Origin of the sequence: Flavobacterium sp. UBA7663 (assembly GCF_002483315.1) — a bacterium.
Taxonomy (GTDB): domain Bacteria; phylum Bacteroidota; class Bacteroidia; order Flavobacteriales; family Flavobacteriaceae; genus Flavobacterium.
The window spans coordinates 230,687-288,357 of the sequence record NZ_DLHR01000019.1 but is presented as its reverse complement, the minus strand read 5'-3'; the positions used below and the strand labels follow the sequence as shown (position 1 = coordinate 288,357).

At 33.2% G+C, this 57,671-nt stretch carries 55 protein-coding genes (2 of these 55 running past the window's edge); 20 read left to right on the top strand and 35 right to left on the bottom strand.

Annotated features, from left to right (window positions below; genetic code table 11):
* From B2741_RS08665 to uvrC, 6 genes are all read right to left on the bottom strand, one after another.
* Positions 1–697, bottom strand: partial view of a DUF3108 domain-containing protein gene (locus B2741_RS08665; protein ID WP_291137663.1) — the 5' portion only. It extends 80 nt beyond the left edge of the window; 697 of the gene's 777 nt are visible here — the first part of the coding sequence; it begins with the start codon at positions 695–697; the stop codon falls past the left edge of the window.
* 287 nt (positions 698–984) lie between these two features.
* Positions 985–2,148 carry a 4-hydroxyphenylpyruvate dioxygenase gene (hppD, locus tag B2741_RS08660; RefSeq protein ID WP_291137660.1) on the bottom strand — a complete coding sequence of 388 codons (1,164 nt, stop codon included), beginning with the start codon at positions 2,146–2,148 and terminating at the stop codon, positions 985–987.
* 12 nt (positions 2,149–2,160) lie between these two features.
* Positions 2,161–2,613: a CCC motif membrane protein gene (locus tag B2741_RS08655; RefSeq protein WP_291137657.1), complete on the bottom strand. Its 453-nt coding sequence runs from the start codon at positions 2,611–2,613 to the stop codon at positions 2,161–2,163.
* On the bottom strand, positions 2,613–3,770 hold the full coding sequence (locus B2741_RS08650; protein WP_291137654.1) for a homogentisate 1,2-dioxygenase: 1,158 nt from the start codon (positions 3,768–3,770) through the stop codon (positions 2,613–2,615). The genes B2741_RS08655 and B2741_RS08650 overlap by 1 nt, the downstream gene beginning before the upstream one ends.
* A gap of 166 nt (positions 3,771–3,936) precedes the next feature.
* Positions 3,937–6,135 (bottom strand): patatin-like phospholipase family protein, encoded by a 2,199-nt coding sequence (locus B2741_RS08645; RefSeq protein WP_291137651.1) that lies wholly within the window; start codon positions 6,133–6,135, stop codon positions 3,937–3,939.
* 6 nt (positions 6,136–6,141) lie between these two features.
* Positions 6,142–7,938 carry an excinuclease ABC subunit UvrC gene (uvrC, locus tag B2741_RS08640; RefSeq protein ID WP_291137649.1) on the bottom strand — a complete coding sequence of 599 codons (1,797 nt, stop codon included), beginning with the start codon at positions 7,936–7,938 and terminating at the stop codon, positions 6,142–6,144.
* A 668-nt stretch (positions 7,939–8,606) separates the two neighbouring features.
* On the opposite strand from uvrC, the gene B2741_RS08635 reads away from it, so the two are divergent.
* The 4 genes from B2741_RS08635 (at position 8,607) to B2741_RS08620 (ending at position 12,117) form a co-directional block, all read left to right on the top strand.
* Entirely contained in the window at positions 8,607–9,572 is a 966-nt protein-coding gene (locus B2741_RS08635) for a succinylglutamate desuccinylase/aspartoacylase family protein (protein WP_291137647.1), read from the top strand.
* Positions 9,573–9,634: 62 nt separating this feature from the next.
* Complete coding sequence (locus B2741_RS08630) at positions 9,635–10,864, top strand: aminotransferase class I/II-fold pyridoxal phosphate-dependent enzyme (protein ID WP_291137645.1); 1,230 nt, start codon at positions 9,635–9,637, stop codon at positions 10,862–10,864.
* A gap of 41 nt (positions 10,865–10,905) precedes the next feature.
* Positions 10,906–11,547 carry an SIMPL domain-containing protein gene (locus B2741_RS08625; protein WP_291137643.1) on the top strand — a complete coding sequence of 214 codons (642 nt, stop codon included), beginning with the start codon at positions 10,906–10,908 and terminating at the stop codon, positions 11,545–11,547.
* Between the two features lie 6 nt (positions 11,548–11,553).
* Positions 11,554–12,117 carry a 5-formyltetrahydrofolate cyclo-ligase gene (locus tag B2741_RS08620; RefSeq protein ID WP_291137899.1) on the top strand — a complete coding sequence of 188 codons (564 nt, stop codon included), beginning with the start codon at positions 11,554–11,556 and terminating at the stop codon, positions 12,115–12,117.
* Here B2741_RS08620 and B2741_RS08615 read toward each other — a convergent pair.
* From B2741_RS08615 to gdhA, 7 genes are all read right to left on the bottom strand, one after another.
* A complete protein-coding gene (locus B2741_RS08615; protein WP_291137640.1) occupies positions 12,104–12,532 on the bottom strand; it encodes a hypothetical protein in 429 nt (142 codons plus the stop codon). The genes B2741_RS08620 and B2741_RS08615 overlap by 14 nt on opposite strands.
* Positions 12,533–12,539: 7 nt before the next feature.
* Positions 12,540–13,169, bottom strand: a complete 630-nt coding sequence (locus B2741_RS08610; protein ID WP_291137638.1) for a lipoprotein signal peptidase — start codon at positions 13,167–13,169, stop codon at positions 12,540–12,542.
* A gap of 81 nt (positions 13,170–13,250) precedes the next feature.
* The gene (locus tag B2741_RS08605; RefSeq protein ID WP_073581819.1) at positions 13,251–13,631 is read right to left on the bottom strand and encodes a TraR/DksA family transcriptional regulator; all 381 of its coding nucleotides are present in this window, start codon (positions 13,629–13,631) and stop codon (positions 13,251–13,253) included.
* Between the two features lie 49 nt (positions 13,632–13,680).
* Positions 13,681–17,082, bottom strand: coding sequence for an isoleucine--tRNA ligase (gene ileS, locus B2741_RS08600; RefSeq protein WP_291137636.1), 3,402 nt, complete (start codon positions 17,080–17,082; stop codon positions 13,681–13,683).
* A 79-nt stretch (positions 17,083–17,161) separates the two neighbouring features.
* Complete coding sequence (gene recO, locus B2741_RS08595; RefSeq protein ID WP_291137634.1) at positions 17,162–17,875, bottom strand: DNA repair protein RecO; 714 nt, start codon at positions 17,873–17,875, stop codon at positions 17,162–17,164.
* Positions 17,876–17,879: 4 nt separating this feature from the next.
* The gene (locus B2741_RS08590; RefSeq protein WP_291137632.1) at positions 17,880–20,168 is read right to left on the bottom strand and encodes a two-component regulator propeller domain-containing protein; all 2,289 of its coding nucleotides are present in this window, start codon (positions 20,166–20,168) and stop codon (positions 17,880–17,882) included.
* Between the two features lie 120 nt (positions 20,169–20,288).
* Positions 20,289–21,632: an NADP-specific glutamate dehydrogenase gene (gdhA, locus tag B2741_RS08585; protein WP_290820325.1), complete on the bottom strand. Its 1,344-nt coding sequence runs from the start codon at positions 21,630–21,632 to the stop codon at positions 20,289–20,291.
* Positions 21,633–21,889: 257 nt separating this feature from the next.
* Here gdhA and B2741_RS08580 point away from each other — a divergent pair, with 257 nt between their 5' ends.
* On the top strand, positions 21,890–22,666 hold the full coding sequence (locus B2741_RS08580; RefSeq protein WP_291137629.1) for a THC0290_0291 family protein: 777 nt from the start codon (positions 21,890–21,892) through the stop codon (positions 22,664–22,666).
* A 67-nt stretch (positions 22,667–22,733) separates the two neighbouring features.
* Here B2741_RS08580 and B2741_RS08575 read toward each other — a convergent pair whose 3' ends face one another.
* Entirely contained in the window at positions 22,734–23,876 is a 1,143-nt protein-coding gene (locus B2741_RS08575; protein ID WP_291137626.1) for a cystathionine gamma-synthase, read from the bottom strand.
* Between the two features lie 67 nt (positions 23,877–23,943).
* Positions 23,944–24,399: a DinB family protein gene (locus tag B2741_RS08570; protein ID WP_291137624.1), complete on the bottom strand. Its 456-nt coding sequence runs from the start codon at positions 24,397–24,399 to the stop codon at positions 23,944–23,946.
* An 81-nt stretch (positions 24,400–24,480) separates the two neighbouring features.
* Here B2741_RS08570 and B2741_RS08565 point away from each other — a divergent pair, with 81 nt between their 5' ends.
* The 8 genes from B2741_RS08565 (at position 24,481) to B2741_RS08530 (ending at position 31,315) form a co-directional block, all read left to right on the top strand.
* A complete protein-coding gene (locus B2741_RS08565; protein WP_291137622.1) occupies positions 24,481–24,837 on the top strand; it encodes an arsenate reductase family protein in 357 nt (118 codons plus the stop codon).
* Positions 24,830–25,744, top strand: a complete 915-nt coding sequence (locus B2741_RS08560) for a DMT family transporter (RefSeq protein WP_291137620.1) — start codon at positions 24,830–24,832, stop codon at positions 25,742–25,744. Before B2741_RS08565 ends, B2741_RS08560 begins: the two co-directional genes overlap by 8 nt.
* A 104-nt stretch (positions 25,745–25,848) precedes the next feature.
* Positions 25,849–26,709, top strand: a complete 861-nt coding sequence (locus B2741_RS08555; protein ID WP_291137617.1) for a YicC/YloC family endoribonuclease — start codon at positions 25,849–25,851, stop codon at positions 26,707–26,709.
* A gap of 45 nt (positions 26,710–26,754) precedes the next feature.
* Positions 26,755–27,327: a guanylate kinase gene (gene gmk, locus B2741_RS08550; protein ID WP_290820331.1), complete on the top strand. Its 573-nt coding sequence runs from the start codon at positions 26,755–26,757 to the stop codon at positions 27,325–27,327.
* 96 nt (positions 27,328–27,423) lie between these two features.
* Complete coding sequence (gene nadD, locus B2741_RS08545) at positions 27,424–28,005, top strand: nicotinate (nicotinamide) nucleotide adenylyltransferase (protein ID WP_291137614.1); 582 nt, start codon at positions 27,424–27,426, stop codon at positions 28,003–28,005.
* A 68-nt stretch (positions 28,006–28,073) separates the two neighbouring features.
* On the top strand, positions 28,074–29,240 hold the full coding sequence (locus B2741_RS08540; protein WP_291137612.1) for an iron-containing alcohol dehydrogenase: 1,167 nt from the start codon (positions 28,074–28,076) through the stop codon (positions 29,238–29,240).
* 74 nt (positions 29,241–29,314) lie between these two features.
* Entirely contained in the window at positions 29,315–30,310 is a 996-nt protein-coding gene (locus tag B2741_RS08535) for an NAD(P)H-dependent glycerol-3-phosphate dehydrogenase (protein ID WP_291137609.1), read from the top strand.
* 27 nt (positions 30,311–30,337) lie between these two features.
* A complete protein-coding gene (locus B2741_RS08530) occupies positions 30,338–31,315 on the top strand; it encodes a TerC/Alx family metal homeostasis membrane protein (RefSeq protein WP_291137896.1) in 978 nt (325 codons plus the stop codon).
* Between the two features lie 78 nt (positions 31,316–31,393).
* On the opposite strand, the gene B2741_RS08525 is transcribed toward B2741_RS08530, so the two are convergent.
* The 4 genes from B2741_RS08525 to B2741_RS08510 form a co-directional block, all read right to left on the bottom strand.
* A complete protein-coding gene (locus tag B2741_RS08525; RefSeq protein ID WP_291137607.1) occupies positions 31,394–34,222 on the bottom strand; it encodes a GH92 family glycosyl hydrolase in 2,829 nt (942 codons plus the stop codon).
* A gap of 156 nt (positions 34,223–34,378) precedes the next feature.
* A complete protein-coding gene (locus B2741_RS08520; protein ID WP_291137604.1) occupies positions 34,379–34,786 on the bottom strand; it encodes a hypothetical protein in 408 nt (135 codons plus the stop codon).
* Between the two features lie 77 nt (positions 34,787–34,863).
* Positions 34,864–35,883 (bottom strand): phenylalanine--tRNA ligase subunit alpha, encoded by a 1,020-nt coding sequence (gene pheS / locus B2741_RS08515; RefSeq protein WP_291137602.1) that lies wholly within the window; start codon positions 35,881–35,883, stop codon positions 34,864–34,866.
* A gap of 77 nt (positions 35,884–35,960) precedes the next feature.
* Positions 35,961–36,317 carry a hypothetical protein gene (locus B2741_RS08510; protein ID WP_153199982.1) on the bottom strand — a complete coding sequence of 119 codons (357 nt, stop codon included), beginning with the start codon at positions 36,315–36,317 and terminating at the stop codon, positions 35,961–35,963.
* Between the two features lie 143 nt (positions 36,318–36,460).
* Here B2741_RS08510 and B2741_RS08505 point away from each other — a divergent pair, with 143 nt between their 5' ends.
* Entirely contained in the window at positions 36,461–36,982 is a 522-nt protein-coding gene (locus B2741_RS08505) for a CvpA family protein (RefSeq protein ID WP_291137600.1), read from the top strand.
* A gap of 47 nt (positions 36,983–37,029) precedes the next feature.
* On the opposite strand, the gene B2741_RS08500 is transcribed toward B2741_RS08505, so the two are convergent.
* The 8 genes from B2741_RS08500 to B2741_RS08465 all read right to left on the bottom strand — a co-directional run bounded on the left by B2741_RS08500 (position 37,030) and on the right by B2741_RS08465 (position 45,968).
* A complete protein-coding gene (locus B2741_RS08500) occupies positions 37,030–37,794 on the bottom strand; it encodes a tetratricopeptide repeat protein (RefSeq protein WP_291137599.1) in 765 nt (254 codons plus the stop codon).
* Positions 37,794–39,572 carry a BatD family protein gene (locus B2741_RS08495; RefSeq protein ID WP_291137597.1) on the bottom strand — a complete coding sequence of 593 codons (1,779 nt, stop codon included), beginning with the start codon at positions 39,570–39,572 and terminating at the stop codon, positions 37,794–37,796. The genes B2741_RS08500 and B2741_RS08495 overlap by 1 nt, the downstream gene beginning before the upstream one ends.
* A gap of 3 nt (positions 39,573–39,575) precedes the next feature.
* Positions 39,576–40,346 carry a tetratricopeptide repeat protein gene (locus B2741_RS08490; protein ID WP_291137595.1) on the bottom strand — a complete coding sequence of 257 codons (771 nt, stop codon included), beginning with the start codon at positions 40,344–40,346 and terminating at the stop codon, positions 39,576–39,578.
* A complete protein-coding gene (locus B2741_RS08485) occupies positions 40,339–41,382 on the bottom strand; it encodes a vWA domain-containing protein (RefSeq protein ID WP_291137592.1) in 1,044 nt (347 codons plus the stop codon). The genes B2741_RS08490 and B2741_RS08485 overlap by 8 nt, the downstream gene beginning before the upstream one ends.
* A gap of 11 nt (positions 41,383–41,393) precedes the next feature.
* Complete coding sequence (locus B2741_RS08480; protein WP_291137590.1) at positions 41,394–42,398, bottom strand: vWA domain-containing protein; 1,005 nt, start codon at positions 42,396–42,398, stop codon at positions 41,394–41,396.
* Complete coding sequence (locus B2741_RS08475; protein ID WP_291137588.1) at positions 42,398–44,014, bottom strand: hypothetical protein; 1,617 nt, start codon at positions 44,012–44,014, stop codon at positions 42,398–42,400. Before B2741_RS08475 ends, B2741_RS08480 begins: the two co-directional genes overlap by 1 nt.
* A 5-nt stretch (positions 44,015–44,019) precedes the next feature.
* Positions 44,020–44,886, bottom strand: coding sequence for a DUF58 domain-containing protein (locus tag B2741_RS08470; RefSeq protein WP_291137586.1), 867 nt, complete (start codon positions 44,884–44,886; stop codon positions 44,020–44,022).
* A gap of 77 nt (positions 44,887–44,963) precedes the next feature.
* The gene (locus B2741_RS08465) at positions 44,964–45,968 is read right to left on the bottom strand and encodes an AAA family ATPase (RefSeq protein WP_291137584.1); all 1,005 of its coding nucleotides are present in this window, start codon (positions 45,966–45,968) and stop codon (positions 44,964–44,966) included.
* A gap of 176 nt (positions 45,969–46,144) precedes the next feature.
* On the opposite strand from B2741_RS08465, the gene B2741_RS08460 reads away from it, so the two are divergent.
* Both B2741_RS08460 and B2741_RS08455 read left to right on the top strand, forming a co-directional pair.
* Entirely contained in the window at positions 46,145–47,017 is an 873-nt protein-coding gene (locus B2741_RS08460) for an aldo/keto reductase (RefSeq protein ID WP_291137582.1), read from the top strand.
* Positions 47,018–47,078: 61 nt separating this feature from the next.
* A complete protein-coding gene (locus B2741_RS08455) occupies positions 47,079–48,218 on the top strand; it encodes an ATP-binding protein (RefSeq protein ID WP_291137580.1) in 1,140 nt (379 codons plus the stop codon).
* A gap of 337 nt (positions 48,219–48,555) precedes the next feature.
* Here the strand turns inward: B2741_RS08455 and B2741_RS08450 are convergent, their stop codons facing one another.
* From B2741_RS08450 to B2741_RS08435, 4 genes are read right to left on the bottom strand one after another with little or no spacing between them, the layout of a single operon-like run.
* A complete protein-coding gene (locus tag B2741_RS08450) occupies positions 48,556–49,227 on the bottom strand; it encodes a response regulator (protein WP_291137578.1) in 672 nt (223 codons plus the stop codon).
* Between the two features lie 32 nt (positions 49,228–49,259).
* The gene (locus B2741_RS08445) at positions 49,260–51,272 is read right to left on the bottom strand and encodes a tetratricopeptide repeat-containing sensor histidine kinase (protein ID WP_291137576.1); all 2,013 of its coding nucleotides are present in this window, start codon (positions 51,270–51,272) and stop codon (positions 49,260–49,262) included.
* A 46-nt stretch (positions 51,273–51,318) separates the two neighbouring features.
* Positions 51,319–51,495 carry a hypothetical protein gene (locus tag B2741_RS08440; RefSeq protein WP_291137574.1) on the bottom strand — a complete coding sequence of 59 codons (177 nt, stop codon included), beginning with the start codon at positions 51,493–51,495 and terminating at the stop codon, positions 51,319–51,321.
* A gap of 19 nt (positions 51,496–51,514) precedes the next feature.
* Positions 51,515–51,754, bottom strand: coding sequence for a hypothetical protein (locus B2741_RS08435; protein ID WP_291137572.1), 240 nt, complete (start codon positions 51,752–51,754; stop codon positions 51,515–51,517).
* 156 nt (positions 51,755–51,910) lie between these two features.
* On the opposite strand from B2741_RS08435, the gene B2741_RS08430 reads away from it, so the two are divergent.
* Positions 51,911–52,645 (top strand): metallophosphoesterase family protein, encoded by a 735-nt coding sequence (locus tag B2741_RS08430; protein WP_291137571.1) that lies wholly within the window; start codon positions 51,911–51,913, stop codon positions 52,643–52,645.
* A gap of 38 nt (positions 52,646–52,683) precedes the next feature.
* A complete protein-coding gene (locus tag B2741_RS08425) occupies positions 52,684–53,181 on the top strand; it encodes a DUF6646 family protein (protein WP_291137569.1) in 498 nt (165 codons plus the stop codon).
* Between the two features lie 48 nt (positions 53,182–53,229).
* Here the strand turns inward: B2741_RS08425 and B2741_RS08420 are convergent, their stop codons facing one another.
* Positions 53,230–53,604, bottom strand: a complete 375-nt coding sequence (locus B2741_RS08420) for a hypothetical protein (RefSeq protein WP_291137567.1) — start codon at positions 53,602–53,604, stop codon at positions 53,230–53,232.
* A gap of 92 nt (positions 53,605–53,696) precedes the next feature.
* Between B2741_RS08420 and B2741_RS08415 the strand changes: the two genes are divergently transcribed.
* Positions 53,697–54,272, top strand: a complete 576-nt coding sequence (locus tag B2741_RS08415) for a PhnA domain-containing protein (RefSeq protein ID WP_291137566.1) — start codon at positions 53,697–53,699, stop codon at positions 54,270–54,272.
* 122 nt (positions 54,273–54,394) lie between these two features.
* Positions 54,395–54,799 carry a hypothetical protein gene (locus B2741_RS08410; RefSeq protein ID WP_291137565.1) on the top strand — a complete coding sequence of 135 codons (405 nt, stop codon included), beginning with the start codon at positions 54,395–54,397 and terminating at the stop codon, positions 54,797–54,799.
* Positions 54,800–54,931: 132 nt separating this feature from the next.
* Here the strand turns inward: B2741_RS08410 and B2741_RS08405 are convergent, their stop codons facing one another.
* The 3 genes from B2741_RS08405 to B2741_RS08395 form a co-directional block, all read right to left on the bottom strand.
* Entirely contained in the window at positions 54,932–56,482 is a 1,551-nt protein-coding gene (locus tag B2741_RS08405) for an aldehyde dehydrogenase family protein (protein ID WP_284698654.1), read from the bottom strand.
* A 95-nt stretch (positions 56,483–56,577) separates the two neighbouring features.
* On the bottom strand, positions 56,578–57,117 hold the full coding sequence (locus B2741_RS08400; RefSeq protein ID WP_291137563.1) for a 3-hydroxyanthranilate 3,4-dioxygenase: 540 nt from the start codon (positions 57,115–57,117) through the stop codon (positions 56,578–56,580).
* 93 nt (positions 57,118–57,210) lie between these two features.
* Positions 57,211–57,671: the 3' end of an endonuclease/exonuclease/phosphatase family protein gene (locus B2741_RS08395; RefSeq protein WP_291137560.1), read on the bottom strand. It continues 655 nt past the right edge of the window; only the last 461 of its 1,116 coding nucleotides appear in the window; the start codon falls outside the window, past its right edge — the gene reads right to left on this strand; it ends in the stop codon at positions 57,211–57,213.

Sequence of the window (57,671 nt, the reverse complement as noted above, 5' to 3'; positions counted from 1 at the left end):
AGCTTGCCTTTACTCGGATTGGGATTTTATTGTCATCGTCTGAAACCCAAACGGTTAAACTTTCTTCTTCTTTAAAGACTCTACCTGCTTGCACGTAAGGTTTGAAAATCATGCAAGAAACTTTTCCAAATTTAGTTTTTATATCTTCTCTACCAACAAATTTTAACTTAAACTTTGTGGTTTCATCATCAAAAAACATATCAATCACAATTGATTCCCCTACTTTTAATTTATCAATTTTAGGATGATTTCTTAAATAGTAAAAAGAAGACACAATATCTTGGATGTCTTCAGGAACTGAGAACGTTTTTTCGGTTTTATGTTTATAATCTTTAACTAGAACTGTGTTTCGGTCTTGATTAAAAAATCCTTCTTGATTTTTGGTATAACCTCCTTCATCAATTTTTCTAACAAATTGATACGGTTTCCCTGTTTGCTTATCGATATAACTTTCGTAATTATCGTCTACTTTAAAGAAAAATTTGGCCATACCAACAGTCCAGCCTTTTCCGACTACGTGATGCACTTTTTTGTTGTTTTTAACGGCGTCTTTAATTTCCAACGAAGCATAACCGGCATTAACCATTCCGTAATGGATACGAAGTTTGAACCATTCACCAGTTGTATATGCATTTTCTTGAACTACAAATGAATTTGTAGTAACAAAAAGAATAAGAAGTAGCGCAATTTTTTTCATGATTTATTCATTTTTAGAAATGAAAATGCAATTTCCGTTCCAAAAATACTAAAACAAAAAAACCCAGTCAAAAATATGACTGAGTTTTTATGCTATTAACCAACCAAAAAACTATAAATTATGAAAATTTATTACAAAGCAAGGCAAACTACCTCCTTGTTTTGCGAGTGCAAAGGTATGTGTATTTTTGAATTATTCTTAGCTAGATATCAACTTTAACATATTTTTATCAAAAATGACACTACTACAACGTTATAATTTGATGATTTGTCAATAATTTGGTCTTTTTATAATGTACCTCGCAATTCTTGCTCACGCTCAATTGACTCAAAAAGGGCTTTAAAGTTACCTGCACCAAATCCTCTAGCACCCATTCTTTGAATAATTTCGAAGAAAAGTGTTGGACGATCTTCTACTGGCTTGGTAAAAATTTGCAACAAATAACCTTCTTCGTCAGCATCAATCATGATACCTAATTTTTGAAGTTCGTTGATATCTTCTTTGAATTTATCCATATGATCTTTTAATCTTTCTGGAATTGCATCGTAATATGCTTGTGGTGGCGTGCTTAAAAACTCGATACCTCTTGCGCGCATTTCAGCAACTGTAGTTAAGATGTCATCTGTTGCTACTGCAATGTGCTGCACCCCTTCTCCTTCATAAAAGTCTAAATACTCTTCAATTTGAGAACGTTTTTTTCCTTCCGCTGGTTCGTTGATAGGAAATTTAATTCTTCCGTTGCCATTAGACATTACTTTAGACATTAAGGCTGAATATTCTGTAGTAATCTGTTTGTCGTCGAATGAAAGGAAATTCACAAATCCCATTACATCTTCAAACCATTTTACTGCTTCATTCATTCTATTCCAACCCGTATTACCCACCATGTGGTCAATATATTTTAATCCCACTGGCTCTGGATTATAATCTGATTTCCATTCGCTATATCCTGGTAAAAAGATTCCATTATAATTTTTGCGTTCTACGAAAATGAAAACAGTTTCTCCGTATGCTCCATAGATACCTGCGCGAACTACTTCTCCATTTTCGTCTTTTTCAACCACTGGTTCAAAATAAGATTTTGCACCACGTTTAGTTGTTTCTTCGTAAGAATGACGTGCATCTTCTACCCAAAGGGCAATAACTTTAACACCATCTCCGTGTTTTTTTACGTGTTCACCAATTAAAGAATCACTATTCAAAGCGGTTGTTAACACCAAACGTATTTTGTCTTGCTTTAACACATAAGAAGCTCTGTCTTTAACTCCAGTTTCTAATCCTGCATATGCTAATGATTGAAATCCGAAAGCTGTTTTGTAAAAATGAGCTGCTTGTTTTGCATTACCTACATAAAACTCTACGTAATCTGTTCCCATTAAAGGTAAAAAGTCTTGTGCTCCTTCAAATATTTTTTCTAATCCGTATTCTACTGATTTTATTTCTTGTGCCATAATTCTTAAATTTTAATTTTCCGTTTTGATAGAATCTACAAAAGTGGAATCTATATAAATGGAATCGTTATAATAATTTTCTTTTACTTCTTCTTCCATATAAATGGAATCGTTGATTTCTTGATTTCTAATTTTATCTAATTTGTTTTCCATAATATCAGAAAAACCAACTTGATAAACCACAACCGCAACTATTATTACTATAAAATACATTGCTGATAAAATAGTGGTTACCAAACAAATGATTTTTCCAACATATACATTTTGTCGGCTTTGGTGTGAATATACTGTCGGATTTGCTTCATACTCTTTAAGACTTTTTATTGAAAGAACTAATCCTACAACTCCTAAAATCAACGAAACAAAAACTACAAATCCACAACAAAATCCTAAAATCATAATTACAAATGCAATTATTCCTAGTATTAAAGAAGTTGGGTCGGCTGATAATTTATTATAATTCATTAGTCTAACCAAGATTGAAAGTACGTTTCATCAGCAATACCCATGGCATCTTCTGTAACCATTAAAGGTTTGAAAGTATCTACCATTACAGCTAATTCTAACGTTTCTTTTTTACCAATACTTCTTTCTGCTGCTCCTGGGTGTGGTCCGTGAGGAATTCCTGCAGGGTGTAAAGAAATATTCCCTGGTTTTACATCATTTCTGCTCATAAAATCACCATCTACATAATATAAAACCTCATCGGCATCAATATTACTATGATTGTAAGGCGCTGGAATTGACAATGGGTGATAATCGTATAATCTTGGAACAAAAGAACAAATTACGAAAGCATTTGTTTCAAAAGTTTGATGAACTGGTGGTGGTAAATGAATTCTTCCTGTAATTGGTTCGAAATCATGAATTGAAAACGCATATGGATAATTAAAACCGTCGTATCCAATTACATCAAACGGATGCGAAGCATAAACCATTTCGAAAATTTCGTCTTTTTTCTTTACTTTAATTACGAAATCTCCATTTTCGTTGTATGTTTCTAATTCTTCTGGACGACGAATATCTCTTTCGCAAAACGGCGAATGTTCTAATAATTGTCCGAACCAGTTTCTATATTGTTTTGGTGTATAAACTGGCGAATGCGATTCTACGATAAACAAACGATTGTCTTCGGTATCAAAATCAATTTTGTAAATCATTCCTCTTGGAACTACTAAGTAATCGCCATATTTGAAATCTAAATTTCCTAACATGGTTCTTAGTTTTCCTGTTCCTTGATGAATAAAGATTACTTCATCTGAATCGGTATTTTTATAAAAATAATCGGTTGTTGATTTTCTTGGTGCGGCTAAAACGATATGACAATCAGAATTTGTCAAAACAATTTTTCTACTTTCTAGAAAATCGTCTTGAGGCGCAATATCAAAACCTCTTAATTTATAAGATTGAATGTTGTTTGACTTTGCGATTTTTGGCGCAACACTATATTGTCTTCTGATTTCTTTAACCTGAGTAGGTCTTTGTTCGTGATATGAATTGGTTGACATTCCGTCAAATCCAACGGTTCCGAACAATTGCTCGTAATACAAATCTCCGTTTGGTTTGCGGAATTGTGTATGACGTTTGCGAGGAATTTCTCCTAATTTGTGATATATTGGCATTTTTTCTTTTATTAAAAGTTCTAATTAAAGCTTAAAGTAAGACTATAAAATCTCACTATAAATCAAAGAAAAGTTATGCTCACTCAGGATTTCTCTTGATGAGGAACTTTAAATGCGAAAGTAAGTCTGTCCAATTTTTCATCATTACAAATATCGTAAAAAAAATTTAAAACCAAAATCCTACTGAAAACCAAGTATGATGATCTTTAGTTTCTGGCGACCATGAATGTTTAATTTCAACTGGGCCAATTACAGTTTCCATCCCATAACCAAAGGAATAACCAGAATAATTTGGCTCTACAAACCAAGTGTCTATGGTGTCAAAAATTTTATTTCCAACATTAGCAAAGTTAGCACTAAAATTCAAATGATGCTTCTTAAAAATCTCATAATCTGCTGTTAATAAAAGTTTTACATAACTATCTCCAGCCAAACTTAAAAAATCATATCCAAAAAAGGGTTTAATGTTATTTACTTGTTGAAATCCGTAACCTCCTAAAATAAAATCAAAATAAGAAACACTTCGTTCTCCAAATGCAAAACCGCCTTCGGTTTGAAATTTAAAAGTCATGTTTTTAAAAATGGGTTGTGCAAAACCAAAATCAGCTTTTGCTACTGAAAATCGTTCAAAATTGTTTTTATAATCAGAAGAATAAAGATATGAACGTATTTCAGAATTAAAATTCCAACCCGTTCTTGGAAAATATTTTTTGTCAAATGAGTCATATTTTACAAAACCAAACACCGACAAGTAGTCACTGTTTTCAAAAACAGGATCTGTGTTTTCTAGTGTTTCCGATTCTAATCTTAAAACTTTAAATTCTAATCCACCTCCTAAAGAAAACTTTTGAGCAAAAATGGTTTGTAAATACGCCTGATTACTCAAATCAAAAAAATCTACATTAATTGCATTGGCCGTAGTGTTAAAAACAACGTCATCGGCAATATTACTAGTGATATTTCTATTAAACGTTGTTAACTTTGAATTGAACCCAAAACTCCAATAAAAACCATTATCAATATAATAATCAAAATTGTACCGAATATTGTCACCTAAAATAACATCTAATGAAGCTACATCATTTTTGGCAATTAATCTCTTTTTTGTATAATTCACTAAAATTCCACTTTTAAACAAATCGTCATAGTGCAATCCAAATTTCAAGAATGTATTATTCTCGTTTTCCTTTAATTGCAAAATTAATTTGTCGCCATCTTGCATTTTTTCAAATGAATAATTGATAGCGCTAAAGTTTTGAGTTGCATTTAGATTTAAAATTCCCTTTTGCAATTGGGCATTAGAAATTTTAGTATTTCTTTTGAACTTTAACTTTCCAATTATATAAGCTCGGGTATAATTATCTAAATTATTAAACACAATATCTTTGATATAAATAGAATCCTGAAAGACTATTTTGTTATCATTTTTTGCGTTTGAATTTCCATAAGGAGCTAGTTCTTTAATGAATTCTAACGCTTTTTCTTTTCCTTTTGCAATAATTTCATTACCTTTTTCAAAATCTACAACGGTGTAACCTTTGATATCGGGTTTGATGTAAATGTCAGTCGCTTTTTGCTTTCCAGCCATTTTTTCAATCATCGAAAAATTATTAATTTGCGCTAAAACCGATGTAACGCCTTTTAATTCCTCTCTAGATTTTAAACCATCCTGAACATCAATACCAATTATAATATCCAATCCTCTTGCTTTTAATTCTTCAATAGGATAATTATCTACCACACCACCATCTATTAACAATCTTCCATTCATTTCTACTGGGCTGTACAACGTAGGCAACGCACCACTAGCAATCATGTTTTGAGCTAAAACTCCCGAATCTAAAACCACTTTTTCGCCTGTTTCGGCATCAGTTGCAATACATAAAAACGGTATAGGTAACTGGTCAAAATCTCTTATATGACTAACTTGCTGTGTTAAAGAAGAAATTAAATTGAAATTATAAAGTCCTTTAGATAAACCAGAAGGCAAACCTAATTTGAATTTATTAAACGGAAGTGTTAAAGCGTAAATCTCATCATTTCGTTTTTCGTAAAACGATTTTGATTCCCGAGGCGTGTAGTCTTGAAGTAAGGCATCTACGTCAATTCTAGAAAAAATAGAATCCAATTGCTCTGCATTATAGCCAGACGCGTACAATCCGCCAACAATGGCTCCCATACTGGTTCCTCCAATGTAATCTACTTTAATACCGAGTGAATCGATTACTTTAAGCACGCCAATATGTGCCAATCCTTTTGCACCACCACCACTAAGCACAAGCCCAATTTTTGGTCGTGGATTTTCTTGTCCTAAGCTGATTTGGGTAAAAATTAGTAGGCTTACAAACAAGAGCAGTTTTTTCATTTCTTTTTATTGGTATTTATTCTTGTAAAAGTCGGAAATTTTTTTGGCTTTTGAAACACCTACGACTTCGGAAATTGCTTTTTCGTCGGCATTTTGCAATCTTTTAACACTTTTAAAATGTTTCATTAATGTAATCATAGTTTTTTCGCCAATTCCAGGAATACTTTCTAAACTATTGGTTAGTGCCGATTTACTTCGTTTATCGCGATGATGTGTGATTCCAAATCGATGTGCTTCGTTTCGTAAAAACTGAATTACTTTTAAAGTTTCCGATTTTTTATCCAAATATAACGGAGCTGAATCGCCCGGATAAAACAATTCTTCCAAACGTTTTGCAATTCCGATAATCGCAATTTTTCCTCGCAAACCTAAATCATCCAAACTTTTTAAAGCTGAAGACAATTGCCCTTTTCCACCATCAATAATAATCAATTGTGGTAATGGCTGATTTTCATCTAACATTCGTTTATATCTTCGATATACCACTTCTTCCATCGAAGCGAAATCATTTGGACCTTCAACCGTTTTGATATTAAAATGACGGTAATCTTTCTTACTTGGTTTTCCATCTTTAAACACCACACAAGCCGCAACTGGATTTGTTCCTTGAATATTCGAATTATCAAAACACTCAATATGTCTTGGTTCTAACGATAAACGCAAATCTTTTTGCATTTGCGCCATGATACGATTGGTGTGTCGTTCTGGATCAACAATTTGAATTTGTTTTAATTGATCTAATCTATAATATTTGGCGTTGCGTTCTGATAACTCTAAAATTTGCTTTTTGTCGCCCAATCGAGGAACAGTAACTTTGATGTTTTCTCCTAAATTAATTGGAAAAGGAACCACAATTTCTCTTGAATTCAGGTGAAAACGTTCGCGAAGTTCTACCACGGCTAATTCTAACAATTCTTCGTTGGTTTCGTCTAATTTTTTCTTCAATTCCAACGTATGCGAACGTACGATGGCTCCATGCGAAATCTGTAAAAAATTCACATACGCCATGGTTTCATCAGAAATAATGGAAAACACATCTAAATTGGATATTTTAGGATTCAAAATTGTGGAACGCGATTGGTAATTTTCTAAAACCTCGATTTTTTCTTTAATTTTTTGCGCTTCTTCAAACTTCATTTCCATCGCTAAATCGGTCATCAATTTCTTGAAGTCTTTCAAACTTTCTTTGAAATTTCCCTTTAAAATTTGACGGATTTTTTCAATCTGACTTTGATAGTGCTCCAATGACTCATACCCTTCACAAGGCCCTTTACAATTGCCAATATGATATTCTAAACACACTTTAAATTTTCCCGAATCAATATTTGTTTTTGATAAATCATAATTACATGTTCGAAGTGGATATAGTTCTTTGATTAAATCTAGAATCGTGTGAACGGTTTTAAAACTGGTATACGGTCCAAAATATTCCGAACCATCTTTAATCATTTTTCTAGTAGAAAATATCCTAGGGAATCGTTCATTTTTGATACAAATCCACGGATACGTTTTATCATCGCGAAGCAACACATTATAACGTGGTTGGAGCTTTTTAATTAAATTATTTTCCAACAATAACGCATCGGTTTCTGTAGGAACCACAATGTGTTTTATAGCAACAATTTTCTTAACTAAAACCGAAGTTTTATAATTGTCGTGATTCTTTGTGAAATACGATTGAACGCGTTTTTTTAAATTTTTTGCTTTTCCAACATATAGAATTTTTCCATCTTTATCATAATATTGATACACACCCGGATTATCGGGCAAAGTTTGGATTTGAAGTTCTAATGGTGTTTGCATTTTTAAAAAAGAGGTAAAGAACAAAGATAAGAGAGTTAATGATTTGTTTTCTTGCTTTATGCTTTTTTTTGGTATTTTTGAATTCTTTTGAGAAAAGTAATTAAGAGAATTGAATACAAAATTAAAAAACTAATTGTAAGATATATGTTATTATTTATTAACTGGGTAATCATTACTTCATATCATTTCTCAGTAAGAAAACGAAATAATTTGATTGATAACTCTATATTTTTCACCTCAATTATTTTTACAGATGTAATTGGCTTAATTATAAATTTACTTGTATATTTATTAGATTTAATCAAACCTAAACCTTACTTATACCTGATAATTTTAATTATAGTGTTCGCTTTAAATAAAATATACTTGTCTAATCAAACAAGATTAAATCATATAATGAAAAAGAATGTCAATAAAAATGATTTTACAATGCTGTTTTTGGTTTTCTTTATTTTACAAATTCTGTTTTTTTCTTCTTTAGCTTTAATATATTAAATCTAACCGCTAGGAAAAAATACCTCAACAATTTCTATAAATTACATTTCTAGGTAAACTTGGCGTAAATCTTTGCGCTCTTTGCGTTTAAACATTTCAATTCTCAAAATTTCTTACATCTGTTTTCCTAAATGACATTTGTTTTTGTATTTTTAACACTTTAGATTTTAAAAATGACAGCCTCAAAACCACTTGTAATCCTTAAAGAAACCATTTTAGCGGGCGAAAGCAAAACCATCAACATGGAAATTGCCAAGTTGCACACCATGAATAAATTGAAGATTCCAATAATTGTGGAACGTTCAAAAATTGATGGTCCAACGGTTTTATTCACCGCTTGTTTGCATGGCGACGAAATCAACGGAACCGAAATTGTACGTCAATTAATCATTCAAAAAATCAATAAACCTAAGCGCGGAACGATAATTTGTATTCCGATTATCAATATTTTCGGATTTGTAAATCAAACTAGAGAATTTCCTGATGGTCGCGATTTGAATCGAGTTTTTCCTGGAAGTAAAACAGGTTCTTTGGCGAGTCGTTTTGCGTATTATATTTTAAAAGATATTATTCCGCACGTGGATTATGCAATTGACTTTCATGCAGGTGGCGCCAGTCGTTTTAATGCTCCTCAAATTAGAATTGTACCAGAAAATCCAGAATTGAAAGAACTTTCCGATGTTTTCAATGCACCTTTTACGTTGTATTCGAAGAATATTTCGGGTTCGTTTCGAAATTCTTGCGATAAATTAGGTGTAAAAATGTTGCTTTTTGAAGGTGGAAAATCATTGGATTTAAATCTTCAAGTTACCGAAGAAGCGGTGGAAGGAACTAAACGATTTCTAAATCATTTAGAAATGTTAAATCCGAGAAAGAAAGTAACTAATCCTCAGAACAAAACCATTTACATCGAAAAATCGAGTTGGATTAGAGCTAAATATTCCGGCATGTTTCATGGTTTAACTACGATTGGTAGTTTTGTCAAAAAAAGCGAATTACTAGCTACTATTTCTGACCCTTACGGAAAAGTGGAACACAAAGTAAAAGCGCCACATGAAGGCTACATTATCAATGTAAATGATGCGCCAATTATCTATCAAGGTGATGCTATTTTTCATATTTCTACACATTTGTCATAAAACCTAACAATTGTCATGTTTTATTGTTTTGACTAGGCGTATTTTCGCTAAAATTTTTAGGTATGAACTTCTGGAAAAAACTAACACACGAAGAAAGAAAAGCAAGAATTGATAAGGCTTTGCACGATAATGTTAACTTCTCAAAAGATGCTTCTTTAGGTTATCCAGCTTCTAAGTTAGACAGTCGTGTGTTTTATGATGATGCACCATTTTTAAAAGATGCGCCAACACTTCAAACGTATGTTGCCAATCCAAATAACATTGGCTGTCACACTTTTGGCACTTCTGAAAAAGCATTTTATGGCACTCAAGAAATTGAACGTGAAGTTTTAAACGTAATCGCAGTTGATATTTTTAAAGCCAAAGAAAACGAATTCGATGGTTATATAGCTCCTGGCGGAACGGAAGCCAACATTCAAGCGATTTGGGTTTTTAGAAATGAATTTCTACATAATTTTGATGCGAAATTAGACGAAATCGCCATTTTAGCTTCGGAAGACACGCATTATTCGATTCCAAAAGCTTCTAATTTATTACAAATTGATTGGTTAAAAATTCCGGTTGGGTTTGAAAATCGTGAAATAGATGTGAATGCATTGGATAACATCATTTCAGAAGCTAAAAATAAAGGTAAAAAATACTTCATTGCCGTTTCAAATATGGGAACGACTATGTTTGGTTCGGTTGATAATCCTGATGATTATACTTCGATATTAGAAAAACATAATGCTACGTATCGTTTGCACATTGATGGCGCTTATGGCGGATTTGTGTATCCGTTTAGCAATCAAAAATCGAATATCAACTTCAGTAATCCAAAAATTAGTTCGATAACCATTGATGCACACAAAATGTTGCAAGCACCTTATGGAACAGGTGTTTTTGTTTGCCGAAAAGGTTTAATTGAAAACGTATTAACCAAAGAGGCCGAATACGTAGAAGGAATGGATTTAACGCTTTGCGGAAGTCGTTCTGGAGCAAATGCCGTTGCGGTTTGGATGATTTTATTTACTTACGGTGCTTATGGTTGGTTTGAAAAAGTGAGTATTTTACAAATGAGAACCCAATTCTTATGCCACGAATTAGACAAATTGAGCATTAAATATTTCCGTGAACCTTTTATGAATATTGTAACAATTCATGCCGAATCAATTCCAGAAAAAATTGCTGAAAAGTATGATTTGGTGCCACAACAACACAACGAAAACAACAAATGGTACAAAATTGTGTTAATGGATCACGTAGAAGTAGAACATTTGACTAAATTTATTGAAGAACTAAAAAAGTTATAATAATTTCGGTATTTTTGAGTTTTTAGTAAAAACTATAACTCATGAAAAAACTTACATCAATTCTATTTTTTGCATTATCGTATTTGACATTTGCACAACCAACAGAAAATCAAATTAGAGTCGTTGGAAAACACTCTGAAACAATAAAAGCAACTCAAATAGAATTAGTTTTTACGCTTCAAGAAGTAACAACACTTACTTATAGTAAAGAAAAACAAGTTATTAAAACCATTTCGGAAGTATTGGAAGAAGTTCAATCCTTTATTTCGAAAAACAATTATTCTAAAGAAAAACTAAGTTTTCAATCTATTTCAGATAAGACTTTTGGTAATAATACCCGAAATTACAGTTTATCATTAAACAACATTGAAAAAGGAATTGAGTTAATCAATAATCTAAAAGTAAACGGAGTTACGGCGGTACAAATTAATTATGTATTTGATAAATCAGAGGAATTCGCTCGAGAAATGTCATCAAAAGCGCTGGAAAATGCCAAATCAAAAGCTGAATTTTTAGCATCAAAATCCAATAAAAAAATTGGAAAACTTTTAGTTATTGATGATAATACGCCAAATTGGGGTGTAACAGGTGGAACGCCCAATTATTTAGCAAACAATAACAAACAACCAGAACAAACTAATACGTACACTCTTTATGTAACGTATGAATTGTTAGATAAATAATAGATGTTGGATAAAAAATCGTTAAGGCAAAAGGCAAAAGCTGAAAGGCAAAAGTTAACTCAAGATGAAATCGAAGACAAAAGTTTAGCGATTGCAAACCAATTGTTGCGTATGGACATTTGGGACAAATTGTATTATCATTTGTTTTTAACGATTGAAGAGCAGAAAGAAATCAATACTGAATATATTCTTCAAATTTTAGCGGGAAAAGATAAAGAAATCGTCATTTCGAAGTGCGAGTTTACTACTTTAGGAATGACGCATTTTTTATTAACCGATAATACTAAAATCAAAAAGAACAATTACAACGTTCCTGAACCTATTGATGGTTTAGAAGTTCCTGATGTGAAAATTGATGTGGTTTTTGTGCCGCTTTTAGCTTATGACAAGCAAGGAAATCGTGTTGGGTATGGCAAAGGTTTCTACGATAACTTTTTAAGCAAATGCAAGCCCGAAACAATTAAAATTGGATTATCATTCTTTCCTCCAGAAGAAAAAATTGAGGGTGTATCAGAAAGTGATGTTAAATTGGATTTTTGTGTGACGCCTGAGGGAGTTATTTGTTTTTGAATTCGAAAACGTGTTTGTTGAAATGTAAAATCAACTTTAATTCTTTTGAATTATTAAAATATTCATTCAACTGATTTTCGGAATAATGCTTTATTTTACTTTTTCCTCCAAGAAAATAAGGCGTAAAAAAAATATATTTTACCTTATTATTTTTTAATTTTTCTATGCAAAAAAAGTGTGCTGGATAATCAATTCTTTCAGATTTATTAATTACAAAAATTTGTCTAGTAAGACTATCTTCATGCATTAAGTTATAAATCTCATCTGAAACATTCAGATTAAACTCAATTTTATCAGGACCTGGGGCATCGCTACTTTCGAAATATTCTATTTTCTCAATATAATTTTCATTCTCCTTTTTACATCCAAAAAAAAGAAAGGTTAACGAAAACAATAAAAAAATTGAGTTTTTCATGTTGAGATTATTTTTCAGCTAATGCTTCCTCTTTATCCGCATGAGCAAACGCTCTTTTGTTGAATACGATTAAAATCCCAACACCAGTTGAAATCGCTACATCGGCTACGTTGAAAATAGCGTTGAAAAAAGTGAAGTGTTTGCCACCCCAAATAGGTAACCAAGAAGGTAAGTTTCCTTCCCACATTGGAAAATAAAACATATCTACTACTTCACCGTGGAACCAAGTGCCATAAGGTTGGTCTGAAAAAGCTGTTGCTACTTGATGATAACTATCGTTAAAAATAACACCGTAAAAAACAGAATCAATAATATTTCCTAAAGCGCCTGTAAAAATTAAAGCAATAGCTACGATTAAATAATTTGATGCTTTTTTTCTTACCGAATCCCACAACCACCAAGCAATTCCACCTACGGCTACGATACGGAATAAAGTTAAAATTAATTTTCCATGTTCGCCAGGAATTTCAGCACCCCAAGCCATACCTTCATTTTCTATAAAATGAATTTGAAACCATTCTAAACCCATTACTTTTATGGATTCTCCAATAAAAAAATGCGTCTTGATATAGATTTTCGAAATCTGATCAATTAATAAAATAGCAATGATTAATAAATAGGCTTTCTTTAACGACATGTTCAATTTTTTTGCAAAAATAGTGTTTTTATTAAATAAAAAACGCCCCAAACGGAGCGTTAGTATAATTTTGTAAAAAGATTAACGTTGCAAGTTTTTTGCTTCGATACTCATAGTTGCATGAGGAACGATTTTTAAACGCTCTTTACTTATTAATTTGCCTGTAACTTTACACAAACCATAGGTTTTGTTTTCGATACGAATTAAGGCATTTTTTAAATCTCTAATAAATTTTTCTTGACGAATAGCTAGTTGTGAATTGGCTTCTTTACTCATTGTTTCACTACCTTCTTCAAATGCTTTAAACGTTGGAGATGTATCATCGGTTCCGTTATTTAAGTCATTCATATAAGCACTTTTAATAAGCTCTAAATCACCTTTAGCTTTTTCTAATTTAGCTTGAATTAACGCTTTGAATTCAGCCAAATCAGCGTCTGAATATCTAATTTGCTCCTCTACCATAATTTCAATATTTTTTATAGTTATACGTCGATTAAAAACCTTTCGGTTCTTATTTTGAAATTAATATACTTGTTTTTATATCATCAAACTCAATTTCCGTACCATTTTCAAGGGTTGGAACAAAAATTAACGATTCGGTTAAGGTTTCTGACTTAATATACGATTCATTAGCTAAAACAGCTTCCTCCACTTGCGGATTTTTTTCCATTTTAACGGTAATCTTGTCCGTTACTTCAAAACCTGAGTCTTTTCTGATATTTTGGATTCTGTTAATCAATTCTCTCGCGATACCTTCTTTTCTTAATTCATCGGAAATGGTAATGTCTAACGCTACTGTAATTCCGTTTGAATTGGCTACTAACCAACCTGGGATATCTTGCGAAGAAATCTCAACATCTTCTAGTGATAAAGTTATACTTTTTCCTGAAATATCCATAACCAGCTCACCATCACGCTCTAATTTAGCAATTTCTTCTTGTCCAAATCCTTGTATCTCTTTGGAAATCAATCCCATATCCTTACCAAAACGCGGCCCTAATGTCTTGAAATTAGGCTTAATTTGCTTCACTAAAATACCAGAAGCATCGTCTAATAATTCAATTTCTTTTACGTTTACCTCTGCCATAATTAAGTCAGAAACTGCCTCAATTTCAGCACGCTGATTGTCGTCAAGTACTGGAATCATTACCTTTTGCAACGGTTGACGCACTTTGATCATTTCCTTCTTACGAAGCGATAAAACTAGTGAAGAAACCGTTTGTGCTTTCATCATTTTGCTCTCTAACGACTTATCAACAAAGTTTTCAACCGAAACTGGAAATTTCGCCAAATGTACACTTTCAAATGACTCAGAACCTGTAGCTTGTGTTAAATCTATGTAAAGTTTGTCCATAAAGAACGGAGCAATTGGAGCAGAAAGCTTCGCTACCGTTACCAAACACGTATAAAGCGTTTGATAAGCCGCGATTTTATCTTGCGCATAATCGCCTTTCCAGAATCTTCTTCTACACAAACGAACGTACCAGTTGCTTAAGTTTTCCTGAACGAAATCAGAAATAGCTCTTGCTGCTTTAGTTGGTTCGTAATCCGCATACGCTTCATCGACAACTTGAATTAAAGTATGTAATTCGGATAAAATCCAACGGTCAATTTCTGGTCTTTCTTCTAATGGAACTTCCGCTTCAGAATAAGTAAATCCATCAATATTAGCATATAACGAGAAGAACGAATACGTATTATATAGTGTTCCAAAGAATTTTCTTCTTACCTCAGCAACACCTTCAATATCAAATTTTAAGTTATCCCAAGGGTTTGCATTCGAAATCATGTACCAACGTGTAGCATCTGGACCATATTCAGCCAAAGTAGTGAATGGGTCCACGGCATTTCCTAAACGTTTCGACATTTTCTGTCCGTTTTTATCCAAAACTAATCCGTTTGAAACTACGTTTTTGTAGGCAATTTTATCGAAAACCAATGTTCCAATCGCATGTAATGTATAGAACCAACCACGTGTTTGATCCACCCCTTCCGCAATAAAATCAGCTGGGAAAGCTTTATTTTCGTCGATTAACTCTTTGTTCTCAAATGGATAATGCCATTGTGCATAAGGCATTGCACCTGAATCGAACCAAACGTCAATTAAATCGGTTTCGCGTTTCATTGGTTTTCCTGATGGAGAAACTAAAACGATGTTATCCACTACATTTTTATGTAAATCCACTAAATCGTAGTTGGCTTCGCTCATGTCGCCAATTTTGAATCCTTTGTACGGATTTTCTGTTTGGAAACCTGCTGCGATTGCTTTTTCGATTTCGTTGTACAATTCTTCAACTGAACCAACTAACATTTCTTCGGTTCCATCTTCACTTCTCCAAATTGGCAAAGGAATTCCCCAATATCTTGAACGCGATAAATTCCAATCGTTTGCATTTTTCAACCAATTTCCGAAACGACCTTCTCCTGTAGCTTTTGGCTTCCAGTTGATAGTTTCGTTTAAATCAAACATTCTATCTTTGATTTCGGTTACTTTGATGAACCAAGAATCTAATGGATAGTATAAAATTGGTTTGTCTGTTCTCCAACAATGTGGATAACTGTGTACGTATTTTTCAACCTTAAAGGCTTTGTTTTCTTCTTTTAATTGGATAGCGATTTCTACGTCAGCTGAACGTTCTGGCGCTTCTCCGTCGTTGTAATATTCGTTTTTAACGTATTTACCTGAATAATCTCCTAAACTTTGGATGAATCTTCCTTGTAAATCAACCAATGGCACTGGATTTCCGTTTTCGTCTAAAACCAACATTGGCGGCACTTCAGGCGTTGCTTCTTTCGCTACTTTAGCATCATCTGCTCCAAATGTAGGTGCGGTGTGAACAATTCCTGTTCCATCTTCCGTAGTTACGAAATCTCCTGAAATTACTCTAAAAGCATTTTCTGGATTTTGATAAGGTAATGCTAATGGTAGTAATTGTTCGTAACGAATTCCTACTAAATCAGCACCTTTTGCCTCGGCTAAAATTTGATACGGAATCTTTTTATCGTCCGATTTATAATTTGTAAAATCTTCTTCTAATTCCGCAACAAAATACTTTCCACCAAATTGTTTTCCAACTAAATTCTTAGCCAAAACTACATTTACCGCTTCAAAAGTATATTGGTTGAATGTTCTAACTAAAACATAATCAATTTTTGGACCAACTGTCAACGCTGTATTTGATGGCAACGTCCAAGGCGTAGTAGTCCAAGCTAAGAAATGAACCGTTCCAAAACCTTGTAAAAAGCTTGGTAAGGTTTCGTCTTTTGCTTTGAATTGAGCTACAATCGTTGTATCCGTAACATCACGGTATGAACCTGGCTGATTAACTTCGTGCGAAGACAAACCTGTTCCTGCTTTTGGAGAATACGGTTGGATTGTGTATCCTTTGTATAGTAAATCCTTGTTGTAAATTTGTTTTAGCAACCACCAAACGGTTTCCATGTATTTGGATTTGTACGTCACATACGGATCTTCCATATCAACCCAATACCCCATTTTTTCGGTCAAATCGTTCCAAACGTCTGTATAACGCATAACGGTTCTTTTACACGCTTCGTTGTATTCGGTTACCGAAATGGTTTTTCCGATGTCTTCTTTGGTGATGCCTAATTCTTTTTCGGTACCTAATTCTACAGGTAAACCGTGCGTATCCCAGCCTGCTTTACGCTTAACTTGGTAACCTTTTTGAGTTTTATAACGACAAAAAATATCTTTAATCGCACGCGCCATCACGTGGTGAATTCCAGGCAAACCGTTTGCAGATGGTGGTCCTTCAAAAAACACGTAAGGCGTAGCTCCTTCACGAGAAGTTACCGATTGTTCAAAGACGTTATTTTTCTTCCAAAAATCAAGAACTTCTGATGCTACTGTTGGCAAGTCAAGTCCTTTGTATTCAGTAAATTTTGTGCTCATTTTGTCGCTTTCTTAAATCAATCTGCGAAAGTAATGATTTAAAGGTAAAAGGCAAAAAGTAAAAGGTAAAAGTTGAGACTTAGGAAAAAACTTCTTTTAAAACTTCTAACGATTTTGGTTTTTTGAAGCCATCGAGGTGTAAGGTGTAGAAATCTAAGAGGATTTTCAGCAAAATTTGGCGTTCTATTCCAGCAAATACTTTTTGGTCGGCATCAAATTTTAAGTCTAATAATTTTTTGAACAAATGCGTTTCATGTTCAGTTAACGAATTTACACTTTGAAAAGGCGTAAAATAGCCTTCTTTAGTATCAAAAAAACGAAAATCTATTTCGGTTACATCGGGATAAAAACCTAAGTACTTTGTTACTTCCATCATTAAAATTAGATGAAAATTTGCCATTTCATCGTGTGTGTCTAACCAAAGCAAAGCTGTCTCCAAAAAAGAAAATAGGTTTTGATTTTTCTCTTCTTCTTTGATGGCGTGATGCAAAATTTCGGAGAGAAAAATTACAATCGTACTTTTAACAATATCTGTATTTATGGAATAATAGCTGTGTGCTAATCGGATTTCTTTAAAATGTTCGAGCGTACCTTTGTTTTTGTGATTGGCTTCGATTTCAATAATGGTTAATGGCTGAAAATAGGCGATTTTTTGATTGGCTTTTTTGTTAGAATAAGCGCTTTGTACAAAATAACTTTTTAATCCATCTGATTGCGTGAAGCATTTAACAATCAAGCTTTTTTCTTGAAACTTTAAGGAAGAAAGAACGATGGCTTTAGTTTTGACTAGCATTGAATTATCTAATAATCATCACTTTTTTCACGGTAGAATCAGTTCCGTCTTGACTTGCTACAAAAATCATATAAACTCCTGAAGCCACTTTATGTTTTCCGAAAGCTTTAGTGTCCCATTCAATAGTTCCTCCTGATGAAGTAGTTTCGTAAACTAAATTCCCTTCAATATCTGTGATTTTGATATTAGCTTTGTCTGTTAAACCACTAATTTTTACCGTTCCTAAAAACTCTGGTCGCACTGGATTTGGATAGACATAAACATCTCCTAAACTATCACTTGGCTTAGTTGAAGTTCCTAAAAACGAAACAATTCCCTTATCTGTGGCAAAAAACACTTCCCCAGAAACGCCATCAATTTCAATATCTAATACGTTATTACTTGGTAGTGGTGAGTTGCTTTTGTCAAAGCGGTAAATAGTTTGTTGACCGTTTGAAGAAACTAAGAAAACACCTCCATCTGCAATGGAAACCCATTTTCTATTAGCCCCATCAACGGCAATATCTAAAATAGGTTGTTGGTAAAAAAGTTCTTGCGCTAAATCGCCTTCTTGAATAATAATTGGGAAAACATCTAATTCTGTTTCAGAGATAAATCTGTCAACACCAGATAACACACGTAAACCAGCCATTGTTCCAATCCACAATTGATTTCGGTTATCAATAGCCACACAATTTACAACCGTAGTAGGAAGATCGGCATTTTCTTGGTTAATTACAATAAACTTGTTGTTATAATTTTCATTAAAAGCTACAACACCATCGTTATAAGCAGGTATCCATTTGGTACTGTTTTTATCGATAACCATTGCGTTGTATCTTCCAGTGGATAAATTTGCTGTTATTCCAGATAAATTATAGGATTGCCATTGCCCGTTAGCTCTTAAAACTTTGATTCCTCTATCTACGTATGCATTTGTTACCCAAAGATTCCCTTCTCTATCAAAAGCAGGGCTATTGATTCGAATATCAACATAAGTTGGATTACCTGGTAATACTAAAGATTCTAAACCATTTGCACCTGTATTGGTGTTATTGAGTAATTCTATTGTATTTCCAAACATTTTTAAGAGTCCAGAAAAATAAGACGTTACATATACTTGATTTTGGTTAGATGGATTAATTGCAATATCCGACAAAGATTTTGCACCACTTAAATCGCTATATGGAATAACACTCCAACCTTGATCTGTTGTAAATGTACTAATTCCGAGCTCGTCGAGTGGATAAGGATTAAACGATTGGCTATAATCACCATGTACGACCCAAATTTTGTTAGGTGCCTTTTTTAATCTAAAAGTACTATTTTGAAGGGGTCCGTTTGGAGACATTGCAGTAAATACCGTCGGATTTGTTAAGGTTGTAGAAAACAACCCATCTTTTTCAGTTCCAATGTATATAAATCCGCCTACGACTGAAGCGGCTGTAAAACGCACAGCAAAATCGGGTATTTGAGTTATATGAGCTAAAATTGAAAATGATTGATTTAAAACATAAATATTGTTTTGAGTTGTTACGATGAGCTCCGTTCCGTTTGTTTTTAATTTTAGTCCTGCTTGATTGTGATTTAAAATTTCAAATGATGTAGCTCCATTAAATCGATACGTTCTAGCATTTGTGTTTGTAGCAATCAATTGATTATTGAAAGTTACAATTCCAACCCAAAATCCAGCATCAAAAGTTTGCCATTGACTAAAATCAAACAAATTAGGATTATTTAAATTAGCTTTTCTAATACCAAAACTTCTTGTAACGGCATAAATTTCGTTATTAAAAACGGTAGTTTGTAGTACTTCTGTTTCTTCTCCTGATGTACCAATAAAATAGGTTGAAACAAATTCAGATGTAGCTATATCGATTACAGAAATTCCATAATCTGTAGCAATATATAAACGACCATTGAATTCAAAAAAATCATTAATTTTCTTTTTGTTAGGTGGCACAGGCACTTCTTCAATAACATCTACTTTAGTAGTAACAGAACCATCTGCATTTTGTATTAAAATTAAACCATTATTATTTCCAACAAATGTTTTATTAAAAGCATCTGAATGGTGAATTGTGGTTATAACATCTGGTTTTAGCCCCGTAATTGAATTGTAAACATTCAAATTAGAAGACGCAATTACTTGTGAAAAAAGAGCATTTTGAGTAGAGGCAAACACAGCATTGGTAGACGATTCAACATCTACAATTTCATTGTAAGAAAAATAACCTTTCCACAATTGATTGCTTTGTTGCCCAAAAAAATAATGGGAAATAAAAAATATAAAAATATAAATTGCCTTTTTCATCGCAAGTATTTAATACAAATATACTACAAACGTATTAATTTTAATTTTGATATATTTTATAAAAGAAAAAAGCTCCTACAGTTTCCTGAAAGAGCTTTTTATATAATTCAAAGTTTATTGTTACACAACACCTTGAGCTAACATAGCGTCAGCCACTTTAACGAAACCAGCAATGTTGGCTCCTTTAACATAGTTTACATAACCATCTTCTTCTGTTCCGTATTTTTTACACTGACTGTGAATACCTGTCATGATGTCTTTTAAACGAGCATCTACTTCTTCACTTGTCCAGTTTAAACGAATAGAGTTTTGTGTCATCTCTAAACCAGATGCTGCTACACCACCAGCGTTAGCTGCTTTTCCAGGGGCAAATAAAACTTTTGCATCTAAGAATTGTTTAATAGCATCTAATGTACATGGCATGTTAGCTGCTTCAGTTACACACATAACACCATTTGCAATTAATTTTTTTGCATCTTCTTCATGTAATTCATTTTGAGTTGCACAAGGAATAGCGATATCCACTTTTGCTTCCCATGGACTTTTCCCTTTGTGGAAAACAGCACTTGGGAATTTTTCAGCAAAACTTTCAGCTCTGTTGTTTCCGCTAGCTCTCATTTCTAACATGAATTCGATTTTCTCTCCAGAAATTCCGTCAGCATCATAAATATATCCATCAGGACCTGAAATGGTAACTAATTTACCTCCTAATTCATTCACTTTTAAAGCTACTCCCCAAGCCACATTTCCAAAACCAGAAATAGCAACTGTTTTCCCTTCAATTGTTTCGCCGATAGTTCTCAACATTTGTTGGGTAAAATAAACTACACCATAACCTGTTGCTTCTGGACGAATTAAAGAACCTCCATAAGCTAAACCTTTTCCAGTTAAAACTCCTGTAAATTCATTTCTAATTCTTTTATATTGACCAAACATGTATCCAATTTCTCTTGCTCCAACACCGATATCTCCGGCAGGAACGTCTAAATCTGGACCAATATGACGGCATAATTCTGTCATAAACGATTGGCAAAAACGCATAACTTCAGCATCTGATTTTCCTTGTGGGTCAAAATCAGAACCTCCTTTACCTCCACCCATTGGAAGAGTTGTTAAACTGTTTTTGAAAACTTGTTCAAAAGCTAAAAACTTAAGTACCGATAAATTTACTGTTTGATGAAAACGAATACCTCCTTTGTAAGGTCCGATTGCAGAATTCATCTGAATACGGAAACCTCTGTTTACTTGGATTTCACCTTTATCATCAACCCATGGCACTCTGAAGATTACTGAACGCTCAGGCTCAGCCATTCTTAGAAGTACATTTTTTCCATCATACTTTTTTTCATTAGCAATAAAAGGCATTACTGTTTCAGCAAATTCTTTTACTGCTTGTAAAAACTCAGGCTCGTTTGGATTTTTGGCCTCAACAAGCGCCATAAAATCATTAATTTTTTGTTCCATTATACTATTAAACTTGTAGCTAAACTAATTCGTTAAATATGTTTTTTTACTTAAATTATCAAATTCGCAAAATTTAAGTCGACAAATATACATTTTAAAAATTACTTGGTATATTTTTAAGAAAAATTTATACCACATGTTCTTTAATATTTAACTTATACTATTAAGTTGTGTTTTTTACATAAGAAAAACATTCTTTTTTTTTTGAAGTGCAGTTTGTTTTTATATATTTGTCCGATAATGGAAAAATTTTAGCGATGACTAAAAAAATTAAATACCTACTAATGTTGCTTTTAGGAGCAAATTTATCAATGACTGCCCAATTTGGCTTCTCTCATGAAGTTGGAGCTTTTGTTGGAGGAGTTGCTTTTCAATCTGACTTTGGAGTAAGAAACGATTTTGAAACTAACGCTGGAAACACAGGTTTTGGTATTGGTTTGGTTCACTATATGAATTTTGCTTATCGTGCAGAATGTAATTGTTACATGCCTGAAACTTATTTTAACGATCACTTTAAAGTGCGTTCTGAGTTATCTTACAACAGTACTCAATTACAGCACTTTGGTAAATGGGCAGACAGAAGTTCATTTACAGCATCTCAATTAAGAGCAATGAAAGGTGAAGCCAAGGTTACGGATATTGGTATGCAATTAGAATATTTTCCATTAAGTATTCGTGAATTTACAGCTACTGATGGTGCTTGGGCTCCATTTATTGGTTTAGGTGCTCACTATACTTTTTTCCAAAACGGGACTTATTCTGAATTAGGCCCAATGGATACTCCAATTTCTACTCCAATTAAATACTATGGCGCTTGGTCTGATGAAGGAGGAAGTGCTTGGTCTGTTGTTGCAAGTGTGGGTACACGTTACAAATTAACAGAGTTATCTGATTTATTTGCTGAAGTAAGATGGCAGTACTATTTTTCTGATTGGGTTGATGGTTTAAATCCTGATCCTGAAGTTTGGACAGAAAACAAAGCAAACGACTGGAACTTATGGTTTCATGTAGGTTACATTTATTATTTAGATTAATATATTTTACAACATAAAAAAATCCCGATTCTCACGAATCGGGATTTTTTGTTTTTAGTTGTTTCTGCTATTTAAAAGCTTGTTCTAAATCCGCCAATAAATCTTCGATATCTTCAACTCCAACACTCAAACGAACCAAGTCATCTGAAATACCTACTTCTTTTCTTTTGTCTTCTGGAATAGAAGCGTGTGTCATTAAAGCTGGGTGATTCGCTAACGATTCAACGCCGCCTAATGATTCTGCCAAAGTAAATACTTTTAAATTTTCTAAGAATTTAATCGCATCTTCTTTTTTACCTGACTTGAAAGTAAATGTTACCATTCCTCCAAAACCACTCATTTGCTTTTTAGCAATTTCATGAAATGGATGAGAAGCTAATCCCGGATAATACACTCTTTCCACTAAAGGATGATTATCTAAATATGCTGCTACTTTTTCGCCGTTTTCACAATGACGTTGTACACGTAAGTGCAATGTTTTAATTCCTCTTAACACTAAGAAAGAATCCATTGGTCCTAAAGTTGCTCCCGTTGCGAATTGTTTGAAATGTAATTCTTCACCCAATGCTTTGTCTTTAATGATTAACGCACCAGCAATAACATCTGAATGACCTCCTAAATATTTAGTTGCCGAATGCATTACAATATCAGCACCTAAATCCAATGGTTTTTGTAAATATGGTGTTGCGAAAGTATTATCTACTGCAAACAAAATATTGTGCTTTTTAGTAATTTGAGCAATTGCAGCAATATCAGCTAATTTCATTAATGGATTCGTCGGAGTTTCTACCCAAACCAATTTTGTGTTTTCATTAATTAACGATTGGAATTTCTCCAAATCATTCATATCCACAAAATGAAATTTGATGCCACTATCTTTATATAATCTTGTGAACAATCTGTAAGTTCCACCATATAAATCGTCCATAGCAATGATTTCGTCACCTGCTTTGAACATGCGTAACAAACAATCTGTTGCCGCTAATCCGGAAGAAAAAGCCAAACCTCTTGCTCCGTTTTCAATGCTTGCTAAAGCCTCTTCTAATGCGGTTCTTGTTGGATTTGCTGCTCTACTATATTCGTAATCGCCCACTGGTTTACCAGGACTTGATTGTACGTAAGTCGAAGTTTGAAATACTGGTGGCATTACCGCTCCCGTTACTTTTTCATGATGTTGTCCACCATGTATCGTTTTTGTATTGAATTTCATTTTAAAAAATTTTTACAAAGGTAAATAAAAGTTGTTTGATGCTGCTTTTTGAATCGTTAACAATTCGCTAAATATATTTTTTAATCGACATCATAATTCCCAAATGAATGCCTTCATGATAATTGTTAAATTCCATTGCTTCTTTTAATGTTCCTAAATAAAACCCTGTTTTTGTCTGATATGGATGAAATTCTTTGAAAACGCCCGCTTCAAAATCAGATTTGGTTTTTTCAACCATTTCGGATAGTAATTTCTTAATTTCATCTACTTCTGCTTGAGTAGTTTTTCCATCTGGACGCGAACCATTTTGATATTTCTCAAAAAGTGAATCCGAAATATGCATTGGTAAACCTGATAACGCATAAACCAATTTCTGTTGGGAAACGATAACGTGACCCATATTCCAAATCAAATTATTACTCATTCCTACTGGAATTGTATTGAGTTGTTCTAATGAATAATTCTCTAAAAATTTTAAATAAATACTTCTACTGGTTTCCCAAATTCTAAAAGTTGCTTCCATGGCTTAATTTTTTTATAAAATTACTGATTTTTAGAATTCAAAAGGCTGTATTTTTGTGCCAGAAAATGAAAAACCAATAAAATGAACAAAATATACTATTTGGCTTCGTGTGATACGTGCAGAAAAATCATTAAATCGTTGCCGAACTCTAATAAATTAACGTTTATTGATATTCGTCAAAATCCAATTTCGGAAAGTGATTTGGAAGAAATGTATCAACTTTCAGGAAGTTACGAAGCGCTGTTTAGCAAAAAAGCGCAATTGTATAAATCGTTAGGATTAAAAGATAAAAATTTAACCGAACCCGATTTCAAAAAATACCTTTTAGAACATTACACGTTTTTGAGTCGTCCTGTTGTTGTTTTTAATGATGAAATTTTTATTGGAAACACGCAACCCAATGTACTTAAATTAACGAAAGCTCTTCAAAGTGTCTAAAAGAAGTTGGGCATTATTTGCCGCTACCTTAGTTTCCATTATTTATGGCGTAACCTTTACTATTGCTAAAGATGTTATGCCGAAATACGTTGATGCGTTTGGATTTATCGTCATGCGTGTTGGTGGTTCGGTAGTTTTATTTTGGCTAATTTCATTTTTTGGACCCAAAGAAAAAATTGCAAAAGAAGATTTTCCTAGAATTATTGCTGCAGCGTTCTTCGGAGTAGCTTTTAATATGTTGACTTTTTTCAAAGGTTTGAGTTACACATCACCTATTATGGGAGCGGTTTTGATGGTAACAACTCCAATGATTGTCCTCGTTTTATCAGCATTCATCATGAAAGAACGCATGGAAAACCGAAAAGTTTTAGGAATCATTTTAGGATTAGCTGGAACGATAACGTTGATTTTATACGGAAAATCATTGGTAAACGCTACAAATGCGAGTTTAGGCAATTTATTAGTTTTTGTAAATGCCGTTTCCTACGGATTTTACCTCATTATCGTGAAGAAATTAATGGACAAATACAACGCCTTCACCTTCGTGAAATGGATTTACACTTTTGGTTTTTTGATGGTATTACCTTTTGGTTGGAACGAATTTCAAGCCATAGATTTTGCTAATTTACCAACTGATATTTTCTGGAAAATTGGTTTTGTAGTCGTGTTTTCAACCTTCTTAACCTATTTACTAAATTTAGTTTCTATGCGCGAACTAAAACCAACAACCGTAGCTGTTTTCATTTATTTACAACCACTTTTCGCTACTATTTTCGCTGTAAGTTTAGGAAAAGACGACTTGAGTTTGGTGAAATTAATTTCGGCTATTTTAATTTTTATTGGGGTATATTTAGTAACGCAGAAAGCCTCCCCCAACTCCTCCAAAGGAGGGGAGAAAACTAACTAAATATTTTTTTCCAACTATATAAATCACAAATAAATACACAAACTTATTCCCCCTTTGGGGGTTAGGGGGCATTTTCATATCTTTGAAGACATTTTTATAACAATATGATACAATCCATGACGGGTTTTGGGAAAGCTTCTTTGCAATTACCAACCAAAAAAATTACCGTAGAAATCAAATCGCTAAACAGTAAAGGTTTAGACTTAAATACACGTATGCCTTCTGTTTTTCGTGAAATGGAATTGGGTTTACGCAATCAAATTTCACAACGTTTAGAGCGTGGAAAAGTTGATTTTTCACTTTATGTGGAAGTTACAGGCGAAGAAACGACTTCAAAAATCAATGTGCCGATTGTAAAAGGATACATCAACCAGATGAAAGCGGTTATTCCAACAGCAGATGAAACGGAATTAATGAAAATGGCGGTTCGTATGCCCGATGCTTTAAAAACTGAGCGCGACGAAATCGATGAAAACGAATGGAAACAAATCCAAACCGTAATTGATGAAGCTTTGGAAAACATCGCTAATTTTAGAAAAGATGAAGGCGCTTCTTTGGAAAAAGAATTTCAATTGCGTATTTCAAACATTAATAATTTAATGAACGAAGCAGTTTCTTATGATTCTGAACGCGTTGAAACGGTAAAAACTCGTTTAAGAACTGCTTTAGATGAATTAAAAGTCAATGTAGATGAAAATCGTTTCGAGCAAGAATTGATTTTTTATTTAGAAAAATACGATATTACCGAAGAAAAAGTGCGTTTGGGTAACCATTTGAGCTATTTCTTAGAAACTTTAAATGGAACGGAAGCTAACGGAAGAAAATTAGGTTTCATCACACAAGAAATGGGAAGAGAAATCAACACTATGGGATCCAAATCCAACCATACCGAAATGCAAAAATTGGTAGTGATGATGAAAGATGAATTGGAGAAGATTAAAGAACAAGTTTTGAATGTTCTTTAAGAAAAGAGAGAAAAGAATAAAGAAAATAGACAACACAACTATACAATGACAAAAGGAAAATTATTAGTATTCTCTGCGCCATCAGGTTCTGGAAAAACCACTATAGTAAGACATTTATTAGCCCAACCCGATTTGAATTTAGAATTTTCGATTTCATGTACAACACGCGAACCACGTGGCGAAGAAGTACATGGAAAAGATTATTATTTTATTTCTTGGGACGAATTCAAAAAGCATATTAAAGCAGAAGATTTTGTAGAATGGGAAGAAGTATATACCGATAATTTCTATGGAACTTTAAAAGCCGAAGTAGAACGCATCTGGGCTTTAGGAAAACACGTAATTTTTGATATTGACGTTGCAGGCGGATTGCGTATTAAAAGTAAATTTCCAAACGAAACGTTAGCTGTTTTTGTAAAACCACCAAGCGTTGACGAATTAAAACGTCGCCTAAAACAACGTTCTACAGAAAGCGAAGACAAAATCAACATGCGTATTGCAAAAGCGTCTGTAGAATTAGCTACCGCGCCACAGTTTGACACCATCATCAAAAATTATGATTTAGATGTGGCAAAAGAAGATGCGTACAAATTGGTAAAGGATTTTATTAGTAAATAAAAAGTATAGCACTAAGCCTCACTAAGTTTTGCACTAAGTTGCACAAAAAACTTCGTGAAACTCTGTGTAAAGCTTTGTGAAACTCTGTGTAACAAAATGAAAATAGGTCTTTATTTCGGAACGTTTAATCCCATTCACATTGGGCATTTAATTATTGCCAATCACATGGCAGAGCATTCTGATTTGGATCAAATTTGGATGGTGGTTACGCCGCACAATCCGCATAAGCAGAAAAGTTCGTTGTTAGATGATTACCATCGATTACACATGGTGCATTTGGCAACCGAAGATTTTCCGAAAATCCAACCATCGGATATCGAATTCAAGTTACCGCAACCGAATTACACCGTAAATACTTTAGCGCATTTACAAGAAAAATTTCCAAAACATGAGTTTTCCTTAATCATGGGCGAAGACAATTTGAACTCGCTTCACAAGTGGAAAAACTACGAAGTCATTTTGCAAAACCACGATATTTATGTCTATCCGCGACTAAATTCAGGTGAAATTGATGAGCAATTTATTAATCATGCAAAAATTCATAGAATTGGCGCGCCTGTAATAGAATTATCCTCAACCTTCATTCGCGAAAGCATTAAAAAAGGTAAAAATGCTGTTCCAATGTTACCGAATAAAGTTTGGGAATATGTAGAGCATAATAACTTTTATAAGAAATAGATTAACATTCCTTTACCATTCGTTCCCAATCCCATTGCGTAACTTTGTATTCTTAAAAATAAAATGTTATGCTAAACTTCGAATTATACAATCCTGTAAATTATGTCTTTGGAAAAGGACAAATTGAAAAACTAACTGAATTAGTTCCTTCAAATACTAAAATCCTTATCGCTTATGGTGGCGGAAGTATCTTTAAAAATGGTGTTTACGACCAAGTAAAAGCTGCTTTACCCAATCACGATATTGTGGAATTTGGTGGCATTGAGCCCAATCCTCGTTTTGAAACTTTGATGAAAGCGGTTGCAATTATTCGTGCTGAAAAAATCGGATTTATTTTAGCTGTTGGTGGCGGAAGTGTGATTGATGGTGTGAAATTTATTTCGGCAGCTGTGAATTTTGAAGGTGACGAAGCGGATATTTTGAAAAAACGAATTTTATTCAAAGATATTTCAAAAGTAATTCCTTTTGGAACCGTTTTAACTTTACCAGCAACAGGTTCGGAGATGAATTCAGGCGCTGTGGTTACGATTGAAGCTACTCAAGAAAAACTAACATTAGGCGGAAGCGCTTTGTTTCCAGTTTTTTCGATTGTAGATCCAACGGTAATCACTTCTTTACCAAAAAGACAGTTACAAAACGGAGTTGTGGATGCGTTCACGCATGTTATGGAGCAATATTTAACTTATACACACGATGCTTTACTACAAGACCGAATTTCAGAAAGTATTTTACAAACGCTAATTGAAATTGGTCCCGATGTAGTAGAAAATCCGAATGATTATAAATTAGCTTCCAACTTTGTTTGGAGTGCTACTATGGCATTGAATGGATTAATCCAAAAAGGGGTTCCTTCGGATTGGGCAACGCACATGATTGGTCATGAATTAACCGCTTTGTACGAAATTGATCATGCGAGAACTTTGGCTATCATTGGACCCAACTTATACCGCGTAATGTTCGATACGAAAAAAGACAAATTAGCACAATACGGGCAACGCGTTTGGAATATTCAAGGCAATTCAACCGAAGAAATTGCAGAAAAAGCAATTGAAAAAACGGTTGAATTCTTCCATAAAATGGGCATGAAAACCAAATTATCGGAAAACACAGAAAATTACAAAAAAACGGCTGATTTCATCGCCAATCGGTTTGAAGAAAGAGGTTGGAAAGTATTAGGCGAAAAACAAAATATCACCATCGAAAAGGTAAAAGCAATCGTAGAAATGAGTTATTAAAATCGCTTCACGCAAACGTTTTTTGTAAATCCTTTTAAAATGATTATTTTTGATTTTCTAAATCGAAACACATAATGGAAAAGAAGCCGAAATTTGCAGTCATTGGAGGAGGAAGTTGGGCAACTGCAATTGCAAAAATGCTTTGTGAAAATCAAGACGAAATTGCTTGGTACATGCGAAGTACTTATGCTATTGAGCATTTGAAACATCAAAAACACAACCCGAATTATTTAAGTTCGGTTGCGTTTGATACCAATAAATTAAAACTCACAAACGACATCAACGAAGCGGTTGCTTATGCTGATTATGTAATTTTTGTAGTTCCTTCTGCTTTTTTAAGCAAAGAATTAGAAAGTTTAACCGAAAGCTTAGAAGGAAAAGTTATTTTCTCTGCGATTAAAGGAATTGTTCCAGAATCGAGCTTAATTGTTGGTGAACATTTTCATACCAAGTATGATATTCCGTTTGAAAACATTGGTGTAATCACAGGTCCGTGTCACGCGGAAGAAGTAGCTATGGAACGGTTGTCGTACTTAACCATTGCTTGTAGCGATAGAAAAAAAGCCAAATATGTTGCTAAAAATCTAAGCTCGCATTACATCAAAGCAAAAACTACTGATGATATCATTGGAACAGAATATGCAGCAGTTTTAAAAAATATTTATGCTATTGCTGCCGGAATTGCACATGGTTTAGGCTATGGTGATAATTTTCAAGCGGTCTTAATGAGTAATGGTATTCGCGAAATGAAAAAATTCATTCGTAAAGTGCATAAAATGAAACGAAATATTAATAATTCGGCTTATTTAGGCGATTTATTAGTTACTGGTTATTCCGTGTTTTCTCGAAATAGAATGTTTGGAAACATGATTGGAAAAGGCTACACCGTAAAATCAGCACAAATGGAAATGAGCATGGTGGCAGAAGGATATTACGCGGTAAAAAGTGCCTACAAATTAAACAAAGAATACGGAGCTGATACTCCAATTATCGATGCCGTTTACGAAATTTTATACGAAAACAAAGACGCCAAAGCTGTTTTTAAAGAACTAACAGATAAATTAAACTAATTCATGCTATCACTAAAAACAGGCTCAATCGATCATTTAATTGATCATCCTGGTATTATTACAGCTTTTACAATTACCATCATTGCGATGTTGGTTCTAGATTTAGGAGTTTTAAACAAAAAAGGACATGTAGTTTCCAATAGAGAAGCTGCTATTTGGTCGGTAATTTGGATTTCTTTAGCTATGGGATTCAGTGGTATTATTTATCACTACATGGGAGCTGAGAAATTCATGCAGTTTCAAGGGGCGTATTGGATTGAAAAAGCGCTTTCTGTAGATAATTTATTCGTGTTTATCTTGGTTTTTGGCTATTTCAATGTCGCGAAAGAAGCCCAACATAAAGTCTTATTTTGGGGTGTAATTGGTGCTTTGGTATTTAGAGCTATCTTTATTTTTACTGGAGTTTGGTTACTAAATTATACTTATTTACCCGAAATGGAGCTTTTTGGACAAGTGGTAAAAATTAATTATTTACTAACCATTTTCGGAATTATTCTAATTGTTGCGGGAATCAAATCTGGATTTAGTAGTGAAGAAGATGATGGAAGTAAAGATTTTAGTAAAAGTGCTGGTTCTAAATTTGTACACAAGTTTTTTAAAGTGAGTCCAAATTTTGATGGTGATAAATTTTTCACCATTCAAAACGGAATCAGAATGGCAACCCCTTTATTCGTTGTGGTTGCAATTGTTGAATTTACCGATTTATTATTTGCTGTAGACAGTATTCCAGCAATTTTCGCTATCGCACCAGATGATCCATTTATTTTATACACATCTAACATTTTTGCGATTTTAGGATTGCGTTCGTTGTATTTCTTATTAGCAAACTTTATGTACATGTTCAGTAAACTGAAATATGGATTAGCGTTCATCTTGGCTTTTATCGGTGTAAAAATGATTATAGCGCCGTTTTACCACATCGAAACTTCTTATTCTTTAATGGTTGTTGGAAGTGTATTAATCTTGTCTGTCGTAGCTTCTTTATTGTTTCCTGATAAGGATTAATTATTTCACAAGTTATAAAACCGCAGATTCGCAGATTAATTAGTTTAAATCTGCGAATCTGCGGTTAATTTTTGGCTTTTATTTTATCGTAATCTCATCCACAAAAATAAAGGCATCGCCACCAGCGCCTTGATGCCATTCTGGTAATTTACCGAAGTTTTTTGCGATGACTTTTACGTATCGTGCTTTTTTTGATTTGGTTTCGTTTGATGTGAAATTTAGAATCGTATTTTCTTCTAATTTTGGATCTAAGGTATTGTTTACCGAACCGAAATACGTAAAATTCACATTGTCTTCCGAAACATAATAATCGACTTTCGTTGGCATTAAAATCCACGAACGTTGGTCTTGTAAAAAGCGTGCTGAAATTTCAGTAATATTTTTCACTTCTTTTAAATCGACAACCGCTTCAAAATCCTGATTTTGATAGCCTTGCCAATCGCCTTTTCTCCAGTTCTCTGTTCCTAAAATCCCATCTAACAACCCTTCTGGACCACCCGCATGATATTGCGGATTATAAACTGATTTGATATTGATGCTGTAGTTGTTTGGTTTTTTAAAGAAGGTTGCGGAAATAGTGTTGCTTTGTCCTTCATTTGTTTTTACATAAGCTTCAATAGTTGATGTTTGCGATATTTCAAAAGGTTTTGTGTAAGGAACAAATAGTTTCTTTGCCAAATGATCGTCTTTATCATTAATCATAAAATAAATCACATCATTTAAGTATTGAGACTTCAATTCAATCTTCAATTTATCTTTAAATGATTTGCTTTCCGCTTGAATTACAGGAACTGGGATTATTTCTTTAATAATATAATCTAAATTCCAATCAATATCTTCAGAAGATTCAATTTCTTTCTCTTGTTGAATCGCTTTTTGTTTATTGATTTTTCTTTGCTCTTCAGTAATTACAGCCTTCTCACCACTTTCAAGGTTTACAACTATTTTATCAAAATATAAATCGTTTTCATAATGATGAATAATACTTCCAGGACAAACAGGATATTCACTCATAACACTCAACACATACCAAGCACTCATTTGACCGCAATCTTCGTTTCCAATTAAACCATCTGGCGTATTTGTATAAAAATTATCTAAAATATATTTGACTTTTTCATTCGTTTTTTCTGGCTTGCCAACATAATTGTACAAATACGCCATGTGGTGACTTGGCTCGTTTCCATGCGCATATTGCCCAATTAAACCCGTTACATCTACTTGTTCTCTTCCTGTAGTTTTGCTTTCACTGTTGAACATTTCGTCTAACTTGGCTTCAAATTTTTCAGGTCCGCCATAAGCTTGAATCATGCCTTCAATATCTTGTGGAACGAAAAACGAGTATTGCCAAGAATTACCTTCGGTAAAATTATTATTAACTTCTCTTGGATCGAAAGGTTTGTCCCAACCGCCATTTTTCTTTGGACGCATAAAACCCGTTTCCCAATCGAAAATGTTTTTCCAATTTTGAGAACGATTCATGAAATAGTGGTAATCTTCTTGTTTGTTTAAAATTTGCGCCATTTGAGCAATACACCAATCGTCATACGCATATTCTAAGGTTTTAGAAACGCTTTCGTGTTCGTCGTCAATAGAAATGAAACCGTTTTTCTTGTAGGCATCCAAACCTAAAACATCTCGCATGGCAGACGCTTTACTAGCTTCAAAGGCTTTTTCGTAATCAAAACCTTTAATTCCTTTTGCCATCGCATCGGCAATAACAGAAACCGAATGATAACCAATCATACAATCGGTTTCATTAGACGCTAATTCCCAAACTGGTAATCTACCGCCTTGTTCGTATTGTTTGATGAACGTATTGATGTAATCAGAAGTACGTTTCTTGTCGATTAACGTGTACAACGGATGCGCGCCTCTAAACGTGTCCCAAAGCGAGAATACTGTATAATAATCAAATCCTTCGGCAACATGAATTTGGTTGTCTCTACCACGGTATTTTCCATCTAAATCTTGTGCGATATTCGGTTGCATCATCGTGTGATACAAAGCCGTATAGAAAATCGCTAACTTATCTTTATCATTTGAAGTGACTTCAATTTTTGATAATTCTTTGTTCCAAAGTGCGATAGCGTTTTGATGTGCTTTTTCAAAATCCCAATGGTTGATTTCGGAACTATTTAATTTGGCACCTTCATAACTTGTTGGCGAAAGCGATACTTTTACGAGGATTTTTTCTCCTTTTTTGACTTTGAATTGATAAGCACCTGCATAATCTGTAAGTATTCGATTATCTGTCAGATGATTTGCACTATTTGTCTTAATTTCTTTAAATGGTTTACTGAATTCAATCCGAGCGTAAACATATTGATTTCTAGCCCATGCTTCGCTTCTTCTTAAAACCTCAATTGTTTTTGAATCAACATATCGAATTTCACCTTCCAAAAGTTTATCACGATGTCTTAAATCTAAAATAATATTGGCCTGACCTGCTTTATTAAACGTATATTCATGAAAACCTACGCGTGTTGAAGTGGTTAAACGCACATCGATATTATGTTTGTCTAATTTCACGGAGTAAAATCCAGCGGAAGCTTTTTCATTATCATGTGAAAAAGTAGAAGAATACACTTTATTATCAAACGAAGGTTCGCCCATAGTTGGCATCAACATGATATCTCCATAATCCGAAACACCGGTTCCATTCAAATGCGTGTGCGAAAATCCGTAAATCAAATTGTCAGAATAATGATAACCGCCACAGCCATCCCAACTGCCATCGATTCTGGTATCAGGAGACAATTGCACCATTCCGTATGGCACCGTTGCACCTGGAAAAGTATGTCCGTGACCTCCTGTTCCAATAAATGGGTTGACGTGTTTGGCGTAATCTTGTGCTTGGGAAAAAGTAGTAGTTAAAAAGGCTAAAGCAATAAGAAATGGTTTCATGTTGTGTTGTTGAAAAAATTTCTTAAAGGTAAAAATATTTTCTTTTTTAACGAATGATAACTCAGATTTTATGGATTATCTAAAAGATAAAAATGAAAACCGCAGATTCGCAGATTAATAGTCCAATCTGCGAATCTGCGGTAAGTTTTTTAAAATCTAATTTACGAAAACACCTCTTTTGTTGATAATTGGTAAATCGGCAGTAGCTTTTTCGTTGATGGAATTGGTTCTAAAAACAAAGGTTTTATCGAATAATTGTCCGTTTGCGAAGTATGACAACATGAATTCGTTATTCAATTGTAAGACGTTGTTTTCCAATAATTCAACTTTAACGGCGGTTCTTGGTTCAACTTTAGCAAACGCATGACGAAAAGTTCCCGTTTTGCGTTCTTCGCCATTGATTAAACCATAAGCGCGTGAAACTACCATAGCCATTTCTAGCAAATCATCGGTATCGTTTATTAAATAAGCGTACCAAGAATTCTCCATGAAATCGTCGTTCCATTCTTGAAAAGCTACAATGTGAACGCCTTCTACTTTTGGGATGATAATGTCTTTTTTCATGATTTAAGATTTATGATTAACGAATTTCGAATTCAGAACATTCTAAAATCTGAAATCATCAATCATCATTCAACAATCTATAGGCTCGATTTGAATTGCTCTAAGAAACGAACGTCGTTTTCATAAAACATACGGATATCGCCAATTTGGTACAACAACATCGCAATACGCTCAACTCCCATTCCGAAAGCGAAACCTGTGTGTTCATCTGGATTGATGCCGCAATTTTTCAATACATTAGGGTCAACCATTCCGCAACCACCAATTTCTAACCAACCGGTTCCTTTGGTAATTCGGTAATCGGTTTCGGTTTTTAATCCCCAATAAATATCGATTTCAGCACTTGGTTCTGTAAACGGGAAATACGAAGGACGCAAACGGATTTTCGATTTTCCGAACATTTCTTTCGTGAAATACAACAACGTCTGTTTTAAATCGGCAAACGAAACATCTTTGTCAATATACAATCCTTCCACTTGATGGAAAATACAGTGTGAACGCGAAGAAACAGCCTCGTTACGGAACACTCTTCCTGGAGAAATCGTACGAATAGGCGGTTTGTTGTTTTCCATATAGCGCACTTGCACCGATGAAGTGTGTGTTCTCAACAAAACATCAGGATTGGTTTGAATGAAAAACGTATCCTGCATATCTCTTGCTGGATGATATTCTGGTAAATTTAATGCGGTAAAATTGTGCCAATCGTCTTCGATTTCTGGACCTTCAGACACGTTAAAACCTATGGTTGAAAAAATATCAATCATTTGGTTTTTTACAATAGAAATTGGGTGACGAGAACCAATGTTCATCGCTTCTCCTGGACGCGTAGTGTCGCCGTAAATTCCTTTTGCTTCTTCTTTGTTTTCTAAAGCGTCTTGAATGGTTTTCACCTTTTCTTCTGCCGAAGTTTTCAATTCGTTGATTACTTGTCCAAATTCTTTCTTTTGTTCGTTTGGAACATTTTTGAATTCGGCAAAAAAGTCTTTCAACAAGCCTTTACTTCCTAAATACTTGATTCGGAAGGCTTCTAATTGTTCTTTATTATCGGTTTGAAAAGTTTTTACTTCTTCAATATGGGCTTTAATCGTTTCTGTCATCACTCGTTTTGTAAAATGCAAATTTATGGATTTTTTTTGAGAGACAAGTCAATGACTTGTCTGTACTAATAAATTAATTAGTCAATTAATTCTTTCTCTAAAAAGTAGCTTACAATTGCTTCTTTCATTAGCACGGCTTGTTCACCTGCTTTTAATGGTGGCAATTCTTCTTTTACTTTGTAATGTGGCCAACCTTCGTTATCAAAATACTCAAATTCGTAGTAACCATAAGGTTCCAACAAACGGCAAATGGCAATGTGCATTAGGTTTACTTTTTCATCTTTTTTGAAAGTAGCATGAATTTTCCCCAATTCTTGTACTCCAATTAAATAGATAATTCCTTCTAAATCAAGGTCTTCTCCGCCTGAAAATTTTTCTGATAATATGTTGACAACGCTTTCCCAACGCTGTTTTAATTGTTCGTCTCTTGACATTTTTTATAGATGAAAGAAAAAAGAGAAAAGAAAAAAGACTATTCCCAACTTTCTATATTAGTTTTGCAAAGATAATCGATGGTTTTGTTTTTTACACATTCTATCGTCTTTGTTCTTTATTCTTTCATCTATTTTCTTTTTGCATGAGTTTTATTGATATTGTTTTTACGGTTTTATTAGGTTTTGCGGTTTATAAAGGGTTGGAAAACGGACTTTTTGTGGAAGTGGCTTCTCTGGTGGCGTTGGTTGCTGGAATTTATTTAGCGATTAAATTTTCGAGTTTAGTAGGTGCGATTTTTACCGGAATTGTCCCAAGTTGGAATCCGAAATATATTGAAATTACGGCTTTTATCATTACGTTTTTGTTGGTGGTGATTGGAATTCACTTAAGCGCAAAAATTTTAACCAAATTAGTCGATTTTGCTTTTTTAGGTTGGATTAACAAAATTGCTGGAGTGATTTTTAGCTTATTGAAAACGATTTTAGCGTTGAGTGTAGTGCTTTTTATTTTTGAAAAAATCAACATCAACAACATGCTGCTTTCAAAAGAAACGCAAGACAATTCAATGTTTTATAACCCAATTCAAAATATTTCAAAAGCGATTTATCCTACTATTGAAGGGTGGTACGATAGTTTGAAGAAGGAAGTTGAGAGTGAGGAGTAAAAGCTTCGACAAGCTCAGTCTGAACACTTTCGACTGAACACTGAACACTATTTCTTCACTTCCTTAATCGCTTCTTTATCTATCCAAGCTTTGGTTTTATCGGTTAGTTCTACTTGTTTCCAGTTGCCTAATTCTTCTAAAACGAAAACTTTTGTGCCTTCGTGAAGTGTTACTACATCTTCAGAACTGTTTTTAGGTTCGGCTTTCAAAGTCGTTGATTCTGCGAAAACAATTGCTGGATTGTAATTTGTGTCGAATTTCTTCTGTAAAAATGCTGAAAAAATGGTTACGCCAATTCCAACTAAAAACAATAGAAACAAACTGAAAAAAGTGCGTTTTAGAAACACGGTATTTCCAAAATAATAACCTAAAAACGAAAGTAAACTCAGGAAAGCAATAAAAACGGCTAACCATGCCCAAGTATCGTAATGAAATGTACTTGTAAACTCTTTCACCATTTTCTTAAAACCTACTTCTGGAAGCATTTTAATGTCGTCTATTGCCGTTTTTTGGGCAAATGACAGATTGGTTTGAATGGCTTCGTCATCTGGGTTTAAAAGCAATGCTTTTTCATAATTGTAAATTGATGGCGCTACTTTGCCTAATTTGTAATAGCAATTGGCAATATTAAAATACAAATCGGCCGATACGTTGCCTTGATTTACAATGCTTTCGAAAGATTTCAACGCTTGTTCGTAATCGCCTTTGTTATATAAATCGTTTCCTTTTTTGAAGGTAGTAGCATCGATTGATTCGCTTGCATTAGCAAATGAAACCAAAAACAAAAAGAATAGGATAATCTTGTTTTTCATTATTTCAATTGTTTTTCTAGTTCGGTAATTATTTCGATAGCTCTGTCAAAATCGTTGTGCATTGCGGTTTCAGTTGCTGGTGCATATCTTGCGAATTCACAATCATTCATTAATTCCATAAATTGAGAAATACTGATTTCTGAAGCATTTCTTTGTTGTAACAATTCAATGATGTTGTCTTTGCTCATTTCAACCGTTTCGATATGTAATTTAGCTTTTAAGAAATTGTGTAACGCTTTTTCCATTGCCATATAAAACGGAACTTTGTCACCCATTTGTTTTTTAGCTTCCGATAAATATTTCTTCACTAATCGGTTATTATTTCTAACTCGGTTTCCTACAACATCGGCATCTTTTGTTTCTTTTTGTTTTCTAGCAATCATCACAATTGGAATCAATAATAATGGTGCAAATAACAAACTATAAAACAATCCCGAACCTAAGAAATCTTTTTTAGAAGCGGAAATAAATTCTGTTTTCAACTTGTTGAATTGGAATACTTCTTTTTTCTGAATGGCTTGTTTATTAGCACTTGGTGTATTGGCTACAAATGTTCCATCACCTTCCGCTACGTCAATGATGATTTCTTTTGAAGTGATGGTTTTATACGATTTACTTGTCAAATCGTAGTACGAAAACTCCATTGGTTTAATCGTATATTTTCCTTTAAACTGAGGAATAATGGTGTATTTGTCCGAAATTTTTCCGGTCATACCCGTAACAGGTGTTTGTACATTTTCGGTATGAGCTGGATCATACATTTCTAACGCGCTTGGAACTACTGGTTTTGGTAATGTAAATAATTTTAAATTTCCTTTTCCTGAAACACTTACTTCTAAATCTAAAGATTCGCCCGCTTTTAAAGACGTTTTCGATGGTTTTACTACAAAATCAAATTTTCCAACTGCGCCTGTAAATCCTTCTGGTTTTCCGTTTTCCGGAAGTGGTTTTACATTGATAGTTTGCATTCCTGTAGAAAGTGATTTTTGAATTACACGCATTTCGTATTCACCAAACCAATCGCGACGACCTGTTGGTACCTCAGCATCTAAATCAATTTTAAAAGGTTCAATGGTTTTAGCTCCCGCTTCTAATGGATATAAAATTACTTTTCGTAATACTACCATACTGAAATCTTTGCCGTTATACTTTCCACGTTCGGCACGAAGTTGTTTCATGTCAATGTACTGACTCCATAAATCATTGTATTTTGGTGCTTTGAAATTTCTAAAATTTCCAACGGTTGATCTTGGTTCGAAATACAATTTATAAATAACAGTAACAGGTTCGTTTACATACGGATTCTTAGTTGACATTTCGGCTACCAAATGAATTCCTTCTCCATAATTCACATTTGTTGGTTGCTGACCAGGATAGGTTGGCATTTGGATAGGATCTGTAATTGTAATTTTTATAGGTGCTGATTTATAAATGGTTTCATCAAATTCAATAGAAGCAGCACCAATGGTAAATGTTCCTTTTTTTGTAGGTGTTAAATAATAAATAATTTGGGTTGAAATTTCCCTTTTTTGAGTAACTCTACCATTTACAATCGTAATCGAAGTTTGATTTCCTTTATTTATAAAAGGACCCTCTGCTTTAAAACCGGGAAACTTTGGTGGGACAAAATTATCACCTTCGTTATTGATAGAAAAAACCAATTGAATTCGCTCGTTTAAACCATAAGAACTTCTTTCTGTTTGCGCTTCAAATTTTACTTGAGCGGAAATAGAATTATAAAAAACCGATAAAAATAAAACTAAAAGTATCTTTTTCATGAATTACCAATCTTTTTCATTTGAAACCGGACGCGCTTTTACCTTCTTAGCATTCACTTTGTCCTGCACTTTCTTCTCTGCATTATTAACCGCATCTAAAATATTATCGATGCGTTGTTTGTCGGCACCACTTGGTTTTGGATTTTCGTTTTTATCTTCTTTTTTCTCTCCGTCTCCTTTTCCTTGTTGGTTATCGCCTTGTTTATCTTTGTTATTCTGATTGTCTTTATCAGAATCTTTTTTGTCGTTTCCTTTGTCGTTTTTACCGTCTTTATCTTTTGGCTGTGGTTTATTATCTTGACCGCCACCACCTTTATTGTCTTTTTTATTGTCTTTTGGAGGTGGATTATCTTTTTTCTTTCTTTTGGCTAAAGCATAATTGTAACGCGTTTCTTCATCCTTTGGATTGTTTCGAAGTGCGTTTTTATAAGCATCAGCTGCTAAATCATATTTCTTTTCCAGCATGAAGGTGTTGCCTAAATTATGATAAATTCGATGTTTTTCTTCTTTAGTTTTGGCAATTTCTAACGCTTGAATATATTTTATTTGTGCTTCGCCTTGTTGATTTTGTCGATAAATGCTATTTCCCAAATTATAACCCGCAACGGCTTTTTTTGGTGATTTTTTCGATTCCGTTACCCGATAATCAGCTTCGGCATCCACGTATTTTTTTTCGGTAAACGATTGATTTCCGTTGTATAGATTTTTATCTTTTTCTTGACTGAAAAGCGTAATGCAATTCAATAATGTTAATATGTAAACTATCTTACGCATGTTTCTTTTCATTAAATAAGTTCAACTTTTGCACCCATGCTGTTTTTTTCTCCAAAAGGAAAATATCTACCAATAATAACAAAAACCCTAACGCTAAAAACCATTGATATTGCGATTCAAAATCAGCTATTTGTTGCGATTCAAATTCTGATTTTTCTATTTTATCTAATGATTTTTTAAGTTCTTCAACCACTTCTTTTGTGGATGTGCCAACAATATATTTCGATTTGGTTTTATCGGCAATATTTTTTAAAACTTCAGGATATAATTTTGTTGTAACCGTTTGTCCTTCTGAGTCTTTTTTATAAGAAACTATTATTCCTTTATCATCTCGTAATGGAATTGGACCGCCTTTTTCAGTTCCCACTCCAATAGTCAAAATACGAACGCCTTTCTCTTTTGCCATTTCAATAGCATCTTCTGCGCCTTCGCCATGGTCTTCTCCATCAGAAATCAGGATAATTAACTTACTGGTGTCTTTCACATCAAAAAAATCAACCGCTAATTGAATGGCATCGTTAAAAGCGGTTCCTTGCGAAGAAACCATATTGGTATTCATGCTTTGCAAATACATTTTAGCAATGCTATAATCGGTCGTCATCGGTAGAACAGGGTAAGCGCTTCCCGCATAACCTACAATTCCTACTCGGTCATTTCCCAATTGATTAATGATTTGCGAAACAATTTGCTTGGTTTTTTCTAGTCTATTTGGTGCTACGTCTTCGGCTAGCATACTTTTTGAGATGTCAACTGCGAAAACAATATCAATTCCTTGACGTTTTACGGTTTCCATTTTGGTTCCCATTTTTGGGTTTACCAAAGCAATAATAATGCAAGCTAATGCCAACAACAAAACACCTGTTTTTAAAGCGGGTTTGAAGCTCGATTTCTCAGGAGCTAATTGGTTAAACAATTCCAAATCGGCAAAAACAGCTTGTCTTTTTCTTTTCCAAAACAAATTGAATAGAAAAAGTGCCACTATTATGGGTAATAGTGCTAATAAATAAAAATATATTGGACTTTCTAATTCAAACATTTTTTCTTTTTCTAAACGATTCCTCTAAAAACTGAATTTCTCAACAATACCTCAACACCTAGCAACACAAAAGCAATTAAAACGAAAGGTTTGTATTTCTCATCATAATTGTAGAATTTTTTCTCTTGAATTTCTGTAGTTTCTAACTTATTAATTTCGTCGTAAATGGCTTGTAATTTCTTATTTGATGTAGCTCTAAAATATTTCGCATCGGTTGCTTTTGCAATTTCTTTCATCAGTTTTTCATCAATTTCCACTGGCATCATTCTGAATACTAATTTTCCATTAGCATCTTTTGCTACAGGAAACATGGCTTGTCCGTTTGTTCCAATTCCGATGGTATATACTTTAATGCCGTATTCTTTAGCGATTTCGGAAGCCGTTCTTGGGTCAATAGTTCCTGAATTATTCACACCATCCGTCAATAAAATGATAATTCTACTTTTTGCTTTGCTGTCTTTAATTCGGTTAATAGCCGTAGCTAAACCAACGCCAATTCCGGTTCCATCGGCAATAATGGAATCATCATACTCTATGGTTTTTAGCGATTGTAAAATGATGGTTTTATCAGAAGTTACTGGTGTTCTCGTATAACTTTCACCCGCATAAACGACCAATCCAATTCTATCGTTAATTCTATCTTGCACAAACGTTGAAGCCACTTTTTTCAATGCTTCTAGACGATTTGGTTTTAAATCATTGGCCAACATACTACTCGAAACGTCAATCGCCATTACAATATCAATTCCTTTTGTGGTTTTTGATTTTGAAGTTACATCAACACTTCTTGGTCTTGCTAATGCGATGATTATCGAACTTAATGCTAAAATTCGCAATACGTATAAAAACGGTTTTGCTTTAGCCAAGAAAGTTCTGTTTTGTTTGAATGGTTCCAACGAACTCATTTTTACCGTTGCTGAAAGTTGGTTTCTTTTATAAAATAACCAACCTATTGCTAATGGTAAAACCAAAAACAACCATAAGAATTCCGGATTTAAAAAGGTTACTTTTCCCATTATTTCTTGGCTTTTCTTAGTTCGATTGAATTCTGAATTTTCTCTATAATCTGCTTCGCGTGTTCGTCTTCTTCTTTATAAATTAGGAAAAACTCTTGAGCGCCTCCAGGCTGAGACAACACCATGATTTCGTATTCCATTTTCACATCTTCATCTCTCACAGGATCAAAAGCGGTAAATGTTCCGTAGGCTTTTTTACCCGAAAGTCCTTTTACGTTTTCGAATTCGCCTGTTTTTACGATAATATTTTTAGCGCCAAACTTTTCTAATTCTTTTAAATCAACTTCAAGCGCTAAATCCAAATCCAATCGAGTGGTATCTTTAAAAGCAGTTGTAATTAAAACAATAGAAAAATTATCAATGATACTTCCATACATAAATCGACTGTTCGATTTTACGTTTTCGGGAAGATTATTCTGAATTTTCTCGTCGTTATTGCGTTTTAAAACTTTTGGTGTTGAAATGATAATAGCAGGTTCGCCATATTCAGACGTAATCCACTCTTTTTCTAATAATTCTTCGGTAGAATGTCCAATGTAATTGTCTTTAATGAAATCGAATCCCACTGTATAAGCGAAAATTACAACTGAAGCCACCAATAAAAACATCGAAATTCCGATAGACATCACTAAACGTTTGAACTTTTGTTTTTGCATTTCTTTCTTGCGAACTTCTTCCGCAAAAAGGATAGCCGCTTGGTCTTCGGTTCTTGGTAAAGCTTTATCGATGATTAACAAAAACTTATCGATGATTTTTTTATCGGTTTCAATTTCAAACAACATAGGTTGCGATTTAGCAAATTTTACTAAATCCGAATTTTCTAAAACGCGACTGAATTTTTCCAAATCTTCACGATTTACAAACATTTTCTTGTCTTTAATCGCTTTTTTTAGGGATTCTATCAATTCGCTCGAAGTACTTTCCATCGCTGGAATATGAACCGATTCTTCGATGTACGTTCTGGTAATATCAGTCATTTCAGAATAATATTCTTTGACATCACCGCGTTGCACCAATTGTTTTTTATCTAAGTTTTGAAGATACGCAATCGCTTTTTCAATTGGCGAAGCAAAAAATTCTTCTTTTTGCTCTTTGTCTTTTTGTAATCTTTTGATGATGAAGTACGATGCAAATCCAGAAGCGATAATCAATACCAATAAAATCAGTAATTTCCACCATTCGCTCATCGGTTTTTCTTCGGTGGCGATGATGTCTTTGATGTCGTACATTTGTTGTTTGGTCGTATCAACTTTTACATCGTTTACCAAAATCGACAGCGAATCGGTACGAAATTCTTTTTGATTGATTTTTACCAATAATTTCGGAATCACATAGCGTCCCGAATCAAATTGGGTCAACCCGTATTTTTTGATTAATTCGTATTGGTTGTCGTTTTTTATGGTGTCAATTGGATAAGATTCTAATATTTCCAAAGCACCAAAAAACTTTCCAGCAGGAAAAACCACTTTATCTTTTGCGTTTACTTTTGCTTTGATGGTTAAATTGAATTGCGATCCAATTTTTATTTGAGTAGAATCAATATTAGACGAGATTTGTTGGGAAAACCCAAAAAATCCGAACAATAAAGCAATGTATAAGTAAATTTTCTTTTTCATTTTTCTTAATTACGCGCTTTAAAATAACCTAATAATTTGGTTACATAGCTTTCATCCACTCTAGAACTAATTGTTCCTGCTCCACATTTTGAAAAAATATCTTTGAAATAATTTATGTTTTCACGATAGTATTTTTCGTAATCCATTCGCACTTTTTTTGACGTAGTATCAACCAAAAGTGTTTCTCCTGTTTCAGCGTCTAACATATTTACAATTCCAATATTTGGAATACTTTCTTCTCTTTGGTCAAACACTCGAATTCCGGTTACATCATGTCGTTTTGAAGCAATTTTCAGCGTGTGTTCGTAGTCTTTCACCATGAAATCAGAAATTAAAAACACGATTGCTTTCTTTTTTAAAACGCTAGATAAATATTTCAAAGCTTGTGATAAATCGGTTTTTTTGCTTTTTGATTCGAATTCGATTAGCTCGCGAATGATTCGTAAAACGTGCGATTTTCCTTTTTTAGGCGGAATAAACAACTCCATTTGGTCCGAAAACAAAAGCAAACCAATTTTATCATTATTTTGAGTGGCCGAAAACGCTAATGTGGCAGCAATTTCGGTAACCATATCTCTTTTTAGTTGATTTTTTGTACCAAAACTTTCCGAACCTGAAATGTCCACCATTAACATCATGGTTAATTCACGTTCTTCTTCAAATACTTTTACGAAAGGCTCGTTGTAGCGCGCTGTTACATTCCAATCGATAGCTCTTACGTCGTCACCGTATTGGTATTGGCGCACTTCTGAAAACGTCATCCCACGTCCTTTAAAAGACGTGTGATACTCGCCCGAAAAGATATGATCACTCAATCTTCGGGTTTTGATTTCAATTTTTCGAACTTTCTTTAGAATTTCTTTGGTATCCATTTTTATTTTGTTTCAGGTTTCAGGTTTTCTTTGTTTCAGGTTTCTTTAACTTGAAACTTTAAACTTGAAACAAAAAATTAAGGCACTTCAACTTCGTTTACAATTTTGCTGATAATGTCTTCTGTGGTTACATTTTCAGCTTCGGCTTCGTATGTGATTCCGATTCTGTGACGTAATACATCGTACACAACAGCACGAACGTCTTCAGGAATTACATAACCTCTACGTTTGATAAAAGCGTAACATTTAGCAGCAGTTGCCAAGTTGATACTTCCACGAGGTGAAGCTCCAAAACTGATTAATGGTTTTAGACTTTCTAATTTGTATTTTTCTGGATAACGCGTTGCGAATATTAAATCTAAGATGTATTTCTCAATTTTCTCGTCCATATATACTTCCCGAACGGCTTCTTGAGCTCTTAAAATTTGTTCAATAGAAACCACTTGGTTTACTTTTTCAAAAGCGCCTTTTAAGTTTTGACGAATTACCAAACGCTCGTCTTCCATTTTTGGATAGTCGATAACCACTTTTAACATGAAACGGTCAACTTGAGCTTCTGGTAATGGGTATGTTCCTTCTTGATCAACAGGATTTTGCGTTGCCATTACTAAGAACGGTTTATCTAATTTAAACGTTTCGTCGCCAATAGTAACTTGCTTTTCTTGCATCGCTTCTAACAAAGCCGATTGTACTTTGGCAGGAGCACGGTTAATCTCATCTGCTAAAACGAAGTTCGCGAAAATAGGTCCTTTACGAATGGTAAAGTCGTTTTGTTTGATGTTGTAAATCATGGTTCCTACAACGTCTGCAGGCAATAAATCGGGTGTAAACTGAATTCTACTAAACGAACCGTGTACAGCTTGTGAAAGCGTATTGATAGCCAAAGTTTTTGCCAATCCAGGAACTCCTTCTAGTAGAATATGTCCTTGTCCTAAAAGGCCAATTAATAATCGTTCTACCATTTGTTTTTGACCTACAATAACTTTGTTCATTTCCATTGTAAGCAAATCGATAAAAGCACTTTCTCTTTCTATTTTCTCGTTGATTGCTCTTATGTCTAAACTCGATGTATTTTCTTCCATTTTAAGGTTTAATTTGGTGGTGTGAAATTAACAACATTTTTTAACAATGCAAATTGTAATTTTTTTTAATTTTTAGTTGTTAATTAAGCGTTAAAATGTGATTAAAAAAGTGCTTTTTGTGAGTGTTTTATGATTCTATTTTATAATTTTAAGGAAATTTTAAAAAACAACATCTTATGTCAGTAAAATTATCCCCTATAATCGCTGGAACGATGAATTGGGGTATTTGGGATAAAAACCTAAGTACCACTGAAATGTCACACTTGATTAATATTTGTATTGAAAATAAAATTACCACGTTTGATCATGCCGATATCTATGGTGGTTACACAACCGAAGCTGCTTTTGGAAAAGCTTTAACCGAAAGTAAAGTGGATAGAAAAAAAATTCAATTAATTACAAAATGTGGTATTGAACATATTTCAGAAAATCGTCCAAATAATGTAGTAAAACATTATGATTATTCTGCAGCATATATCATTTGGTCAGTTGAAAATTCGCTAAAAAATCTACAAACCGATTATTTAGACGCTTTGCTTTTACATCGACCAAGTCCTTTAATGCAAGCTGATGAAATTGCCGAAGCAGTTGAAAAACTAAAATCGGAAGGAAAAATATTGTCTTTTGGAGTTTCCAACTTTACACCTTTTCAAACAGAACTTTTGCGTCAAAAAACCGAAATTTCATTTAATCAAGTTCAATTTTCAGCAACGCATCACGAAGCTATGTTAGATGGAAGTTTAGATTACATGCAAATTCACAACATTCAGCCGATGGCTTGGAATCCGTTAGGAACTGTTTTTAGAGAAAATACAGAGCAAACTTTTCGATTAAAACAGCTTTTAGCTACGCTTGTAGATAAATATCATGTAGGTTCTGATTTAATTTTATTGGCTTGGATTTTACAACATCCTGCGAATATTTTACCTGTTGCCGGAACTGTAAATGTAGCTCGAATTCAACAATTATCGAAAGCGTGTTCATTGAAATTAGACAAGCAAGATTGGTTCGCTATTTGGACAGAGAGCATGGGAAATAAAGTGCCTTAAAAAAGTGATTAGTGACTAGTAATTAGTTTTTGCTAGTCACTAATTACTAATCACTAAAAATATGATAAACAAGCGACTTCTTATAAAAAACATATTATCTCACCACGATGAGAACAGTTTTTATGATAAGAAGCGCCAATTGAATTTACACACCAAAGAAGGAAAAGCGAAATTTTTAAAACACATTTGTGCGCTCTCTAATTCTAATCCAAGTAATAACTCTTATATTGTGGTTGGAGTTGAAGACGAATCGAATGAAATCGTTGGTGATGACTTTTTTGATGATAGCCGAATTCAGAATTTGGTGAATGCTTTTTTGGAAAATCCACCTAAAATTCAGTATGAAAATGTACCTTTTCCAAATCTTCCAAAAGACAAAGTGGTAGGATTGGTTACGATTAAACCCAAATCGAAAACTTCTTATTTTAAAAAAGGAATTCATACTATTGAAGCCAATAGTACTTTTGTTAGAAAAGGAAGTAATACTTCGCCGACAAAAGAGAAAATTCCGTATTCGAAACAGAATGTTGAAACTGTTATCAGTATTGAAAACAGCTCTCGAAATAGCATTGCGCATACGTTAGAAAGTGTTTTAGATTTCATCAACAACCGCCATAAAGACATTCCTTCTAACTATCATGTTTTTAAAGAATTATTCGTGGTTTGCTGGGCGGGAAATAAGAAGAAAATTCGGGATAAAGTATATTATTCTAGAGTTGATATTGAATTGATAAACGAGCAAGTGAAGTTGTTTTATTCAGCATTAGACGAAGTAAGTATCGAATATGATGATAGTACATTTTCAATTACGGAATATGTTTCTTTAGGTTTAAACGATAAAACGAGTTATTATCCGTTTGAAAAAGTTACGTTGAGTTTTTTTGATAATGGTTATTACAAAATGAATTCAGAAATGTTGTTTGAACCACCACAATACAACCGAAAAATGTTGTACCACATTTACAATTCGAATTTGACATTGTTAAGTAAACTTCAAAAAGGATTGCCTTTGCAGGATTCGGAAAAGAGAGACTTGGAGAATTTACCTCACATTATGATGATTTGCTATTTGAACGGATTTGAAGAGGCAAAACAAAAATTAATTGATGCAAAACCTTATCTTAAAACATTTGAAAACCCAATGATTTATGTTTCTTTTAAAGAAGTAATGCGAATTTTAAGAAAAATGAAATATGATTAATATAGGTTTTTATTATTTCTTTTAAAAAAAATCAGCATCAGATAAGAAACAAAAAGTACAACTCCCAATATATACACTAATTTGAATTGCAAACTATAATCAAGCGTGTTAAAAAAAGGTGCCTTTTCTTGAAAAAGGGTATAATACGTTAAATCAACGATAAAGTAAATCCAAATTAGACTAAGGATTAACAGTACGATAACTAATTTAGTATATAACTTCATTTTCTATATCATTTAGATTATAAAGTTACTTATACTTAAAAGAAAAATTGTTACAGATTTTCTGTATATTTTTACTTTTATTTTTCAGTGTTTTGGGCGTTTCTTGAAAAATTTTAAATCAATCCGTGCTTTTTAGCTTCGCGAATGATGTCTTCGTCGCTACCTTTTTCAATTTTAAAGAAGAGTTTTATTTGTGCTTTTCGTTTGTCGATTGCACTTATAGATAAATTCATTCGTTGAGGTAAATTTTTAGTTTTTACACCTTCCGCCAATAAGGTAATTAGTTTTCTGTTGTTTTCGTCTAAGAAATCACTTTTCTCGTGCAATTCAGCAATATTTTCCACAACTGTTTTACTTGTGTAGAAATGATTGTTGTAAATTTTTTCAAATGCTAATAAAAACTCATCTGCCGTAAAATCACTTTTTACTAACAAACCATTTGGTGCTATATTTTTTTGAATGGCATCTAAAATAAATGCTTCTGCATGTGAAGTAAGAATAACAATTTTACAATCTGGAAATTTCTTTTTAATAAGAAGTGCTAAATCTTCACCGCTTTTAATGTTTTTTTCTAAATAAGGTGGTAAACTCAAATCGACAAAAGCAAAATCAAATGCTTTGAAAACTGGTGTGCTGTCAATTATATTATATGCCGCTTCGCAGTTGTAAGCTGGAGTTGTTGTGATTCGCAAACCTAAATCGTTAAAAGACAATATGCTTTTATACCCCTCAATCATTGATGGGTGATCGTCAATCATTAAAATATGTAAGTCTGTTTTATTCACGCGATTTTATTTATTTCAAATTTACAATTTATTTAATTTACCAACGGAACTTTTAACTTTATAAGTGTACCTTTTCCTTTTTCGGATGTAATAGAAATTTGACCTTTCATACTTTCAGTTCTGCTTTTCATGTTTTTTAAGCCAATTCCGTTTTTAACTTTTTTCTCATCAAAACCAATTCCGTTATCATTTATTTCTAAGTGTAAAAAATCATCTTCCGTATCCAGTATTAATCCAATTTTAGTAGCATTAGCATATTTATTAATGTTGTTAAATGCTTCTTGAATTATCCGATAGACATTCATTTTGATTTCAGGACTCATATTATTCATTGCATCATCATAATATATTTCGAAATTACATTCTGGAGAATATGTTTCCTTTTGATTTTTTAAAAGTTCTTCTAAAATATTTTTAAAACCACTTTTATATATTTCTGATTCATTATGTAGATGATGTGAAAAGGCTCTTATTTCTTGTTCTATAACTCTAATGTAATCAATGTGTTCTAAGGCTTTTTTAATGGTTTCTTCATCTTGTTTTCTAGATATTGAAAATAAATTTAATCTAACTCCCGCTAGTCTATTTAGAATGTTATCATGAAGCTCTAAGCCGATATTTCGTTTTACATTTCTTCTTACTTCATCAATATCTTCCTGATTATTAAGCATCAATCTGTAAATTTCTTCATTTGATTCTTGCTGTTGCTGAGTAAAAACCAATTCTTTGTGCTTACTTCTTTGATAGAGAATTACATATAGTAGAAAACTAAATGAAATAATCAATAGTGAAGCTATCAAAATAATTTTTCGTTGGTTAGAAATTGTTTCTTTTTCAGAAATAATTTCGTCCGTTTCAAATTCGATTCGAGCTAGTTTGTTTCGAGTAGCTCTTTCTTGTTTTTGAAGACTATCGTTCAATTTGATGTAATCTCTAGCATAAGATAAGCCTTCTTTTGGAAGTAACTTTGTAAAAAAATCGAGAGTTACTAAAACTTCTTTGTTGTAATGCGATTCTTTAGCTAATTTGTTGGCTTCACTGTTAAGTTGAAGTGCTTTTAAAGTATCGTTTTGAGAAAGATAATATTCGGTAAGATGAATTCTGCTGTTGATTTTTCCAAGTACATCTCCAATTTCATCTCTTACCGCTAGAGCTTTTTGAAAATCCTCTAAACCTTCATTTTTATTGGTTTTAAAAATAGAATATGCATAATTGTCAAGTAAAGATGAATATAAAACAGGTTGAATGTCTTTTAGGTTATTGATTTTTAAGCCTTCTGCAAAAATTTGACTTGCTTCATTGAATTTGTCAATACTTAAGTAGACAAAACCTATATTGTTTAAAGTTTGAGCTTTAAAAACAGGCTTATAATTTTCGTCATCAATGTTTTTGATTTGAATAAGTGCTTTTTGATGATATTCCAATCCTTTTTCAAAATTTCCTAACCCAGATAAGGAACTACCTAAATTAACATAACATTCGTATATTAAAGATTGATCGTTAATTTCTTTAGCAATGTTTAAAACCCTAATTGTTTCTGATTCACTGCCTAAAAAATCTTTTTCAAAGAGTAAAATATATGCCTTGTGAAGTATTGTTCTTGCTAAATTAGACTTGTCTTGTATTTTCTCATATTTTTTTTCTGCTCCTAAATAATAATAATAAGCACTATCATTTTTAGAAAAAGAAAAATAATAATCTCCTAAATAATATTCTGCCTTAGCAATATTTGATGAATCATTAATTGATTGAGAAATATCTAAAATTTTATTAGTTGTTTTCTTATATTCTTCATACTCTAACAATATAAAATAACGATTAGCTAACTTAAAATAATTTTTAATTTTTATTGAATCATTCGCACTTGCTTCTTGAATTAAATTTTTAGCTGAGTCAATATATTTTAAACGAATTTCCTTATCTAAATTTACATTTGAACTATTTTCAAAATAAGAATCTAACTTTTTTTGAATAATAGGATTTCTCTCGTTTGAATTACATCCAACGAAAAAAATAAAACCAAATAAAATTATTATCTGTTTCAATTAAAAGAGTTGCTTTTTCACAAATTTACTGTTTAAAGATGATAAATTAATCTCTTTTTACAATTATTATAGGCGTTCTTGAAGTAAGAATACTCTCCTTTTTAATTTTATCTGTTTTTTCAATTTTAAAAGCCATTACTTTTTTAATTGAATCATTTTCTTCGTTGTTTGGAATATTTGAAACGAACAAAGAGCTTACTAATAACACTAATACTGTTTTCATTTTATAATTTTTTTAGTTATTAATCTTTCTTTACTATAATTACTGGATTTGTTTCTTCTCTTGCAATAGTATCCATTTGTGTTTCATCTTTTACGATAGTATCCGACTTGGATTCGTCAACTTCTCTTGCTTGAATTTGTTGCATGTTCTCTGATAGTTTAATAGCTCTTTCTAAGTCTGCATCTTGCTCGTCAGATGAACATGAAAATAATACAACACTAACCATTAATAAACCGAATAGTTTAACTGTTTTTTTCATAGTGAATTGGATTTTAATTGTTTATTTTTTGTTTTAATTTTTTAATTGAATTTTTTGTCGAATTTTGCATTATAAAAGTAATAATCCCTTTTTATATTGTTGTTACAGATTTTCTGTAAATTTTCACTTTTATTTTTCAGCGTTTATTGAGTTTTTATGAAAAAATTTGTCATCGGAGACATCCACGGAGGTCTAAAAGCATTACTTCAAGTACTAAAAAAAATTAACTGTGATGAAAACGACACATTAATTTTTTTAGGTGACTATGTAGATGGTTGGAGCGAATCTCCAGCGGTTTTAGATTTTCTAATAGATTTGCAAAAAAAACAAAATTGTGTTTTTATTCGAGGTAACCATGACGAACTTCTATTATACTGGTTATTAGGCAATAACGAAAATATCGATGAAAAATTGTGGTTTCAACATGGAGGTGAGGCAACCGTTTTATCTTATCAAAAAATCGACGTGGCAACCAAAGAAAAACACATTCATTTCTTGCAATCGCTTCAAAATTATTATTTAGATAATGAAAATAGATTGTTCATTCATGCTGGTTTTACTAATATGAGAGGTGTGGAACACGAATTTTTTAAAGCTGCTTTTTATTGGGATAGAACTTTATGGGAAACCGCATTGGCGATGGATAATCAACTTTCAAAAGATGCGATTACCTATCCAAATCGTTTAAAAATATATAAAGAAATTTACATTGGACACACTCCCGTTACTAAGATTGATGAAACAATTCCAGTAAATAAAGCCTGCGTTTGGAATGTAGATACTGGAGCAGCCTTTAAAGGCACTTTAACTATTATGGATGTTGATACTAAAGAATTCTGGCAAAGTGACTCATTGCCAGGTCTATATCCTAACGAAAAAGGGAGAAATTAATTATTAGTATATTTGTACTCAATTTTAATTTTAATACGATGAAAAAAATACTAGCAGTAGTTTGTTTATTAGCCGCAGTTCAAATGTCAAATGCGCAAGTTTTTAAAGGAAAAGGAGATACTAAGTTTCAAGTGGGAGCAAACATTCAAGAAAAAGGAACTGGAGTAATTGCTACTTATGATAGAGGAATAGGAACAAATATGTCGTTTGGTTTTACCTCTTTGTATTTATTGGGAATTGAAGAAGTAGCTGGAGAAAAACCAAATTTTGATGACCGTTTTGATCTTAGAGCTCGCTTTAGTGCTAATATTGCCGATGTCTTTGGCATCGAAGAAAAAGTAGATATCTATCCTGGATTAAATATCGGAATTAAAAATTTTGGTGCACATTTTGGTGTTCGCTATTTTATTACGGATGGTTTTGGATTGTACTCTGAAATACAATTACCAATTGCTCATTATGATAATAATCCTAGAGGGTTTGAAAAATATAATAATCAGTTTAATTTATCAATTGGAGCTTCTTTCAATTTATAAAAATTGTAAAAATATATTTATAAAGGAAGTCTAATTGACTTCCTTTTTTTATTCTGGGTGAAGTAAGATAGTTCTTTGTTGCGGAATTACATGACAAACATCAGAAGTAACACTTACTACTTCAGAAGTAAAGGTTACATAACCAGTTTTTGAAACCGTAATAGTATAATTCCCTTCTCGCTCATAAGCGCCAGAAAAAATTGGTTCTGCTACATCAAAACTTATCAAGGCTTCAGAATAACTTCCATCGGTAGCTACCACAGCAACACCTTCGTTTAAATACACATTGGTTTCAGCATCTTTAACTGTGATGTTTAAGCCAGCTCTTGCTTCTTCAGTACAAGCAATTCCATTATCCTCATCATCGCATTGGGTAGCTAATAAAAAAGGAAACAAAGCTATAATTAAGAGTAATTTCTTCATTTTAAGTAGATTTTAATCGAATAATCAAAGATAATTAAATTCAATTTATAACTTTGCTCGCAAAATATTTATTTACGTAAAATCCATTCAAAATGAGTGTAATAGAAAAAAAACTGAAAGACCGCAGTGGTTCAGTTTGCGAAATTAGTGGTGCCGAACATGATTTAGTTGTGTACACGTTGCTACCTCACACTGCAGAAAGCTTAGAACATTCGGTTTTAGTTGCAAAACACTTAAAAGACCAAATTGAAAACCCAGAAACTACAGATGAAAAAGACTGGAGAGGCTTATCGGAAAGTATGTGGAGTGAGCATTTACCAGTTCAAATTTTATCTTGGCGCATGTTAGCCCGTTTGAAAAATAACGATTTGCTTGATATGATGTACTTAGACGAAGAAGCATTAGAATGGGCAAAAGCAACGGGTGAAGGCGAAGAAGAAGACGAAAACAAAATTGTACATAAAGACAGCAACGGCGTAACTTTATTAGATGGTGACTCGGTTGTGTTAATTAAAGATTTAGATGTAAAAGGTGCTACTTTTACCGCAAAACGTGGAGCTGCCGTACACAACATTAAATTAGTTTGGGACGACGCTAACCTGATTGAAGGTAGAGTGGAAAACCAAAGTATTTATATTTTGACGCAATACGTGAAGAAAACGAAGTAATTTTCAATGTGCCGATGTGGCAATGTGATAATATAAGAAACCCTGCAAATTTGATTTGTGGGGTTTTTGTTTGCAATTTGTTATCTTTGGATAAATTAGCCAATGGTTTAAATAATTAATTCATGAAAAGAATAATTTTTATATTTTTTATTTTATTGAGCTTAAATAGTTTTGGTCAAACTAAAGAGAAGTCCATTTATATTGAAATAAACGATAGTTCTAAGGTTTTTACAGATAAAATAAAAGACTCTATAATTGTTACTTATAAAATATTTGTGAATGATCATAAATATCCCTATTGGTATGTTAATGCAAGAAAAAACAATGAAAATCAAAAAATGATTTCATTAACAGAGTATAAGAAATTAAAAACTCAAATTCTAAGTTTAGATTTAATAAACAAAATGACAGATGAAGAATTTACTAAAATTATTGAGGGTAAAAAAATTTATATAATTGATAAAATTTACGCAAAAGAGATAAAAAAAGTTTTGGTTAAGAATCTAGCATATGTTATACCAGATTAATTTTTAAAGAGTTGTTGAAAAGAGTTTTAGCATGACAAATTGAAATAAACAAAAACCCTGCAAGATGATTGCAGGGTTTTTCTATATCCAAAAAGTAACTATTCACTAATTACTTTTCACTAATCACTTATTTTAGAAATCAAACTTAATACCTTGTGCTAAAGGTAACGCTGTTCCGTAGTTAATGGTGTTGGTTTGTCTTCTCATATACGCTTTCCATGCATCAGATCCTGATTCACGTCCACCACCTGTTTCTTTTTCACCACCAAAAGCACCACCAATTTCAGCACCAGAAGTTCCAATGTTTACGTTAGCAATACCACAATCAGAACCCGCAGCAGAAAGGAATAATTCCATTTCTCTCATGTTGTTGGTAAAGATAGAAGAAGATAATCCTTGAGGAACGGCATTTTGCATTGCAATCGCTTCTTCAATTGTGCTGTATTTCATTACATATAAAACCGGAGCGAATGTTTCGTGTTGCACGATTTCGAACTCGTTTTTAGCTTCGATGATACATGGTTTTACATAACAACCGCTTTCGTATCCTTTTCCTTCTAAAACACCGCCTTCTACAATTACTCTTCCACCTTCTGCTTTAGCTTTTTCGATAGCGTTTAAGTAATCTTGAACTGCACCTTTATCGATAAGTGGCCCTACGTGATTATTTGCATCTAATGGATTTCCAATTTTTAACTGTGCATACGCTTTAGCTAAAACGTCTAATGTTTTATCGTAAACACTTTCGTGAACAATTAATCTACGCGTTGATGTACAACGTTGACCTGCTGTTCCTACCGCTCCAAATACTGCACCTACCAATACCATTGATAAATCTGCTTCTTGAGAAACGATAATAGCGTTGTTTCCACCTAATTCTAAGATAGTGTTTCCAAAACGCTCAGCAACTGTTTTTGATACGTGACGACCAATTCTTGTAGAACCTGTAAACGATACTAATGGAATACGTTTGTCGTTATTAATTAAATCTCCAGATTCGTTACCTACTACTAAACAGCTGATTCCTTCTGGCAAATTGTTTCTTTCTAATACCGTTTGAATGATGTTTTGACAAGCTACACCACATAAAGGCGTTTTTGAACTTGGTTTCCAAATACAAACGTCACCACAAATCCATGCTAACATCGTGTTCCAAGACCAAACTGCTACAGGGAAGTTGAAAGCCGAAATGATTCCAACAATTCCAAACGGATGCCATTGCTCATACATTCTGTGCATTGGACGCTCAGAGTGCATCGTTAAACCGTGTAATTGACGAGATAAACCTACTGCGAAATCACAGATGTCAATCATTTCCTGAACTTCTCCAAGACCTTCTTGATACGATTTACCCATTTCAAAAGACACTAATTTCCCTAGTGCTTCTTTGTGTTTACGTAATTCTTCTCCCATTTGACGTACGATTTCCCCTCTTTTTGGAGCCGGAACCAAACGCCATGTTTTGAACGCTTCTTCTGCAGCACTCATAGCTGTTTCGTAATCTTCTTTTGTTGAAGATTTTACTTTTCCAATCAAGTCTCCTGTTGCTGGTGAATATGATTCGATGATTTTTCCGTTAGAAAACCACTTTGTTCCAGTAGAAGTTCCTTCGTTAATTTCTTTAATGCCTAATTGTTGCAAAGCTTCTTGCATACCAAATTGAATTGCTGCTTCAGATATCATTTTATAACTTTTTATTCGGTTTTTGTTAAATTTTTACAAATGTAAAAAATATATTTTAATAATTGTGTGTATCAAGTTACACAGCGCTTTTTTAACTATTTCTTAGTCGTAAACTTAGGATTGGTTTCCATTACAGTGCCACATTTTTTACACGTTCTTTTTTCTTCCGAATTGTAGAACGTACTAAAATGAGGTAAGAAATCTTTCTCTATATCGTGTAATTCGAAATATACTTCGTGTAATTTATGATTACAATTGTCGCAAAACCAAAGTAAACCATCATTGAATCCTTTTCCAGCTCGTTTTCTTTCGATTACCAAACCAACAGAACCTTCTGTTCTAGCAGGAGAATGTGGCACTTTAGCCGGATGTAAATACATGTCGCCAGCTGAAAGTTTCATAGCTTTCTTTTTCCCATCTTCTTGAATGTAAACTGTGATTTCACCTTCTAACTGATAGAACAATTCTTCGGTTTCATTGTAGTGATAGTCTTTTCGTGCATTGGGTCCACCCACAATCATTACAATATAATCGTCTGATTCTACATATAAATTCTTATTACTAACAGGCGGTTTCAATAATGTTTTATTGTCCTCAATCCACTTTTGTAAATTAAACGGTTTTCCTATTGCCATCTTTTTTGCATTTAAAATGTAAAGTTACAGAAAAAGAAAAAGGTTAGCTGCATTTTATTGCAAACTAACCTTATTAAATTATTATCATTGGAATTACTTCACTTCTTTTACTAAATAAATGTAAACTGGAAAGTGATCCGAGAATCCAGGAACTCCGTTTTGATTACGAAGTGGATATCCTTTGTATTGTCCTGTTTTTTGGATTAAGAAAGGTTTATTATAAATACCTGCCTTCCAATATTTGAATGAACCATAATCGTTGTTGTCAGCAGGAACCAGTTGTTGACTCACCATGATTTGGTCGAAAATATCGCCTGAATCTCTATAAAACAAAGAAGAATGTCCGTCTTTAGCCATTTGCTCAAACGGATTGTAAACATCTCTTGGTTCTTTTAATTCTGTTTTTTTCAGTTTAGCACCAATACCTTGTTTTACACTTTTATTATATGCTCCATCATTTAAATCTCCCATAGTAATAAACTTAGCATTTGGGTTGATTTTAATAATAGAATCCATAATTTTTCTGTTCAATCTACCCGCTGCTTCACGGTAAG

What these genes read in the sequence shown, in the direction of transcription:
- hppD (WP_291137660.1), bottom strand. Translation starts at nt 2,148, where the DNA reads ATGGCACAAGAAATAAAATCAGTAGAATACGGATTAGAAAAAATATTT.
- B2741_RS08655 (WP_291137657.1), bottom strand. Translation starts at nt 2,613, where the DNA reads ATGAATTATAATAAATTATCAGCCGACCCAACTTCTTTAATACTAGGA.
- B2741_RS08650 (WP_291137654.1), bottom strand. Translation starts at nt 3,770, where the DNA reads ATGCCAATATATCACAAATTAGGAGAAATTCCTCGCAAACGTCATACA.
- B2741_RS08645 (WP_291137651.1), bottom strand. Translation starts at nt 6,135, where the DNA reads ATGAAAAAACTGCTCTTGTTTGTAAGCCTACTAATTTTTACCCAAATC.
- uvrC (WP_291137649.1), bottom strand. Translation starts at nt 7,938, where the DNA reads ATGCAAACACCATTAGAACTTCAAATCCAAACTTTGCCCGATAATCCG.
- B2741_RS08635 (WP_291137647.1), top strand. Translation starts at nt 8,607, where the DNA reads ATGACAGCCTCAAAACCACTTGTAATCCTTAAAGAAACCATTTTAGCG.
- B2741_RS08630 (WP_291137645.1), top strand. Translation starts at nt 9,635, where the DNA reads ATGAACTTCTGGAAAAAACTAACACACGAAGAAAGAAAAGCAAGAATT.
- B2741_RS08625 (WP_291137643.1), top strand. Translation starts at nt 10,906, where the DNA reads ATGAAAAAACTTACATCAATTCTATTTTTTGCATTATCGTATTTGACA.
- B2741_RS08615 (WP_291137640.1), bottom strand. Translation starts at nt 12,532, where the DNA reads ATGAAAAACTCAATTTTTTTATTGTTTTCGTTAACCTTTCTTTTTTTT.
- B2741_RS08610 (WP_291137638.1), bottom strand. Translation starts at nt 13,169, where the DNA reads ATGTCGTTAAAGAAAGCCTATTTATTAATCATTGCTATTTTATTAATT.
- B2741_RS08605 (WP_073581819.1), bottom strand. Translation starts at nt 13,631, where the DNA reads ATGGTAGAGGAGCAAATTAGATATTCAGACGCTGATTTGGCTGAATTC.
- ileS (WP_291137636.1), bottom strand. Translation starts at nt 17,082, where the DNA reads ATGAGCACAAAATTTACTGAATACAAAGGACTTGACTTGCCAACAGTA.
- recO (WP_291137634.1), bottom strand. Translation starts at nt 17,875, where the DNA reads ATGCTAGTCAAAACTAAAGCCATCGTTCTTTCTTCCTTAAAGTTTCAA.
- B2741_RS08590 (WP_291137632.1), bottom strand. Translation starts at nt 20,168, where the DNA reads ATGAAAAAGGCAATTTATATTTTTATATTTTTTATTTCCCATTATTTT.
- gdhA (WP_290820325.1), bottom strand. Translation starts at nt 21,632, where the DNA reads ATGGAACAAAAAATTAATGATTTTATGGCGCTTGTTGAGGCCAAAAAT.
- B2741_RS08580 (WP_291137629.1), top strand. Translation starts at nt 21,890, where the DNA reads ATGACTAAAAAAATTAAATACCTACTAATGTTGCTTTTAGGAGCAAAT.
- B2741_RS08575 (WP_291137626.1), bottom strand. Translation starts at nt 23,876, where the DNA reads ATGAAATTCAATACAAAAACGATACATGGTGGACAACATCATGAAAAA.
- B2741_RS08570 (WP_291137624.1), bottom strand. Translation starts at nt 24,399, where the DNA reads ATGGAAGCAACTTTTAGAATTTGGGAAACCAGTAGAAGTATTTATTTA.
- B2741_RS08565 (WP_291137622.1), top strand. Translation starts at nt 24,481, where the DNA reads ATGAACAAAATATACTATTTGGCTTCGTGTGATACGTGCAGAAAAATC.
- B2741_RS08555 (WP_291137617.1), top strand. Translation starts at nt 25,849, where the DNA reads ATGATACAATCCATGACGGGTTTTGGGAAAGCTTCTTTGCAATTACCA.
- gmk (WP_290820331.1), top strand. Translation starts at nt 26,755, where the DNA reads ATGACAAAAGGAAAATTATTAGTATTCTCTGCGCCATCAGGTTCTGGA.
- nadD (WP_291137614.1), top strand. Translation starts at nt 27,424, where the DNA reads ATGAAAATAGGTCTTTATTTCGGAACGTTTAATCCCATTCACATTGGG.
- B2741_RS08540 (WP_291137612.1), top strand. Translation starts at nt 28,074, where the DNA reads ATGCTAAACTTCGAATTATACAATCCTGTAAATTATGTCTTTGGAAAA.
- B2741_RS08535 (WP_291137609.1), top strand. Translation starts at nt 29,315, where the DNA reads ATGGAAAAGAAGCCGAAATTTGCAGTCATTGGAGGAGGAAGTTGGGCA.
- B2741_RS08525 (WP_291137607.1), bottom strand. Translation starts at nt 34,222, where the DNA reads ATGAAACCATTTCTTATTGCTTTAGCCTTTTTAACTACTACTTTTTCC.
- B2741_RS08520 (WP_291137604.1), bottom strand. Translation starts at nt 34,786, where the DNA reads ATGAAAAAAGACATTATCATCCCAAAAGTAGAAGGCGTTCACATTGTA.
- pheS (WP_291137602.1), bottom strand. Translation starts at nt 35,883, where the DNA reads ATGACAGAAACGATTAAAGCCCATATTGAAGAAGTAAAAACTTTTCAA.
- B2741_RS08510 (WP_153199982.1), bottom strand. Translation starts at nt 36,317, where the DNA reads ATGTCAAGAGACGAACAATTAAAACAGCGTTGGGAAAGCGTTGTCAAC.
- B2741_RS08505 (WP_291137600.1), top strand. Translation starts at nt 36,461, where the DNA reads ATGAGTTTTATTGATATTGTTTTTACGGTTTTATTAGGTTTTGCGGTT.
- B2741_RS08500 (WP_291137599.1), bottom strand. Translation starts at nt 37,794, where the DNA reads ATGAAAAACAAGATTATCCTATTCTTTTTGTTTTTGGTTTCATTTGCT.
- B2741_RS08495 (WP_291137597.1), bottom strand. Translation starts at nt 39,572, where the DNA reads ATGAAAAAGATACTTTTAGTTTTATTTTTATCGGTTTTTTATAATTCT.
- B2741_RS08490 (WP_291137595.1), bottom strand. Translation starts at nt 40,346, where the DNA reads ATGCGTAAGATAGTTTACATATTAACATTATTGAATTGCATTACGCTT.
- B2741_RS08485 (WP_291137592.1), bottom strand. Translation starts at nt 41,382, where the DNA reads ATGTTTGAATTAGAAAGTCCAATATATTTTTATTTATTAGCACTATTA.
- B2741_RS08480 (WP_291137590.1), bottom strand. Translation starts at nt 42,398, where the DNA reads ATGGGAAAAGTAACCTTTTTAAATCCGGAATTCTTATGGTTGTTTTTG.
- B2741_RS08475 (WP_291137588.1), bottom strand. Translation starts at nt 44,014, where the DNA reads ATGAAAAAGAAAATTTACTTATACATTGCTTTATTGTTCGGATTTTTT.
- B2741_RS08470 (WP_291137586.1), bottom strand. Translation starts at nt 44,886, where the DNA reads ATGGATACCAAAGAAATTCTAAAGAAAGTTCGAAAAATTGAAATCAAA.
- B2741_RS08465 (WP_291137584.1), bottom strand. Translation starts at nt 45,968, where the DNA reads ATGGAAGAAAATACATCGAGTTTAGACATAAGAGCAATCAACGAGAAA.
- B2741_RS08460 (WP_291137582.1), top strand. Translation starts at nt 46,145, where the DNA reads ATGTCAGTAAAATTATCCCCTATAATCGCTGGAACGATGAATTGGGGT.
- B2741_RS08455 (WP_291137580.1), top strand. Translation starts at nt 47,079, where the DNA reads ATGATAAACAAGCGACTTCTTATAAAAAACATATTATCTCACCACGAT.
- B2741_RS08440 (WP_291137574.1), bottom strand. Translation starts at nt 51,495, where the DNA reads ATGAAAACAGTATTAGTGTTATTAGTAAGCTCTTTGTTCGTTTCAAAT.
- B2741_RS08435 (WP_291137572.1), bottom strand. Translation starts at nt 51,754, where the DNA reads ATGAAAAAAACAGTTAAACTATTCGGTTTATTAATGGTTAGTGTTGTA.
- B2741_RS08430 (WP_291137571.1), top strand. Translation starts at nt 51,911, where the DNA reads ATGAAAAAATTTGTCATCGGAGACATCCACGGAGGTCTAAAAGCATTA.
- B2741_RS08425 (WP_291137569.1), top strand. Translation starts at nt 52,684, where the DNA reads ATGAAAAAAATACTAGCAGTAGTTTGTTTATTAGCCGCAGTTCAAATG.
- B2741_RS08420 (WP_291137567.1), bottom strand. Translation starts at nt 53,604, where the DNA reads ATGAAGAAATTACTCTTAATTATAGCTTTGTTTCCTTTTTTATTAGCT.
- B2741_RS08415 (WP_291137566.1), top strand. Translation starts at nt 53,697, where the DNA reads ATGAGTGTAATAGAAAAAAAACTGAAAGACCGCAGTGGTTCAGTTTGC.
- B2741_RS08410 (WP_291137565.1), top strand. Translation starts at nt 54,395, where the DNA reads ATGAAAAGAATAATTTTTATATTTTTTATTTTATTGAGCTTAAATAGT.
- B2741_RS08405 (WP_284698654.1), bottom strand. Translation starts at nt 56,482, where the DNA reads ATGATATCTGAAGCAGCAATTCAATTTGGTATGCAAGAAGCTTTGCAA.
- B2741_RS08400 (WP_291137563.1), bottom strand. Translation starts at nt 57,117, where the DNA reads ATGGCAATAGGAAAACCGTTTAATTTACAAAAGTGGATTGAGGACAAT.